Source organism: Acetobacter oeni (assembly GCF_011516825.1).
Lineage (GTDB): Bacteria > Pseudomonadota > Alphaproteobacteria > Acetobacterales > Acetobacteraceae > Acetobacter > Acetobacter oeni.
Genome location: NZ_WOTA01000022.1, coordinates 1 through 57671, shown reverse-complemented (window position 1 = coordinate 57671; position 57671 = coordinate 1). Strand labels below are relative to the sequence as shown.

Below are 57671 nucleotides of genomic sequence, written 5' to 3'. Positions count from 1 at the left end.
CTGAAGGGAAGCGGACAGTGCATCGATCCGGGAGTTGCTGGCATCCTGGCGCAGGGCGCGGATGCGCTCCTTCAGAACCTCCCAGGCAGAAGAGGCGACCTTGCCGGGAATCGATGTTTTCAGGCTCCGGCTTTTCGCGCGGGTCGGTTCTGCTTTCTGTGCGGGGCCAGAAGAAAGCGCGCGGGTCGGGAGAATCTGAAAAAATTTCGGATCGATGGATGATGTCATGGTGAGGATTCTTCCAGGGAGGTGTGCCAGCGTGCACCTCCGGCGAGTTTTACACTGCGCATAGCGAGGCTGGCGCGATCGATGAGGGATTCGGCCCCCTCTCCGGCTTCCCAGTTGCGTGCGGCAAGACCGACCGAGAATGTCAGCGCGACGGGTTCGGAGAGGAAAATGGCCGCACCCTGCTGGCAAAAGGTTTCGGCGCGTTCGGCGGCGACGAAATGATCAGCGCCATCAAGCCAGAGTCCGAAAATGTCTCCGCCGAGACGCCCAGCGAGATCGGTCGGGCGGATGGCGTCACGCAGATAGGTTGCGATCTGCTGAAGCGCGCTGTCGCCCGCCTCGAAGCCGAATCTGGTGTTGATCTCCGAAAATCTGTCGAGACCGATGACAAGGAGCGTTCCTGAGAGGCGCTCGCGATCAAGGCGGGGCAGGCGCCGTGCGACTTCGGCGATCATGCCGTTCCGGTTCAGCATTCCGGTCAGCGGATCGAAACGGGCATTGCGTGCCAGGGCGCGGTTCAGGGCACCCATTTCGAGCGCGGTTGCGAAGGTAGAGAGAGCGGCGTCAGCAAGATTGGCGTCGTCCTGGCTCCAGACGCCCAGTCCGTCCCGCCAGAGCGCCATTACCGCCGGGGTATTGTAGCGCACCCGGCTGTGGCAGATGATGACGTCATGCCCGTCAAGCTGCAGGAACTGCGGTTCAAAAACTGTGTCGTCCCCGGGTTCGCGGAGCAGAGCCTCGATTTCCGCATCGAAGGACGCGGCCGTGCCCTCAATGCGGTGGACAAAATCGCTCTCGTCATCTTCGCAGAAATCGGTATCGCTTTTGGGGGGCTCGGAGATCAGGATGCCGCCGGCGGCTCCCAGGAGAGCAGCGAGTTCTTCGAAGGCGGGCGGGATGCCGAGGCGGGACAGGGCGCGGGACCGCATTGTCGTGGTGATGCGCCGGATGATTTGACTGTGCAGATGCGCGACAGAAAGATCGGCGTTGGCATGAGCCTCTCCGGAGACATCGATCCCCAGCCCTCTTACGCCGGCGTGGTGACCGGATGGGGATTGCAGGGGGGTCGCATAGATGAGCAGGCAGCTGAATGTGCCGTCAGCCCGTTTGATCCAGCAGCGGCGACCACGCATGACGGTGTGGGTCAGAAACGGGCTCGGGCCGGGCGCGGCGTCCACGAAGGGGAGCAGTCTTTTGCTGTTTTCGCCGATCAGTTCGTGATCGGCCCAGCCGAGTGCGGAACCGGCTTCAAAGAAGGTGAAGAGTCCCTCCTCGTCGGTTTCGAAGATGAGATCCGCGACGAGCTGCGTCAGGCTTTTCCACCGTTTGCGGCTGGCCAGGAGGGCGTCCATGAGTTCACCACCATTCTCGGGTGGATACGAATCCGGGACAGAAGAAGGAGGCATTGTGTTCATGTCCGGGGCATTTCACCTTTGAATAGTTTCTGTTCCGTTAAAAACCTCTGCGTTGACAGGAGCGGACACGATCAGCATGGTCCGGCTGCGACGAGATAGTCCGCTGAGAGCGGTCGGGTGGCGTGACGCAGCCGGTTTTGAGTGTGGAAAACGATGAGCGAACAAAAACTTCAGTCCCGGATCGAAGCACTCTGGGAGGCGCGTGCGTCTGTTTCGCCCGCGACATCCGGCGAAGACCGCGCTGCCATTGAGACCGCGCTGGAGGCGCTCGATTCAGGCCATCTGCGTGTTGCAGAGCCGTCCGAGGCCGGGTGGCGGGTGCATGAATGGCTGAAAAAGGCGGTGTTGCTGTCATTCAGGCTGTTCGATAACGCCGTGATGGAGGCCGGCGCGGCGGGTGCGCCGGCTTTCGACAAGGTTCCGCTGAAATTTGCCGGATGGGATGCTGCGCAGTTCGCCTCGGCCGGTTTCCGGACGGTTCCGGGCGCGGTCGTGCGTCGTTCGGCGTTTATTGCGCCGGGTGTGGTGCTGATGCCGAGCTTTGTGAATGTCGGTGCCCGTGTGGACAGCGGCACAATGATCGACACCTGGTCAACGGTCGGAAGCTGTGCGCAGATCGGAAAGAACTGCCATATCAGTGGCGGTGTGGGAATTGGCGGCGTGCTGGAGCCATTGCAGGCAGCGCCGGTAATTATTGAGGACAACTGCTTTATCGGCGCGCGGTCCGAAGTCGCTGAGGGTGTGGTTGTTGAGACGGGGGCTGTTCTGTCGATGGGCGTGTTCCTCGGGGCGTCCACGAAAATCGTGGACCGGGCGACGGGCGAGATTCATGTGGGTCGGGTGCCGGCTTATTCAGTGGTTGTGCCGGGATCGCTGCCGCCGAAGACGCCGGTGAATGAGCAGGGGCAGCCCAATCCTTCTCTGGCATGTGCCGTGATTGTGAAGCGGGTTGACGAGCGAACCCGTTCGAAGACATCAATCAACGATCTGCTTCGAGACTGATACTCAGCTGATGTCCGTTCCGCTCAATGTCATTGATCTCGCCGCTGATCTGATTCGGCATCCTTCGGTGTCCCCTGATCCGGGCGGGTCCCAGATTGCTCTGGGTGAGACGCTGAGTGCGATGGGGTTTACGGTGACGCATCTGCCCTTTGGTGAGGGAGATGAGCGGACGCCGAATCTGTTTGCGCGCTTAGGTGCCGGGGGACCGCATCTTTGCTTTGCTGGGCACACGGATGTTGTGCCGCCGGGTAGTGACGACTGGACGCATGGTCCTTATGCGGGAGATGTCGCCGGCGGACGACTCTACGGGCGGGGCGCGTGTGACATGAAGGGTGGGATCGCGGCCTTTGTGGCGGCGGTTTCCGCATTTCTGGCGCGCAGGCCGGAGCCTCGCGGGTCGATCAGTCTGCTGATTACCGGGGATGAAGAAGGACCGGCGCATTTTGGCACGCAGAAAGTGCTGGAGTGGATGCGACGCAATCACGAAATTCCGGATTTTTGCGTGGTGGGCGAACCGACAAACCCGGCGGTGATGGGAGAAGTCATCAAGATCGGACGACGGGGCAGTATCAATGTGCATCTGACGGTACATGGCAGGCAGGGGCATGTTGCGTATCCGCACCGGGCGGATAATCCGGTTCATCGGTTGTTGCGGATTCTCTCGGCGCTGACGGCGGAGCCGCTGGATGAAGGTTCGGAGTGGTTTGAACCGTCGAGTCTTCAGGTTACCGGTATTGATGTGGGTAATCCGGCGACCAATGTGATTCCGGCCCGGGCGACGGCGGCGCTGAATATCCGGTTTAACAACCTTCATACGGGTGGGGCGCTGCGTGGATGGATCGAGACGATCTGTCAGCGTTATGCGCCCGGAACTGTGGTCGAGGCGCATATCAGCGGCGAGTCCTTTCTGACGAAGCCGGGGCCAGAAGTGGCGGCTCTGGCGGATGCGGTTCGGACTGCGACCGGGCGGGAGCCACGGCTGGATACCGGAGGCGGGACGTCCGATGCCCGTTTTATTGCATTATATTGCCCGGTGGCGGAGTTTGGTCTGGTCGGTACGAGCATGCATCAGATCGATGAGCATGTGGCTGTTGACGATCTTGAGTGTCTGACCCGGGTTTATGAAGACCTGCTAGAAAGAATGGTGGCGTGAGCGGCAGCAGATCAGACGACAGACCGGACCCTAAATCCGTCATTCAGGGCATGGCTCTGCTGGCATCCGGGCGATCTGAGGGGATTAACCGGTTTCGGGGGACGGTGAACGCGTTTCTTGCGGCGCTGGCGCCGGGGCTGGCGTTCAATCTCGTCAGTTTCTTCGTGGCGCTGCTCGGGAAGGACACGATTGCCGGGCTGATCAGGGTTGAGCTGTCTCTCTGTGCTTTTCTCGCGCTGCCGGTCATTTCCTATGCTTTTACCAGACGATGGGACAGGGAAGACCGCTGGCTGCGTTATGCGACGGCGGCGGCCTGGAGCCAGTGGACTTCCGTTTTTGTCTTTGTTGCTGTGATGGCAATTTCGACCCTGGCATTGCCGTCCCTGGCGGAGCGTCCGGGGTTCGGTCATGCGGTCATGTTTTCTTCGCAGCTTTATGATCTGTGGCTTGGGATGTTTATTGCCCGCTGCGGTCTTGAGATCAGTCGCTGGCGGGCGGTTCTGCTCTACGGGGTGACAGCGCTGTTTATTCTGGCCTGTTACGGTGTGGCATCGCTGCTACCACCGCATCATCCGTTTCTCTCGGAGATTCTGCTGGGGGATTTCGGGGGCCATGCCGCCTCTTCGACGTAAGACAGGGGCAAGTGTTGCAGGGTTGGGGAAAGGGTGCCGGGAGGCACCCTTTTTTTATGCGGTGGCTTCTGGTTTTTGGCGGGTAGTATTTATCGGCGTGTGTCGGGGCGGAAAGAAAGACCCGAGAGAAGAGATCCGGTTGGAAAAATAATGTTGGTAATTTTTTGTGACGTTATTTTATTTATTTTTAATAAACCCGCGATAAGCAGTGTATTTTCCGTATGAAATTATATGAATCATATAGAGTTTTATATAATCAGGAATGGAATATGAGTTTTACAGAGAAAAATTTTTATTTTTACCGGTATAATGGAGAGCTTATTGAAGGAAATGTAAGACTTCATAAAGGTGGGAAAATTTCTGGTATAAATAGTTTTAACGAACGATCCTGGGAACTGAGGAACGGGAATCTGTGTTTCCTTAACAGAGACGGCATGATCACGACGGAGTTTGCTGGTTGTCTGCAACCGACCGGCTGTATGATTTTCCTCGGTTGTTTTCAGGAAATGCCGGAACGTGAGGCGTGGCATATTCTTGTTGAGAAACCTCCCGTCGAAATGGTTTACCTTCAGGATATCATCAGGACTCTGAAAGGAATGGAAGGGACGCTGAATGTGGTTTCCAGCCGGAGTTCACGATCGCGTCGCCCGGCTAAGGTCATGTTTCTGGTTCATAACATGGCGACCTGGGACAGTATCGCGGACGTTCACAATGAAATGGCCGGTCATCCGGATTTTGAGGTCATTGTTGCGAGTATTCCCCGTCGTTTTCCAGGTGAACGACATTTCAGCCACGAAGATGAGACACATGCGGCGCTTGACGCGGCTGGGATTGCCCACATCCGCTTCCATGCCGGTAGTAATGACATCCTGAAAGCCATTGGCCCCGACGCGATCTTTCGTCAGTCGCCATGGGATTACGATATTCCTGATGAGTTTTCTACACAAGCACTCTCATTTTCGAATCTGATTTATATACCTTATTACGGGTTTAATCTGCTTGAACACTTTACTTCTGACAGGAACGCGCCGGATTCATATTCCGATCTGGAATTCCATCGTGCCTGTACGCGTATTTACTGTGAATCTGATCTTACGCGTGAGATGATGAGCCGGCGGTCCCGTCGGGGGAGCGACAATATGGTCGCTACCGGTCATCCTAAGCTTGAGCGCCTCCGGGACTGCGTAAATACACCGTCCTGGCCTGTCCGGTGCGCAGCCGCCTCGCGCCGCCCGGCCAGACTGATATGGGCACCCCATCATAGTATTAACGGAGATGGCTGGCTGGGTTTTGGTACGTTCCGGCAGACATACCGGGCCATGCTTGAATGGGCACGGGAGGATTCTGACATAGAGATGGTTTTGCGTCCCCATCCGGCATTGTTTACTAACCTTATCGGTAGTGGAATGATGACGGAGAGTGAGCTCGATGCTTTTCGAAGCGACTGGGCTGCGTTGCCGAATACAGCTGAAAGCGATAACGGCGATTATGGAGAATTATTTTCTGCCTCTGATCTGATGATAACGGAAGGAATAAGTTTTCTGGCCGAATATCTCATGTTTCCGGAAAAGCCGATTATCTTTCTCGATAGCGGACATCATGCACCATTCAATCAGATCGGAAAGATGGTAGCTGACGCGGCCTATGTGGTAAGCAACGTGCCGGATGCTCTTAAAGTGACAATTGATTACCTGGTGCGGGGGGATGATCCGAAGAAAGGTGCGCGTGAGGCTGCATTCGGGCAGCTCATACCGGCTTCTCCGGGTGCATCGCGCAGGATTGTTCAAAATCTTCATGAGCTTCTTCTGGATGGTTTTTCCTGATACAAAAAATTCATATATGAACAGGTAAAGTGCTTTCCCATTCAGAAATATTTGACTGAAAACAAGGGGGAGTGACTGGTGGCGGATAAAAATGTTACAGTTATCACCTATGGAACATTTGATTTGTTTCATCCTGGCCATGTTCGCCTTCTCAGAAGAGCGCGTGAATTGGGAACAAGGCTTGTCGTGGGGTGCTCCTCGGATAAGTTTAATCTCCTTAAAGACAAAAAATCTATTAACTCTTATGAGCAGAGGCGGGAAATTCTCCTTGCCTGCCGATATGTAGATGATGTGTTTCCTGAAGACAGCTGGGAACAGAAACGCGAAGATATATTACGGACAAAAGCAGATATATTTGTTATGGGTGATGACTGGACTCATAAATTTGATTTTCTTTCGGATATTGTGAAGGTCGTATATTTAAAGCGCACGTCAGGTATATCGAGTACCGACTTGCGTAACTGCATATATAATTTTTCTAAAAACATTCCGTCAGACAAAATGGAAAATTGTTTAAATAACGGTTCGATAGCTATTTAGGCTCAGGACTCATTTTTTGAGATAGAAGATGAAGCTTGCGGCGATATGGATTGCGGCCATGAAGGTGTGAGCGCATCTGTCATATCAGGTTGCGATCCGTCGCCAGTCTTTCAGCTTTGCGAACATGTTTTCGATCAGGTGGCGCTTTTTATACAGATGCCAGTCGTAAGGCGGTTTTGATTTTCTGTTCTTCTTCGGTGGAATGCAGGCGGTGATGTTTCGTTCTGCAAGCGACTGTCTGATCTTATGACTGTCGTATCTCCGGTCTCCGATGACTTCTTCTGTTTCATCCGGGAGATCCGCCAGCAGAACATCGGCTCCTTTGAAATCACTGACCTGTCCTGCGGTCAGGTGGAGCCGGACAGGACGACCCTGACCATCGCATACAGCATGCAGTTTTGAATTCAGGCCACCTTTTGTCCGTCCGATATGGCGGGGAAAAGCCCCTTTTTAAGCAGCGAGGCCGCTGTCCGGTGTGCCTTGAGATGTGTCGCGTCGATCATCAGGCGCTTTGAACGGCCAGCCTGTTCTGTCAGCGCGACAAAAATCCGGTCGAAGACGCCCAGGCGGCTCCGGCGAATGAACCGGTTGTAGAGTGTCTTGTGCGGACCATACGTTTTCGGGGCATCTTTCCACTGCAGACCGTTCCGGATCACATAAACGATCCCTCTCAGAACACGCCGGTCATCCACCCGTGGTACACCATGCGCCAGAGGGAAAAACGGCTTAACCCTCTCCATCTGGCGCTCGGACAGCAAAAATAACTCACTCACCAGCCCACCCTCCATCGGTAAGCCTGTGAATCACAAAGCGCTGCTCAATTCAATGAATTAACAGGTCCTGAGCCTAGTTTTGGCCATCCGCTTGCAGGTGCGGGTGATCGTCGTTGCTGCGGCGGTCCGGATTATACTCCGGCAGTGAAATGATCTTGTTGCAAAATTGCAACATACGCGATGCGTTCACTTCCCGATGTTCTGGTGGCCGGGCCGCTTTGTTAAACTGCAGGGTATTGATTTTATTGGTGAATATTCCTAGTTCCGGATCTGTTTTTTGCCCGGGACAGGCTGAGTATGTTGTTCGCGTGAAATTTAGATGTGTTTCATTATTTACTTCTCTGAGAGGGTCGGGATACGTGTTCGATAACGTAATGACTCATCCCGGAGAGACCCGTCCTTATGCAGCCACGCTCCGTTCATCGTTTTTTCCTGCTGCTGACCTGCTCGACGGGGCTTGTGTCGCTGCTGCCTTTTGAAGAAGCGAACGCAGCGGATGCGGTATTACAGAAGCCTTCCGTGCATCGGACCGGGCATCACGCGGGAGTTCCTGCGAAACAGAACCCGGCGAAGGCTGCCGCCGCGCCGGTGAAGCACACGCCGAAAAGTGTCGCAGGTGGTTCTGAGGACGTTAAGGTAACCCAGGTCCGCCGGACGGTTTCTCACAACAGTGAAAACACCATCGGTCTGCGGGAGATGTCGCAGCAGGTACCTGGGCAGAACATTCTAAAAGCAGTCGGGCAGCTTCCGGGTGTCAGTTACAGTTCGACGGACCCGCTGGGGATCGATACCTGGGGCGCGAGCATTTACATGCGCGGCTATTTCCAGAATCAGCTTGCAATGACCCTGGATGGTGTGCCGCTGAATGATCAGAGTTATGCGACGACGAATGGCCTGAATATCGCCAATGCCTGGATTCCGGATGATATTGCCCGGGTCAGTGTTTCTCAGGGCGGCGGTGCATTAAGCCTGCCATCGAACACCAATCTTGGCGGGTCCATGCAGTTCTTCACATCCGATCCGAAAGAGAAAGCCGGGGCGACGGTTTCTCAGGGGTTTGGCAGTTATGCGATGAAGCGTACCTATGTGCGGGTGGACAGCGGGGAGCTGAACAGCACCGGCACGCGCTTTTATGCGGCTTATTCGCGTTCTTATGAGAAAAAATATGATGGTGGCTCACCTGATTTCATGCAGCAGGTCAGTGCCAAGTTTCTTCAGCCAGTTGGTAATGACAGCAAGATCACAGGGTTTTTCACCTGGAATAATGCAGAGGTGTTCGGGTATCTTGACAAGTCACTGGGATCGCTTTCGGCGAATGGCTGGCGTCAAGAGCTGCTTTATCCGAATTATCCGCTCGCTTTTCAGTATGCGGCGGGGAATTATCCTGCGAGCTGGAATAATCTTGTCAGCGGCAACTATACGCAGCTTTATGATGCCGGGCAGTCAACACAGGATTACATCGGCGGCCTGAATTTTGACATGGCGCTGACCAGCAGGCTGCGCTGGAATACGGTGCTGTATGCTCACCGGGATATTTCAGATACGACATACAGTGCGCCGGGCACATGTTCGCCCGGAACCAGCGCACCCGGGACCTGTGCGGCGGACGGGTCGGATAACGGGAACTATGTTTCCGGACAGGTGCCGATTTCCGAGCAGGTCTGGATGAGCCGCGAGATGCGGGAGGGCCTGACCTCCTCGCTGGAATATAAAATCGCACGACATACAATCTCGACCGGGCTCTGGTTCGAACACAACGATTACAGTTCCGGAACCTATTATTTTAATGAGCCTCAGTTGGGAGAGGGGAAACCACTGGAAACGACGGGGCCGTATAATGTCTATGGCGGACCGTTTGCGACGGGCTGGGCTTATACCTTCCACACCAACACGTTTCAGTATCATCTGCAGGACCACTGGCAGATTCTTGATAATCTGATCGCGACTTACGGGTTCAAATCCATTCTGCAGCAGACCGGAGGAGGCGATACACAATGGGACCCGACCGGCAACTATTCCGGTCTGAATTCGCGTGGCGCTTACGGGTCTGTGACATCCGGAGCGGGCTTCCTGCCCGCAGTCAATCTGGACTGGCGCTTTAAACGCGGACATGAGCTGTATTTTGATTTTTCGGAGAATATGCGGCCTTTTACCGGAAACAGCTATGCGAGTTCGACCAATCCCTCACTGTGGTCGGTGCAGGATAAAGCACTGTTTCGGCAGTGGAAAAAAAATGCCACGCCGGAGCGGACGTTCAATTACGTTCTGGGTTACAGATATTCGTCCCGTCTCTTAACGGCGGGTATCGACGGCTATCATGTCGATGATCACAATCGCTTGCTGGCTGCCAGCTCTTCGGCCATTGGCGGCAGCGATGTCGGCGCCACGCTGATCAATGCGAAGCGGGCCAGCCAGTGGGGCATGGATGCCGTGATGACGGTGAATCCGGTCCGGGGACTCTCGATCACCAATTCTGTCAGCTACAATCACTTTGTTTACGGATCGAGTGTGCCGATCTGCTGGGACGCGAATGCCAGCGTTGCCGCAGGCTGTGGTAATCTGAAGGGCAAGAAACTGGATGGGTATCCGTCCGTCATGTATAAGGCAAATCTGACTTATTCCTGGCATGGCGCTTCAGCGTGGCTGGATGTGAATTACTATTCCAAACGCCCGTATTCGCTGATGAACGACACGCATGTTCCGGCCTACTGGCTGGCCAATCTTGGTTCCAGCTATGATTTTGGCAATGTGGGTCCGCTGAAAGGGGTGAAGGCCAGTTTCATGGTGTATAACCTGTTCAATGCGAAATACATCTCGATGATGGGCGAGAACGGGTTTCCGACAGCGGGTGATATGCAGTCCATTGAACGCGGGGCTGTTCGGGAGTTTTTCGGGACAATCAAGGCCACTTACTGACCGGCAGTCATGGTTTCGCGGTAGCGTATGTCCGGCTCTTGCTCCGGACCGGCGTTCCATGCATGGTATTTCAGATTCGTAATGATGCAGTATATTCCGGTGAATATGCTGGTTTTTTGAAGTCGGGTCAGTGACGGGGTGAGGGTCTGTATGCCTTTCGGGTCTCAGTTTCCAGTGTCGGAAATGGTGCTTCCCACCTTTTCGTCTCTGGCCATGGGCTGTATGGGCACGCTGCTGCTGATAAGCGGCGGGTCAAAACTGCTCAGTCATAATGATCTGCTCGGCACGATTGCCGCCTACCGTATTCTGCCGCGCTCGACTTCTTTTGCGGGTTACGACGTCGTGGCCTGGACTCTGACGATTGCCGAGATGCTTCTCGGAGCAGGGCTGCTGCTGGGGCTGTCTTTTGCGGCATGGGCCAGTGTAGGTCTCTTTCTGATTTTTGCTCTGGCCATCGGGATCAATGTTTTGCGGGGTCGTACGCAATTTGACTGCGGGTGCTCGGTGGGTGGGGGCGTAACGCGCGTTTCGGGCGCTGTTCTCGCACGTGCGCTTTATCTGGCCGTGCTGGCGGCAGTTGTCGGAGGAGTTGCCGTTCCCGGGGGAGGTCTGCCAGTGGTTCGGGCGGGCGGTGTTGTGGGCTGGCTGCTGTTTGTTGCCGTAAGGCACCTGCGTCATTCGGGCTTCGTCGGGGAGACGGTCTGATGCTGACGGTTCTGCTGATCTCTCAGTGTATTCTGGTTGTGGTCCTGATTGTTTTTGCCGTGGCGCTGCTCGGCATGGCTCGGCAGATCGGGGTACTGCATGAGAGGCTTCAGCCGCTGGACCCTGCGGATCAGGAAAGTGGGCTGGAGGTTGGCCGGGCCATGCCGCGCATGGCGCTGGAAGGCGTGGACGGGCCGTCGGTTGCGGTAGGCGAGGCGCTGCTTCCGGGGCACAGGCAGTTGCTGCTCTTCGTGGCGCCGGACTGTCCGGTCTGCAAGCGGGTGATTCCGTCCGCGTTGCAGATCAGCGAGAGCGGAGCGGCCGATCTTGTGTTTGTGGGTGATGGATCGCGACCTGAACTGACGGAGCTTGGGAAAACAGTGATCCGGGGGCGCGCACCCCTGACGGTGGCGGCGGAACTCGGGCTGGTTCTTCAGGTCAGCAGGCTGCCGTTTGCGGCGGTTGTTGACGAGCATGGTGTTCTGGCGGCGCGGGGGCTTGTCAGCAACAGTGCGCATCTTGAGGCGCTTCTGCGGGAAGCCGCATGAGAAAAATCATGGTCCAATTCCGGGAAAGGACAGAGTCTATGAGGGTTCCTGCAAGAAAAACAGTCGGTCTGCTGGCTGTTTGCGCGGCTTTGTCCAGCGGCGCGGTATCGTATGCCGCGCGGGCGGAAGAGGTCACGGCGGAGACGGAATATACCGAAAAGCTCCCGGTCATGGGTGCGCACTGGACGCTGGTGGCCACGGATAATAATGCCTACACGCTGTATGATGGCGACAAAGGCAAAATTCTCGGGACGGTGCCTGCGGATTTCGAGGCGAACCTGGCAGTGTCGTCAGACCGGCACACCTATTACGTTGCGACGACCATGTGGACGCGCGGCGATCATGGGGACCGGGAGGATTTCCTTCAGGCTTATGATGCGCGGACGCTCGATCTGACGAAGGAGATTGCGATTCCGGCCCGTGCACTCTCTGTGTTTAAGCAGCAGAGCCTCGGTCTGAGCAATGACGGACACTGGGCATATGTTTTCGATATGACGCCGACGACGCGGGTATCGGTTGTAGATCTGCACAGCGGAAAGGTCGCAACCGATATTGATATTCCGGGTTGCGCCCTGGAATTTCCGTGGGCGAAGGGAGGATTCTCCTCACTCTGCGGCGATGGCAGTCTGACGAATGTGGCGTATGATGGCGGCACGCCAAAGATTACCCATTCGCATCCTTTCTTCGATGCCAACGAAGCGCCGGTTTTTGAGCAGAGTCCTTCCGATACGAAGAACGGCATTGCCTATTTCATCACTTATGACGGGAAAGTTTTTGAAACGAAGCTGGGGCCTGATGCACAACCGGCTGCCTCCTGGGGGCTGACGGAAGCGGCAGGGATGAAGCCGGCCGGTCGTGGTGTGCAGGAGATGACGTGGCGCCCCGGCGGGTCCGAGCCTTTTGCGTTTAATGCGGCGCAGCATCGGCTGTATGTTCTGATGCATGTCGGAAATTACTGGACACATAAAGATCCGGCGAAGCAGGTCTGGGTTTTTGACACGCAGGCTCATAAGCTGGTGAACCGGATCGATCTGCCCGAGGTCGCACGGGCCATTTCCGTGAGCCAGGATGCATCACCGCAGATTTATGCAGTGTCCGGTAGCAATCATGATGCAGGGAAGCTGATTGTGGTTGATACGGTCACCGGGAAGGTTCTGCATTCACTTGAGGCAGGTGCTCGCCCGATGAGTGTTGTGGCGGGCATGTGATGATGGAGATGCCACCTTATGCCGCGCTTGTCAGCGAGGCGGTGCTGTATCTGTGTGTGATCGGGATGGGCTATGTGCTTTTTCTGATCCGGCAGCGGCTGCGTGGATTTGCGGCGCGGGTGGCACCGGCGGGGGCGCTGACGACGGCGGGCGGTCCGCCGCGTGGTGCGTCGCTGGGGACGCTGACGGTGCGGACGCTCGACGGGCAGATGCGCGCACTGAGTGATTTTGGCGACCCTTTACTGCTGATGTTCGTTGCCGATGCCTGTCCGATCAGTCGGAAACTTATTCCTGTGGCTCGTGATGTCGCGCGCGTCGAAGGACTGAAACTGGTCTTTGCCGGTGAGGAGGAGGCAGGGCGGCAGACGAGGTTTGCGGCGCGGATCGGGCAGGCGCCATCGGCGTTTATCAATGACCCGGACGCGGGGCGGGTTCTTGGTGTGGACAAGCTGCCTTATGCGTTTTTTCTTGATGCTGACAGCAGGCTTGTTGCCAGCGGACTCGTCAATAGCCGGGAGCATCTTGAAAGTCTCGTGATCTCCGGCGAACTCGATATTGCTTCGGTTCAGTCTTATCTCGCAACACATTCGCACCGGTCAGTGGCGTAGAGCCGCCGTTTTCCGGATTTCCTGAAAGGTGAATCGTCGATGACATCTCGTTCAGTGTTTGACCAGTTCAGTGAGCGCGTGACACGGGGGCTGGCCCGATTCTCATCGCGGCGGAGCGTGCTCGGGGCAATGGGGACGGCTGCGGTGGCGCAGGCTTTTCCCCTGTTGCCGGTGGCGCGTGCGGCTGAGACGTCTCTGACAGAGTTTGAGCTGAAGGCGCAGACGAAAGATCCGCTGCGCTGCGATTACTGGCGGCACTGTGCGATTGACGGCGTGCTGTGCGGTTGCTGTGGCGGCGGGATTCATTCCTGTCCGCCGGGGTCTCAGCCTTCACCTGTATCCTGGATCGGCACCTGCCGGAATCCGGATGATGGCAAGTCCTATGTGATTGCCTATCGTGACTGCTGCGGGCGTACTACGTGTCAGGCACCGGAATCATGTGACTGCAACACGGCAGATCGCGAATTGCCGATATACAGGCCACAAAACAGCAACGATATCATCTGGTGTTTCGGCACGGCATCGCAGCGTTATCATTGTTCGACAGCGGCTCTGATCGGTTCGGCTGACTGATGCGGTGTACGGCGCGGCTTCTCCTGCGTCTGATCCCGGTTGTCGGGCTTGTGGCTGGTATGGGGCGGATGGCTGTGGCACAAGAGCGGCCATCCGGGATGACGCGGCTGCCGGAAGCGAAGGTGGCGTATCTGCTGAATTGCGGCGGGTGCCATGGGGAGGCGGGACGTAGTAGTCCGGCTCTGGTGCCTGATTTGAAATCACAGGTCGGTTATTTTCTCTGCACGCCGGAGGGGCGCAATTATCTGGTGCGGCTTCCGAATGTTGCCTTTTCCCATCTGTCGTCATCGTCGCTGACAGTGCTGATGAATTTCATGGTGTTTGATATGGGCGAGGGCAGCGCGCCGGCGGGGGCGAAACCCTATACTGTGGCTGAGGTGGACCGGCTGCGTCGTGAGCCGTTGCAGATGGGGAATTTCATGGCGTACCGCCAGAAGACTGTTGCTGGCGTTGTCAGGGCGTGTCCGGCGGCGGCGAAGGTATCATCCTTTGCCGCGGACGATCCCTACGTACTGGCGAACAGACGCTGAAGGGGCTGTCGGGTGATGCTCTGCATCACCCGTTCAGCAATGTTCACGCATTTCCCCGGATGAGATCGGCAGCCCGTTCCGCGATCATGATGGTGGGTGCGTTCGTGTTTGATCCGATGAGCGAGGGCATGACGGAACTGTCGCAGATCCGTATTCCGTCCAGGCCGTGAATGCGAAGCTGCGGGTCGACGACAGACATTTTGTCACGTCCCATCTTACAGGTGCAGGTCGGGTGATAGGACGTCCGGCCATGCTGCCGGGCGTAGTCTTCAAAGCTGGCCGGTGTCAGCGGGTTATCATCAAAAAAACTGATTTTCCTGATATATTTCGCCAGTGAGTGACGCCTGAATATATCGAGGCTGATCCGAACGCCTTCGGCGGAAATTCTGAGATCTTCCGGGTCTGCCAGGAAATTCGGGTCTACCAGCGGAGCCTGGCGGGGATCGGAGGATTGCAGGGTGACAGACCCCCGTGATTTGGGGCGCAGGGTATAGCTGTTCAGCGTTACCCCCGACACGCCACGGGGAACCGAGGCGACGCCGGCTTCCGCGCCTGCACCGGCCAGGAAATGGAACTGGAGATCGGGGCACGGTGCTTTTTTATCCGAGTACCAGAAGGCGCCGCCCTCGACGACGTTTGATGCCACGGGACCAGATCTGAACATGGCGTATTGAAGGCCGGCCCAGAGCATCCAGTGAAGTTTATTGTATTTGTCGAAGCTGTCGTGGGTTTTCAGTTCAGCGACGATATCGACACCGAAGTGATCCTGCAGATTCTGTCCGACGCCGGGCAGATCCCGGATGACGGGGATATTGTGTTCCCGCAGGTGCGCGGCCGGGCCGATGCCGGACAGCATCAGCAGTTTTGGCGTGCCGATGGCGCCGGAGGTGATGATGATTTCCTGATCCGCGCTGACAGTTTTCACGGCGCCGTGAACGGCATATTCCACGCCGGTGGCACGGGAGCCGCTGAAGATGATCCGGAGGACCTGCGCACCTGTGATGACGTGCAGATTGGTGCGTTTCAGGACGGGGCGCAGATAGCCGACGGCGGTCGAGCAACGGCGGTTGTTCCGGACCGTGAGCTGATACATGCCGGCGCCTTCCCGAACGGGGCCGTTGAAATCAGCGTTGTAAGGGATTCCGGATTCCTGACAGCTCTGCACGAAGGCCTGCGTGACGGGGCTGGGGGAGGAAAGATTCGAGACACCCAGCGGACCATCGGTGCCGTGCCATGCACCGGACAGAAGGGTGTTTCCTTCTGATTGCAGCATGTATTTCTGGATATCCCTGAAGGCCCAGCCCTCAGCGCCTTCCTCGGCCCAGCGGTCATAGTCGGAAGGGTGGCCGCGAGTGAAGACCTCTGCGTTGATCGACGATCCGCCACCGAGAACTTTCGCCTGGACGTAAGGAATCTGCCGGTTGTTGGCGTGTTTCTGCGGTACGGTGGTCAGACCCCATGTCAACGGGCCGGTCGTCATCTTTGCGAAGCCGATCGGCATGTGAATGAGGGGGTTGGTGTCGCGCCCGCCGGCTTCGATCAGACACACGCGGGCCGACGGATTTTCGGACAGATGGGCGGCCAGAACGCAGCCGGCGGAACCGCCGCCGACGATGATGTAATCGAAGCCCGTCGTCATGACGTGATCCAGTGCGAGCGCTTGCCGGTTTCGATGTGGACCGATTTCACCTGAGTGTATTCCTCAACGCCCAGCAATCCTGTTTCGCGGCCCCAGCCGGATTGTTTGAAGCCGCCTGTCGGGGTTTCCGGACCGCCCGCCATGATGGTGTTGACCCAGAACCGGCCGGCCTGCACGCGGCGTGTGACTGTCAGCGCCTGATCGATGTTTTTTGACCAGACTGAAGCTGAAAGTCCGTAAACGGTATCGTTGGCCAGCGCGATGGCTTCTTCCAGTGTGTCGAAGTGGAAAGATGACAGAACCGGGCCGAATATTTCGTCACGGGCAATGGACATTGAAGGCGTGACACCCGAGAACAGTGTTGGCTGAATAAAGCGTCCGTGTCCGGTTTTCAGAGCCGCGCCACCGGTCACGATTTTCGCGCCTTCGGCTTTGCCTTTTTCAATATATCCGAGAATGGTTTTGTTCTGGGTTTCCGTCGTGATGGCGCCAATCTGTGTTTCCGGATCAAACGGGTCTCCAACACGGATTTTTTCCATTTTTCGGGCGAGGATTCGCTCGAATTCCTCAGCAACCGGGCGTTCGACGATCAGGCGGCTCGATGAAACACAGCATTGTCCCGTGTTGAAGCTGATACCAAAGGCCGCGCCATCGGCTGCGTCTTCAAGATCCGCGTCCGCAAACACGATGATCGGATTTTTCCCGCCGAGTTCAAGGCCTAGCTTTTTGAGATTGCTGTTCGCCGACGCATGCACGCAGGAGCGTCCGACGGCGGTCGATCCGGTGAATGAGAGCATGTCGATACCCACGTGTTCCGTCAGCGCCTGCCCGATCTCGCGCCCTGTTCCCGTCACGACGTTGTAAACGCCTGCCGGTATGCCGGCTTCCGAGAGAATGTCAGCAAGAATCAGAGTTGTTGCGCTTGTCACTTCGGCTGGTTTGACCACCAGGGTACAGCCGGACGCCAGGATGAAAGGCGCGCGTTCACAGAGAATGAGAAAGGGGAAATTCCAAGGTGTGATCAGGCCGACAACGCCGATCGGTTCGCGCAGCGTCATGCCGAACAGGCCGTCGCCGAGGTTGTTGAAGCTGTCACCGTGCAGCAGCCTTGCGGCGCCGGCTGCCGTTTCGAAACAGGCGATACAGTGATCGATCTCTCCGCTGGCCTGCGCGACGGGCTTGCCGTTTTCGAGGACTTCCCACCGGGCTATTTCATCCCGGCGCCTGCGGAGGCCTTCGGCGGCACGCAGCAGGACAGCCGCGCGCGCCCCGCCTGACAGTCCGGACCAGCGCCTGTCATCGAAGGCGCGTCGTGCCGCTCTGACGGCCAGGTCGAGGTCGTCAGTTGTGCAGCGGGGGATTCGCGTGACCGGCACATCGTGAGCGGGAGAATGTCGATCAAACATCTCCTGTCCTTTGTGCCATTTGCCATCAACAAAAAAACCGAATTCGCGTGGGGTCTCAGGTAATGCCGTGCCGGGTGTCATCTCGGGCATTGACAGCTCTCCTTGATTTCGACGCGCATAGCGGGATGCACGTTGCGGATACATGGACAGATGACGGAAACGGCCCGAACAGACTAAGTTTCGCGGGCATCTGTATTTAGGAATGAATTAAAACAGATGTCTCTTCAGAGATCAGGACATGAAGAACCTGATTGCAGGCGCATCTGTTCAGGCATGACCCCAAAAGCACGACTGAGAGCCTGTCATATGAGCGATCTGCCGGACGGCAGAAAGAAGGCCGTATTGTCCAGCCGGCACCATCTGCCGCGGACTCCTAAAACTGATCATAGTCGATGCCTTGTATTTTTATTCCGTGCTTTTTTTGTCTTTGTCTGACAGCACCTGGTTTTTTAAGCGACATCTCCAGACGCACCATCTGGTTACGTCTGTCATAGGGAGTTGTTGCGAGCGTAGTAACTCACATTTTCGTGATCGTGCGCGGTTGCCTCGGCTGCCGGGATGCCCGGCAGTCAGGCTCTATTTCGTAATAAGTCATAATATCAAAGAGATAATTTAGTCAGATGGCATATCAGGGCGGCCACAGCGAGGCGGGTCTGTCCCGTGGGGAAGAGATCGAACCCCCGGAGGAGGGCGTTGTTCTGGTCGGGTGACCGCACACTGTTCTGTGATCACATCTCCGGAAAAAATAACGAATGTTTAGAAATTCCTTTTTCTTTCTGCTTGATCACCACTAAAAAGAATCGTATGTAACCAGTTAGTGCATAAGAAAAAGCAGGAATTGCCGGAATGTATCTGAACGAGACACAGGAGCAGGTTCGCGACACGGCTCGCGATTTCGCTGATGAGGTTATCCGGCCGGTGGCCGAGGCGCTGGATCGTGAAGAGCGATTTCCGGCTGAGATTTACGAAGAGATGGCAAAGGTCGGTCTGTTTGGGATTGGTGTTCCTGAAGAATTCGGGGGCCCCGGCTTCGATACGCTGACCTACGCTGTCGTCATGGAGGAACTGTCACGTGGCTATGCCAGTATCGCGGATCAATGTGGACTGGTCGAGCTGATCAGTACGCTTCTCGTTCGTCATGGCACCGACGTACAGAAGAAGATGCTGCCCGAAATCATCAGCATGCGGCGCAAGGTGGCTTATTGTATCACCGAGCCGGAAGCCGGGACCGATGTTTCGGGAATCCGTACCACCGCCGAAAAAGACGGGGACGGCTGGATTCTGAATGGTGGAAAGCTGTGGATTCACAACGCGCCTGTTGCTGACACAGGATTTGTCCTTGCTCGGACAGACAAGGAGGCCGGCAACCGGGGTATGTCGATCTTTATTGTCGATCTGCACGCGAATGGCGTTGAGCGTGGCCCGAAAGAGCACAAGATGGGGCAGCGGGCCAGTCAGGTCGGCGGACTCAATTTTTCGGATGTGCGACTGGGACGGGATGCCCTGCTTGGTGAGGCTGGGCGTGGCTTCCATATGATGATGAGTGTGCTGGACAAGGGGCGCGTCGGGATTGCGGCACTGGCCGTGGGGATCGCTCAGGCGGGGCTTGAGGCTGCCGTGGACTATGCCGGCACGCGCAAACAGTTCGGTAAGCACATTTCCGAATTCCAGGGGGTTCAGTGGCTCCTGGCGGATATGGCGAAGGACATCGAGGCTGCGAGGCTTCTGGTTCACTCTGCCGCCGTGAAGATCGATCGCGGGCATGACGCGACGCGGTCCTGCTCCATGGCCAAATGCTTTGCCGGAGACATGGCTGTCGCGCGGACGGCGGATGCGGTGCAGGTGTTCGGCGGATCTGGCTACATTCGCGGTTTCGAGGTGGAGCGCCTCTACCGGGATGCCAAAATCACGCAGATTTATGAAGGCACGAATCAGATTCAGCGTATGATCATTGCGCGCGAACTGATGAAAAAAGGCGCCCGCGCATGAGGCAGGTCGCGCTCGTTACCGGGTCTTCGCGCGGTATCGGGTTCGCCGCTGCGGAAGCTCTGGCGCGGGCAGGATTTGCGGTGGCGATCAACGGTCCCGCTGACGATGAAGAGTTGCGTGGCGCGGTCAGGCGTATCGAGGCTCTGCATGTTCCCGTTATGGCCGCACCGTTCGATGTGAGCGATACGGGCGTTCATGCGGACTGGCTGGGCCGGATCTCGGAGACGCTCGGGCCTCTGACGACGCTGGTGAATAATGCCGGTGTCGGTGTGCTTCAGAGAGGAGATCTTCTCGATGTCACCGAGGCAAGCTGGGATCGTTGTCAGGCGATCAATGCCAGGGCGGTGTTCTTTCTTTCTCAGGTTTTTGCCCGTCATCTTCTGGCAAAGGAGCGTCCGGCGGGACTGTTTCATTCCATTGTGAATGTCACGTCGTCAAACGCTGTTGCTGTTGCTGTCGCGCGTTCGGAATACTGTGCGTCGAAAGCGGCGGCGGCGATGGTTTCAAAAGCCCTCGCCGTCCGGCTTGGCCCGGAAAACATCGCTGTTTACGACGTGCAGCCCGGGCTGATCGCCACCGACATGACGGCGCCGGTCATCGAAATGTATCGTCAGCGTGCCGTGGATGGTCTGACGCTGCTGCCCCGCGTCGGAGAGCCTGCTGACATGGGCGCGATCATCGCGACGCTTGCCTGCGGAAAACTCCCTTATACCACGGGACAGGTTATTTCGGCCGATGCCGGATTGCTCGTCCCCCGTTTTTGAGAACAGCCATGAAAATCGCACTGCCTGATGAGGCCGGACGGAAGGTGGATTACGTTCTGACGGGCGTATCTCTGCCACGGACAGTCCTGCCTCCCCATCCCGCCCGTATTATCTATTCCGCCGCGCATGTGGTCGCTGACCCGTTCGCCGACACGGACCCGTCCGGTCATGCGGCGATAGACTGGGACAGGACTCTTGAGTTCCGCCGGCATCTTGCCGGTCTGGGGCTGGGAATTGCCGAAGCCATGGATACAGCGCAACGTGGCATGGGGCTCGACTGGTCCCGCTCCCTTGAACTGATCCGGCGGACCAGAGTGGAACTGCCCGACGCGCTGATCGGGAATGGCTGCGGCACGGATCAGCTCAATCCGCGCGATGCCCGGTCTGTGGATCAGGTCATCAGTGCTTATCTTGAGCAGGCTGGCGCCATTCAGGCCGTCGGTGGCAGCCTTATTCTCATGGCGAGCCGCGCGCTTGTGCAGGTTGCGAAAACGCCCGATGATTACAGGCGGGTCTATCGTGCAGTGTTGTCTGAGTGTGACAGGCCCGTCATTCTTCACTGGCTCGGGGAAATGTTCGATCCGGCGCTTGCGGGGTACTGGGGTACACGGGATTTCGATTCCGCCCTGGAGACGGTTCTTGCGATCATTGATGAAAACCGACCTAAAATCGACGGCATCAAGATTTCGCTTCTGGATAAAGACAAGGAAATTATTCTGCGCCGGCGTTTGCCGGAGGGTGTGCGGATGTACACCGGAGACGACTTCAACTATCCGGAACTCATTCAGGGCGACGAAAAGGGATTCAGCCACGCGCTGCTCGGGATTTTCGATCCGCTCGCGGCGGCGGCGGTCTTTGCCGTCAACAGGCTGGGGGAGGGAGATGTCGCTGGTTTCCGGGCCGTGCTTGATCCGACGGTTCCTCTGGCGCGTCTGATCTTCAGAGCGCCGACGCAATACTACAAGACCGGCGTTGTGTTTCTGGCGTGGCTAAACGGGTTTCAGGATCATTTTGTCATGCTGAACGGAGCGCAGGCGATGCGTCCGTTGCCTGATTTTACAGGTATATTCCGGCTTGCCGATGGCTGCGGGTTGCTTCGTGATCCTGACCTTGCCGTAAGCCGGATGAAAACACTTCTTGCGTTTTACGGTGCGTGAGATGCGTGATTTCAGTCATGACCATTCGGTTCTGGCCCTGAACACGGCTACTCTTGGGCATAATGTTCCCGGAGCGGGGGTCGGGTGGTCACCGGAGCGAACCATTGATGCCTGTGCGGAGCGGGGAATCAACGGACTGGTGTTCTGGCGAAGGGAAATCGAGGGAAAGGCTGCCGCGATTGGCGCGCGTGCGCGGGAGGCGGGAGTCCGTGTCGTGGGGTTGTGCCGGGCTCCGTTTCTTGTCGGCCCGCTGGCGGCCCGGCACAGGGAAGACGTTGCCGACGATTTCCGCAAAGCCATTGACGAAACCGCTGAACTTGGGGCCGATGTTCTGACGATTGTGACCGGTGGCGTGCAGGTGGGCACAAAAGGGGTGCAGGAAAGCCTGAAGGCTGTTGCCGGTTGCATTGCGGGTGTTCTGCCCTATGCGGCTTCCTCCGGTGTCAGGCTGGCGCTGGAACCTTTGCATCCGATGTATGGCGGCGACCGGTCCTGTCTTATGACGACGCGCGATGCCCTTGATATCTGTGATTTCATTAACGCCGACAACCTTGGTGTTGCCATCGATGTTTATCATGTCTGGTGGGATACCGATCTGCCCCGCCAGCTTGCCCGTGCCGGCCGACGGATTTTCGGATTTCATCTGTGCGACTGGCTCGCGCACACGTCCGACTTTCTGCTGGATCGCGGCATGATGGGAGATGGTGTTGCTGATCTCAGAGGAATTCGCTCGGCGGTCGAAGCCGCCGGGTATCAGGGATTCTGCGAGGTTGAAATTTTCTCTGCCGCCAACTGGTGGAAACGGGAGCCTGAAGAGGTTCTCGATATCATGATCGACCGCTTCCGGTCTGTGTGCTGATTTTCGGGGGGACTCATGAAAGTAATTGTTCCTGTAAAAAGAGTTGTTGATTATAACGTAAAGGTTCGGGTCAGGGCAGATGGGTCCGGAGTTGAACTGACGAACGTGAAAATGTCGATGAATCCCTTTGATGAGATCGCCGTTGAAGAAGCGGTACGACTGAAGGAAAAGGGCATTGTCTCGGAGATCGTGGCTGTTTCCATCGGAGTGAAACAGGCACAGGATGTTCTTCGCACGGCGCTGGCGATGGGTGCCGATCGCGCGATTCTTGTCGATGCGACATCCGACGTCAATCAGGACATTGAACCTCTTGCCGTCGCAAAAATTCTTGCCAGGCTCGTCGAACAGGAACAGCCGGATCTTGTGATTGCAGGAAAACAGGCGATCGATAATGATCTGAATGCGACAGGGCAGATGCTTGCGGGTCTTCTGGGCTGGGGGCAGGCAACCTTTGCATCGGAAATCAAAATCGCTGATGGTAGCGCGATTGTAACCCGGGAGGTCGATGGCGGACTACAGACCGTCAGGGTCAGTCTCCCGGCGGTGATTACTGCTGATCTCAGACTGAATGAACCACGCTACGTGTCTTTGCCGAATATCATGAAGGCGAAGAAAAAACCTCTGGAAGAACGGACCGTTGCGGAACTGGACATTGATACCACGCCGCGTCTGAAAGTTGTGCGAACGATTGAACCGCCGCAGCGTTCTGCCGGCGTAAGAGTCTCTTCGGTCGATGAACTCATAGAAAAACTTAAAAACGAAGCAGGAGTTATCTGATGTCCGTTCTTCTGCTTGCCGAAGTGAATCAGGGGCGTCTGGCCACGGATGCTGTTGCGAAAACCCTCTCCGCGCTGTCCCCTCTGGGTGAAGTGCATGTCCTGGTTGCATCCGGTGACAGCGAGGCCGCGGCACAGGAAGCGTCCAGACTTCAGGGCGTATCCAGGGTTCTGATGGCACAGGATGTTTCGCTGGCTCACGGCCTGGCCGAACCACTTGCCGCGCTGATTGTTTCTCTTGCTCCGGCATACAGTCACATCGCCGCTCCTGCGACGGCGTTCTCGAAAAACATTCTGCCTCGCGTGGCTTCGCTGCTGGATGTGATGGTGCTGTCCGACGTCACTCATGTGCATGATGCGGAAACATTTGACCGGCCCGTTTATGCCGGAAATGCGATTCAGACGGTCGTTTCGGCTGATCCGATCAAAATTTTTACCGTCAGAACATCGTCTTTCAGTGCTGTTGGTGAAGGTGGCTCCGCACCCATCGAAAGAACAGACGCTGTTGCTGATCCGGAACTGTCCTTCTGGGTGGAAGATGTTTCCGTGGTCTCTGAGCGGCCGGATCTGACTTCGGCCAGGGTGGTTGTTTCGGGGGGGCGTGGTGTCGGATCGAAAGAAAAATTCGACATGATCATTGATCTGGCAGACAGGATGGGGGCTGCTGTCGGGGCCAGTCGCGCGGCGGTCGATCTGGGTTATGCGCCGAATGACTGGCAGGTCGGGCAGACCGGCAAAGTGGTTGCTCCGGAACTTTATCTCGCTGTCGGAATTTCCGGTGCCATCCAGCATCTTGCAGGGATGAAGGACTCGAAAGTTATTGTAGCGATAAACAAGGATGAAGATGCGCCTGTCTTCAGAGTCGCCGACTATGCGCTTGTCGGGGATCTTTTTTCCATTGTTCCTGAACTGACGAAGAAACTGGAGAAGCAGTTCTCCTGAAGATGATCTGTAACCGAAAGAAAACGATTTTCAGGTCGTTGACCCGGAAAGAACGCTAAAGAAAACTGTTGGGAACAGCCGTCCGTAAAAATAAAGCCGTCATGACATATGAACAGGCAAAAAACAGGATGACCGGCTATGAGACCAGACGAAAAACGTAAATTCGGTCGTAGTGGTGTTGATGTAACCGCTTTTGCATTTGGTACCGCGCCTCTTGGCAACTTCCTTCGGGAAGTCGATGAGGGTATTGCGAATGACATGATACAATGCGCGTGGGATGCCGGGGTCCGTTTTTACGATACGTCCCCCATGTATGGTCACGGCCTCGCGGAACTCCGGCTGGGTCACTCTCTTCGCTGGAAAAAACGTGACGATTTTGTGGTGTCCTCGAAAGTCGGCAGGAGATTGCGGGCCGCGAAGCGCTCGGAGATCGATTTCTCGCCATGGAATAATGCCGCTCCCAACATAATGGATTTCGATTACAGTTTTGATGGAACCATGCGTTCTTTCGAGGATTCGTTGCAGCGGCTCGCGCTTGAAAGAATAGATTTTCTCTTCATCCACGACATTGACCGGTTTACCCAGGGAGATAATCAACCGGAGGTTTTCCGGCAGGCCATGGACGGATGCTGGCGCGCACTCGAAAGACTTCGGTCGGAAGGTGTCGTCAAAGCGATCGGGGTCGGCGTTAACGAATGGGAGGTTTGCTACGAAGCGCTTCTTCAGCGTGATTTTGACTGCTTTCTTCTGGCCGGGCGTTACACGCTGCTTGAGCAGGAGGCTCTGGATAAATTCCTGCCTTTATGTGAGGCGCGTGGTGCCGCCGTTGTGATTGGCGGTGGTTTCAATTCCGGTATCCTTGCGACAGGTGCTGTTCCTGGCGCGAAATATAACTATTCTCCCGCACCGGAAGTGATCATGGAGCGGGTGGTGAGAATCGAAGCTGTGTGCCGGGATTACGGTGTTCCGCTTCCGGCGGCGGCATTGCAGTTTGTCGTTGCTCATCCGGCGATCCCGTCATTCTGCGCGGGGACACGAAATACCGGGCAGCTTGAGCAGAATCTCAAATGGTTCAGCTATCCCATCCCTTCAGAGTTCTGGGCCGATCTGAAAAAACGTGGGTTGCTCCGGGAAAATGCGCCTGTTCCGATCTGATCCGGTACGCCACGCGATAGCTTATTGCTGGGAGACAGGAGATGTTCCAGTTACGTCTGCCATGAGTACAGCAGGAAATCACCGAAATCGTTTGTTCTGATCACATTGATTCCGCTTCATCTCACATGACTGTGCGTTCTTTGCTGTTGACTTCCGAACAGTCTTTGGTAACTATCTGGTTCAATAATAAAGAACGCCGGATATACCGCAGAGTGCACAGACTCTGGCAGTAGATTCCAGAAACAGGCGTCCCGGAGGCAGACATGTCTTTCATTAAAAATTACATTGAGCACCAGACGCTCAATCGTCGCAATCTTCTCCTGCTCTCGGCCTGGGGCCTTTGCGGAGCAGCGGCTTCTTCCTCGCTGATCGGGCGGCAGGCTGCGGCTGCAACATCACCTGATCCGAAAATATGCTGGAGCTATCGGGATCGGACGAATCCGTTCTGGAATTCCATCGTTGCCGGAGGAGAGGCATTTGTCCGGAGTCTGGGCAGGCAGTCGGGTGACCTGATCAATCTGATCAATGGTGGGTCCAGCGAAAAATCCCTCTCCGACATCCAGTCCCTTCTCTCGCGTTATGGCAGCGGTGTGGCGCTGGCGGTCGATCCGAATGATATGCCGAACTGCCGGCCGGTCGTTGAAGCCGTCAGCCATGCCGGTGCGTATGTTTCCACGATTTGGAACAAGACTGATGATCTCCATCCATGGGATTTCGGCGACAATTACGTCTCTCACATGACATGGTCCGACGTCGGACCATCCGAACAGACGGCCCGTGTTCTGTTCGATGCCATGGGAGGGAAGGGTGGTGTAGTGCATCTTGGCGGTATCGCCTCTAACAATCCGGCTATCGAACGTCAGCAGGGTTTCAAAAATGCATTGAAAGCCTATCCGAATATCCAGCTTCTGGCGATTCAGGCGGCCGACTGGGACACGCAGAAAGCCAATCAGGTCATGTCGGGTTTTCTGACGCGCTACGGCGATGCGATCAAGGGGGTTCATTGCGCCAGTGACACGATGGCTTATGGCGTGATCGAGGCACTGCGGGCTGAGGGTATCGAAAATATGCCTGTCGTATCCTATGACGGCAATCCGCAGGCAATAGAAATGATTGCAAAAGGAAAATTGCTTGCAACGGTCTTTACAAATGCATACTGGGCGGGCGGGATCACGGCTTCGCTGGCCTATTACGCGGCGACAGGTGCGTTCAAACCCTCGGCGGAGCCTAGGGAACATCGTGAGTTTTATGGTCCGACGGCGGTGATAACGACAAAAGACGCTCAGGAATTCAAGACAAAATATATAGATACGAACCCGGAGTATAACTGGAAAGATTTCTGGTCTCTGGCCAAAGGACCCATCCGATATAAATCATGATTTTTTGTCAGGATCTCATGGCAAAGAATCACGAATTATCGGCGTTTTTACTGTTGATGGCGAGACCTGCTCATGACTCAGCGCCTGACCATGGAAAATCTCAGAAAATGGGTCCCTCTTTTCGTGCTGATCGGGCTTGTCCTGTTCTTCACGGCAGTCAATCCGAATTTTCTGTCACTTCGTAACTTTGCGCGTATTGCGATTTCATCTTCGCCGGCTCTGATGGTTGCGACAGGCGTGACGTTTGTCATCCTGATGGGATCGATCGACCTGTCGATGGAGGGAACCATTGCGGTTTGTGCCGTGCTGTTCGCGTTGATGCTGAACGCCCTTGGCGGCTCGCTTTCAGGAGCCGGGTGGCTGGCTATTCCCGGTGCTCTTCTCATTGGTGCGGTCCTGGGGGCCGTTAACGGACTGATTCACGTCAAACTCAAAATTCCTTCATTTATGGCGAGTCTTTCTCTGGGATTTGTCGGAATCGGGTTGTCGCTGCTGATTACGGGCGGAGATCGTATCCTGATCGAGGACCCGATTTTCCGCTCTCTTCTGACGGTGCGGGTAGGGGGCTTTCCGCTGATGGCCTGGGCGGCGCTGGCGTGCCTTTTGATCGCGTGGTTCATCCAGGACGATACGACGGTCGGTCGTAATTTTTATGCAGTTGGAGGCGGCGAGGATCTGGCGCGTGCTTCCGGGCTGAATACCGGAAGGCTGCGGGTAACCGGCTTTATCGTTGCGGGTATTTTTTATGCGCTGGGAGCGATATTCGCTGTTGCCCGGCTGGGTATTGCCGAGACCGAGACGGGACAGAATTTCATGTTCGTTTCGATTACGTCTGTCGTTGTTGGCGGGACCTCGCTGAGCGGCGGATCAGGTGGTGTCTGGAATACGCTTGTAGGGGTTCTGATCGTCAATGTCATAGGTAACGGAATGGTGGTTGTCGGACTCCCGGATTACTTTCAGGATGGTGTTCTCGGTCTGCTTGTCATTGCGGCCGTTTATCTGTCCACCGACCGGCGTTCTCTCTTTTTTGTAAAGTAGGGGCCATGTTCGAACTGCAGAATGTCGAAAAACGTTACCCTGGCGTGCATGTTCTCAAGGGTGTGGATTTCAGGATTGGAGACGGGGAGATTGTCGGGCTTGTTGGCGAGAACGGTGCAGGCAAGTCGACCCTGATGAAAATCATTTACGGGGCTGTTAGGCATGATGCCGGCAATGTCCTGGTGGATGGCGTTCCTGTTTCCTTCAGCAATCCACGCGATGCCATGAAAATGGGTGTCGGAATGGTGTATCAGGAGCAATCCCTGATTCCCAATCTGACCGTGATGGAAAACATCTTTCTTGGATTTGAGAAGCCGTTTGTCCGGTTTGGCGCCATCAAATGGAAGAAGATGGCGGAAGCGGCTGGAAAGCAGCTCAGGAAAGTGAAGCTCGACATCGATCCGGCGATGATTACATCGAAGCTGACATTCTCCCAGCGTCAGCTCGTCGAACTGGCGAAGGTCCTTACCCTTGAAGAAAGGGTGGAGGGGAAACTTGTCATTCTTCTGGATGAGCCGACATCCGTTCTCTCAAAAGAAGAAATCGATCTGCTCTTCGGTCTGGTAAGGGAACTTCGAGGGCGAGCCTCGTTCATTTTTGTTTCTCACCGCCTTGATGAAATCGTCACGTTGTCGGATCGTATTTACGTTCTCAAGGATGGTGCCGTCGTTGATGTGATGAACAGCGCGGAAGCGGACATCGAGACGATCCAGAAGAAAATGGTCGGCCGGGATGTCAATCATGAATATTACCGGGAAGACAAACAGAGGCCGTACGACGACGGTCATGTCCTGCTGGAACTTGATCATGTGACGATAGCGGGGCGGGGAAATGACGTTTCCCTGAATCTGCATGCGGGCGAGGTTCTGGCTCTTGTCGGCGTGGAAGGATCGGGGCGGGAGCCCGTTCTTCGAACGATTTTCGGGATGAAGAAGCCTGAGAAAGGGACCATCAGTATCCGGGGTATTCCGGTGCGGTCGTTCAGCGCGTCGGAAAGTGTTTCGCATGGTGTGGGATATGTTCCGCGTGAGCGCAAGATCGAAGGCATTGCCAGTGGCATGAATGTCTTTGAAAACATGACGCTCTCCCAGATGCGGAATTATTCGAAAAGCGGCGTGCTCAGGATTCCGGCGGAACGCGAACTCGCGCGTGACTGGATCAGGCGTCTGTCGATCAGGGTTGCTTCGGAAAATTCCGATTGTGGAAATCTTTCCGGTGGTAATCAGCAGAAAGTCGTTCTGGCCAAATGGCGAAGCAGCGGGTCGGAGATCATCCTGCTCGATCACCCTACCCGCGGCCTCGATATCGGCGCGAAAGAAGATGTTTATGAGATGATCCGGGACATGTCGGCGGACGGCGTGGGGATCATTCTTGTTGCGGATACTCTGGAAGAGGCAATCGGCCTCAGTCACACCATCGCTGTCATCAAGGACGGAGAGATCAGGAAATGGTTCAACTGTCAGCCAGGCTCAAAACCTTCACCTTACGACCTGATCCGGTACATGGTGTAAGCGGCAGTCTGACCTATGCTGAAAAACTGAGGCGCCATCTTCCGTGGATCACGCTTGTCTGCGCGCTCCTCGTGGTAGGGGTAACGGACATAAAATTTCTCAGTCCGGAAAATTTGCTGAACCTGGCGACCGATGTCGTACCGCTTCTGATCATGGCGGTCGGCATGACGCTGGTCATCTATATCGGCAGCATTGATCTCTCTTCTCAGTCGGTCGCGAACATGGCGACGGTTCTGGCGACGGTAACGCTCCCTGTGGCGGGGGCCGCTTCGGCGCTGGTCGTCATGGCCGCCGGTCTGCTGTTCGGCGCGGTTTCGGGCATTGTCACGACACGGCTGAAGGTTCCGTCTTTCATTGCCACGCTGGCCGTGGGTGGCATTGCCCTGTCCGTCGCGCAGTATGTTTCCGGGCAGCAGGCGCTGCATATGGATGCCGGGCAGAGAAACCATGCTTTCGGATGGATGCAGGGCAGCACGGCCGGTATTCCTCATGAACTGGTGCTGGCCCTTGTGATTGTCGGCGTGGCCTGGTTTATCCAGAACCGCATGACGGCCGGCCGGGTTCTGAAGGCCATTGGTACGGGGGAGCCGGTTGCTGTTGCTTCGGGTATCCGTGTGGAGCGGTATAAAATTCTTGCCTTTGCATTGTCCGGAATGTTCGCGGCGATTGCCGGGCTGATGTTCTCGGTCAAACTGTCCGGCGGCTCGCCCACGCTGGCGGAAGGGTTTCTGTTGCCGGCGATCGTTGCCGTTCTGGTCGGGGGAACGCCCCTGACGGGTGGTGTTGGCGGTGTGATGAACACGCTGATCGGCACGATGATTGTGGCGGTCGTGCGGGCCAGCATGCTTTATCTGAATATCCCGGCGACAGGACAGCAGATTTTCTTTGGTCTTGTTCTGATTGTCGCCATCGCGACAACGATTGACCGCTCAAAAATGCGGATTGTTAAATAAACAGTCAGGAGAACGAAGATGCAGACGATGCAGGCTGCCGTGCTCGTTGCGCCGGAACGTTTTGAAGTCAGGGAAGTCCCGCTGCCGCCGGTCGGGCCGGACGATGTGCTGGTCAGGGTGGATCGCTGCGGGATTTGCGGGACGGATGTTCACATCTTTCACGGTCATTATGCGGCGGATAAGATTCCCTTCATTCCCGGTCATGAGTTTACCGGAATACTGGAGCGGGTAGGGGAAGGGGTAAATGGTCTGAAGCCCGGATTGCGGGTTGTGGCCGATATCAATATCGGGTGCGGGCACTGCTATTTTTGTCGCAGGAATGAAATCCTGAACTGCGCGGAGATGCGCCAGATCGGTATCCATCGTGATGGCGCGTTTGCGGAGTATGTTTCCGTGCCGGCCCGTCAGATCATTCCAGCGCCGGACAGTGTCGTCCCGGAGGTTCTGGCGCTGACCGAGCCTGTTGCCTGTGTTGTGCGGGCAGCCCGCAAGGCGGGGGCCGGTTTCGCGCAGTCTGTCGTCGTTCTTGGCGCCGGTCCGATCGGCAATCTGCACATCCAGATGGTGCGTCTTGTGGGCGCCGCGCCGGTGATCGCGGTTGAACTCTCGCCCGAGCGGGCAGAGCTTGCCCGCCGCTCCGGCGCGGATGTTGTCATCACTGATCCCGCCGATGTGCGGAACGTCGTTCATGCGCATACCGGCGGCCGGGGAGCAGATATTGTCATTGAAAGCATCGGCTCACCGGCGCTGTATGCCAGTGCGTTCAATCTGATACGGCCCGGGGGGCATGTTGCGGCCTTCGGTATCACCGGGCCTGATGACACGATCCCGCTCAGAATTCTTGATATGGTTCTCAGGGAAAATTCGATCAAAGGCTCTGTGGCGGGCATGGGCGAGGATATGCACGACGCGCTGGCTCTGCTGACGCATGGCCGGTTTCTGGTCGAGCCCTTTACCCGGCGTGTTGTTCCGCTGAGCGACATTCAGACGGCTTTTGAGTCTCTCGGAGATAATCCGGAAATTCTTAAAGTTCAGATCCGTCCGGGGACGTAACACCGGACCTCCGGTTTCCGGCGGAGCAGCACCCGGAGGTACCGCCCCGCCCGGTATTATGCCACGGCGCGTGTGGTGCCGCTGATGGCTTTTCCGTCGGGCCGGAAAAGGGCGTCATCCATGATGCTCAGTGAAGGCGAGACCAGAAGCAGGATTCCGGCCTGATCGAGAACCTGGGTTCTGAGATCGATGCCGGGGGCAATCTCGGTGACCATCAGTCCGTCCGAAGTGAGTTTCATGACGCAGCGTTCCGTCACGTAAAGCACCTCCTGGTTCTGGGCAATCGCTCGCGGGCCGGAGAATGAAACCTGCTCAAGCGTCTCGACGATTTTCGCGATCTTACCTTCACGTTCGATCACCAGTTTGCCGTTTGTGATGTCAAACTTCGCGCCGGCATTGAAGTATCCGGAGAAAATGATCCGGCGGGCGCGGGAAGTGATATCGACAAATCCGCCTGAACCGGCTGTCACATGGGGGCGGGCGGAGAGTTTCGAGACATTGACCGAGCCCTGACGATCGATCTGAAGGAAAGAGAGCAGGGAGACGTCAAATCCGCCGGCCTGGAAATAGGTGAACTGATGAGGGGAGGCGACAAAGGCTTCGGCATTGGCGGAGCAGCCGAACTTGAAATCCAGGAGCGGAACGCCACCGACGGCGCCCTGTTCGATAACCCATGTCACATCGCCATGGCGTCCTTCTTCCAGGAAAATACGTGGCACGTTAGCGGAGATTCCAAACCCGATATTCACGGCCCAGCCGGTTTGCAGTTCCTGTGCGACCCGGCGTGCCATGACTTTGGCGGCATTGAATTCCGGCATGGTGAAACTGCTGAGCGGGCTGAAGATTTCGCCAGAAATGGCGGGGTCATAAGGTGTTGCCGTGGTCTGCAACTGTTCAGGCGCTTCAACAATGCAATCAACCAGGATGCCGGGTACGCGCACGTTATGCGGCTTCAGGGTGCCGGCTTCGGCAATGCGCTTGACCTGCGCAATAACGACGCCGCCGCTGTTATGTCCGGCGAGCGCGAGTTCCATGGCGCCGAGATAGGCGCCTTCGTCTTCGAAGGTCAGATTACCGCGCTCGTCGGCTGTGGTGGCGCGGATGATCGCGACATCGGGCTGGATGGATGGGAAGAACAGCCACTCTTCGCCCATGAATTCGATCTTTTTTACGACGGGCTTTTCCCTGGCTGCATCGTTCATCGCGCAGCCTTCCTGAGCCGGGTCGACAAAGGTTTCGAGCCCGACCTTCGTCATGACGCCGGGACGGTGTGCTGCGCCTTCGCGAAGGATGTCGAAAATGATGCCGCTCGGAATGTTGTAGGCGGCGATTTCGTTGCGCGCCACCATCTGGCGGATGACCGGTGGTTCGGCCGACGACGGGCCGGACGGGTAGGAACCGCCGATGATGGTTGAGATCAGTCCTGGCCGGGCCAGATGGTCCACGCCTTTTGTGCCGAACATATCACCCGCGGCGATCGGATGGATTGTTGTGATGTTCCGGGGAGTTCCATGGGAGCTGAATCGTTCGCCGATCGCGCCCAGCACGGCATCCGGGCAGCACAGGCCGCTGGATGAATTTACGGCAACGATGGCGCCGTCTTTAACGAGGGCTGCAGCTTCTTCGGCTGTTTTGATTTTTGACATGCCAGACTCTCCGGATCACAAGGTAACCATCTGGATAGTTATGTATTAAACTGACGGAATCGCAAGCCCTGTTTGGGGAAGTTTGATATCACACTGACGTTTTCTCAGACTGGGCCAACTGAGCGGGGGACAGGCCCCCGGCTCTTCTGTTCCCTGCGGAGACGCAAGGCGGACGGTTAATGGCAGACAAGCCGCTTCACGGTTTCAACATTGAACTCGATCCGCTGTTTAAGCAGTTTCGCGGACATGAAATTGCATTCGAATATGATGGAGCCAGTAAACCGGTTGGTGAGATAGTAATATCCGATGGCCGCGATTGTGATGTTCAGCTGCATGGGGTCGATCCCGCTGCGGAATGTGCCTGCTTTTTCTCCTCTCTCCAGAAGAGTCCGTGTCATCCGCAAACGGTTTCTGCTGATGGTCGGGACAATGCCTGAATCTGTAAGATGAACGGCTTTATGTAAATTGGCGCTGTTCACAAGTGTCAGGAATTCCGGGTTTTCGAGGTAGTAATTCCATGTGAAACGGACAAGTTTTTCAAGGGCGGCGACCGGCTCCAGATGGTCCAGTTGCAGCGACTGTTCAGCCACAGTGAGATCCGTGTAAGCGTCTTCCAGCGTGCGTGTGAACAGGGCTTCCTTGCTGCCAAAATAATGGTAAATCATGCGTTTGTTGGCATCGGCTTTTTCGGCGATGATATCGACGCGTGCGCCGGCCAGCCCGTTCATGGCAAATTCCTGCTTGGCAGCGCCCAGAATGCGTTTCTGTGTCGCCTCCGCATCCCGTACGCGGACCGAACCGCGACCGTCGGGCGTCAGGGTGTCCATGTTCCGACTTTCAGGCTGTTCGGCCACATTTGAGTGTTTTTTCATGAAATCTCCCGGTGGCGGAAAGCCGGCATCAACTTTTGTTCTGTCTTCTGCAGTCATGCTGTTTTCAGTTTACCCCGCCTGTCATGGGGTAACAAGACGTTTACTTTCCTGCTTCTCAAATCCATCACTGTCATACTGTTTTGTCCGCCGGAAGAGAGTGTGTTCTTTGAGTAGAGGCTGTTGCCCGAAAATCTGTTCGTCCGGAGCCGAAGGCGAGTATGATCTAAGGTTTTTCTTTATGAAATAAAGGAAAGTGCTAGCGACAGTTGCCGCCAGCACGTGTCGATCAGCTGAAATATGATCGTCAAAGCGTAATGCCGGCTTCAGCATCGACAATGATCGGGTTTTTGTACCGGTTCGTTCCGCCGGTGCTCCAGATATACTGGGCGCCCGGACGGATCAGCAGCCAGGGGGTCGGACGCCAGCCGTAGTTGAGTTCGATCGCGTGTTCTCCGGTTGGTTTGTACACGCCGGTCACACCGCTGGCCTGCAATTCACGGACCCAGTTTGTCAGTTTGGGGTTCACCCAGAGGAATTTCATGCCGAGGCTGATTGTGTCATCCGGCCGGCTTGCGAAAGTTCCTTTGCGTGTCAGGCCCCAGTCGACAAAGTAGGGAGCGACGGAGGTTCGCGGATCGCCCCAGGTGAAGGAGCCGAAGAAAGACGTTCCCCGCTTTGAATCGTTCTGGTCACGTTGCAGCATCCGGTCGAACTGAAACCATCCGCCGAAACGGCCCCTCACATTGGAGACGGGCGCAGTAACCAGATACTGCATTGGGATGTCAAATGTAGAGAGATGAGAGTAGACATTGCTCACCTCCGACGTATCCCAGTAGCCGCCGACCTTCACATTTGTCTGAAGAGGGCCGCTGTAATCGTCTTTGCCGCCCTGGTGCCAGACAAGCTGGAACGGTAAAAACGTTCCTGTCGCGCCGTGCAGATTCATTTTCCATCCATTATGGGTGTTCGCGATCGTCGGATCGACGGAGTAGGCGCCGAACTGAACAGAATAATGATCGTTTCCGGCCGGGTAGAATTTGACCCATGCGCCCGGATGCGCGGTTGGGTAATAACTGTAACCGGAATTGAAGGCGATAGACTGGGGCATGCCGCAGATCGCATTACTCTGGAACTGACAGTAATTATTCATTCCCCAGTAGTAAGACCAGGTTTCGAAGTCGGTTTCGGCATTTATTTCACCGACACTGGTTCTCACGTAGTGGTTCCAGGGCATTTCCCATGAGAGAAGGGACAGCCGCACCGTCGGAGATCCGTAAATTTCCTGCGGACTGTCGAGCGCCGGAAGCTTCGCTCCCAGACCCAGCCCCGCGCGGGAGGTGACGATGAAGTGGAACAGTCCGATCTGATATCCCGTGAGTTTTTTCAGATCAAAATCCACGTTGATGCCGACTTCGTGAGCATAGCGCACATTCTGGGATTTGCCGCCCATCGGGTTGCCTGCGCTGTCTTCAAAGTAGTGGCCGCTGATGTTGACGCCTTTGTTCATCAGCCAGGTTCGCCAGCCGTGCCAGTTTCCCGTCATCGTGCTCTGCGTCAGCCAGGAGTGAAAATCAGCCGGGAAAAAGCTGTCTTCAGTCGTGTCCGAAGGGACGGTGACACCGGCTGGCCCGCTCGCCGCCGGAGGGTAGAGCTGAATGGACTGCATGACCGGGTGTGTCGGTCTGATCCGTCCCCAGCTTGTTTTCTGTGGAAATGAGCCGCCCGCAGATGCCATCTGCTGCGAGGTAGTGGTGCTCGTAATGGCGACTTTCCCGCCGTCTTCCGGCATTTCGGCCGGCGTTTCGACTGGCGCTCCCCGCGCCGGCCGGCAGTAATCCGGGGCAACCACGCAAAAAAGTCCGACGACTCCTGTGGCCTTGATAACAGATATGCGCATGTTTTTATTGACCTTATTGATCGCGCGTCCGGGTTTATCAGGACATGGGCCAAAGGCATATCAATCGTGAATAGTTCCCGGCCTGTAACCGACTTAAGATCACAAAAGCGTTATATGTCGGGAGGGCAGGAAACTCTTGCCCGGTTGTGTGGACCCCATGCACCAGGAGCGCCCGAAGGTCCGTTCATCGCGAAATGTCCTGACCTGCGTGAACCATCCGGTTCAGATGCCCCTTTGACGACCACCCCGCCGGAGTGAGAAACTCTCTGTCACATGTCCGACCCAACGCCTCCTTCATCTCCCAAATCCACTCCGCCCCGACGCCGGAAATCAGTGGCTCTCAAAGCCGCGACCGCTAAGCCGGCCCCAAAGAAACCGGCGCCGAAGCGGAAACCCGGGGGAGCCACGCACGCGCCGAACGGCACCGCCAATGCACCGCGCAACATGACGAAGACGGAAATTGCCGGTTTCCTCGCCGATCTCGCCCGCACCTGGCCTGATGCCGAAACCGAGCTGAAATTCAAAACGCCGTTTCAGCTTCTGATCGCCACCGCCCTGGCCGCTCAGGCGACCGATGCCTCGGTCAACCGCGTGACGCCTGCCCTGTTCGCCGTTGCTCCGGGGCCGGCGGAGATGGCAAAGCTGACTGCCGATGAAGTAGGGAATTATATCCGCACCATTGGGCTCTGGCGGAACAAGGCGAAGAATGTCGTCGCGCTTTCGCAGGCGCTTGTCGATCGTTTCGACAGCGAGGTTCCCGCCGATCGGGACGCGCTGGAATCTCTGCCGGGCGTCGGGCGCAAAACTGCCGCCGTCGTTCTCAATGTCGCGTTCGGGCAGGCCGCCGTTCCGGTTGACACGCATTGCTTTCGTCTGGCCAACCGCACCGGCCTTGCGCGTGGCAAAACCGTGCTCGACGTGGAACACGGCCTCGAATCGCGAATCCCCGCCGATCTCCTGCGGGAGTCTCATCACTGGCTGATTTTGCAGGGTCGCTATGTCTGCAAGGCCCGCCGTCCGGAATGCTGGCGCTGCGCCGCCACCGCCTGCTGCCTTTACCCTGAAAAAGAACTGATTCCGCCTCGCCGGGCGAAATCCTGACATTGCGAATCATTCATCGCGCTCCAATCTCGGAGGAATAAACCCGCTGCCCGGAAACCGTCCGGGCAGCGGAGCTGAATGGGTTTGTGTTTGTCACGCCCTGCGCTAGACCAGAACCAGGCGGGCGAGACCCGTGTGGCATGGTCCGGTGCCGGGCGGGGCGCAAAGAAGCAGGATTTGCAGACGATGGATTATATAATCGGCCAGAACCCACCCGCCCCGGCGCCAGGCGCGGCGACACAGGCTTCGGCGGGACAGGGCGGTGCTGATCTCATCACGGATGGGAATGAAGCCAGCTTCATGCAGACCGTGCTCGACGCCAGCAACAGTGTTCCGGTCCTCGTCGATTTCTGGGCCGACTGGTGCGGTCCTTGTAAACAGCTCACACCGGTCATCGAAAAAGTCGTCCGCGCGGCCAAAGGCCGTGTCAGACTCGTCAAAATCGACATCGAGGCCAATCGTCAGCTGACCGCGCAGCTGACCCGTCTCGGGCTGCCGTTGCAGTCGATCCCGATGGTCGCCGCTTTCTGGAAAGGCCAGATCCTGGATCTTTTCCAGGGCGCTCTGCCGGAAAGCCAGGTTAAGAAATTCGTCGAAACCGTGTTGCAGGCCGCTGGTGGCGGCACGCTCCCGAGCGCCGACCTGCTTTCCGAAGCCCATACCGCCATGGAAACGGGGCAGTTCGAGCGCGCCGCCGAGCTGTTTTCCGCCGTGCTTGGCGACGAGCATGAAAATCCGACCGCCTGGGCAGGGCTCATTCGCGCCATGCTGGCTCTTGATGATGAGGACGCCGCGAACGCCGCGCTTGAAGACGTTCCGCCGGCCATTACGACGAACCCGGAAATTGAAGGTGCCCGCGCGGCTCTTGAACTGAAGAAGGAAGGCCGGCGCGTCGCGGGTGAGGCGGACGAACTCCGGGCCAGAATCAAGGCTGATCCGGAAGATTTCGATGCCCGCATGAAGCTGGCCAGCGCATTGAATGTTGCCGGTCACCGGGAGGAAGCGGCCGCTGAACTCCTGACGATTTTGCGTGCCGACCGCGACTGGAACGAAGGGGCCGCCAAACAGCTTCTCTTCAAATTCTTCGAGGCCTGGGGCCACGACGATCCCGCGACCCTTATCGCGCGTCGCCGTCTGTCTTCGCTGCTGTTTTCCTGAGGGGACATGAGGCTGGAAGCATCTTTTTTTGATGACGACATCCCGAGACTCGTTCCCCGGCTGCCGGATCTCACGCTGGCAGATATTCCGGTCGAAATCGGGCTGTTTCCACTCTTCGGCTCGCTGTTGCTGCCGAAGGGCAGGCTTCCGCTCAACGTCTTCGAGCCGCGTTATATCGCGCTGATCGAAGACGCCCTGGCGGATCAGCGTCTGATCGGGATCATCCAGCCTTTCAACGAACTCGATGACGAGGCTGATGAAGCCGAGGGCCTCCCACCGCTCTTCGATGTCGGGTGCCTGGGCCGGATCAGCTCGTTTTCCGAGCGTGTGGATGGCACGTTCGCCGTCACACTCACCGGGATTGCCCGTTTCCGTTACCTTCGGGAAAGCGAAGGCCGGCGCGGTTACCGCGTGGCCCGCATCGATGTGTCCGCTTATGCCGGCGACCTGAGCGAAGTCCCTTCCGCTCCGTTCGATCGCGGCCAGCTTCTGACATCTCTTAAAGACTATTTCACCGTGCGGGGGCTGGGGGTGCGATGGGAAGTGATCGACCAGATGGGGGATGACGCGCTTCTTGTCGCGCTCCCTATGATCTGCCCCTTCCCGTCATCAGAAAAGCAGGCTCTTCTCGAAGCCGTCTCTCTGACGGAGCGGGCGCGCGTGTTACAGTCGCTGCTTGATTTGCCCGGCCCTTTTCCTGACGCCGCAGGTCCGTCATAGAGATGGTATTAACTGACCATAACCCGAGCACCCCGGAGACCTGCCCCATGTCCTCAGCCCACACCTCCGCTCCTCTCGATCAGCGACTGCTGTCGGTGCTCGTCTGCCCTGTCACGAAAGGCCCGCTTCTTTATGATCGGGAAGCGGGAGAACTGATCAGCAAACAGGCTGGTCTGGCCTATCCTGTTCGTGACGGCATTCCGGTGATGCTGCCAGAGGAAGCCCGCCAGATCAGCTGACGGACGGAACCGGTTATGGCTCTCCGGACGATTCCAGCCGCGCTCTCGCCGGAGGCGCTGTGACAAAACGACGGCTTCTGCTCCTGCCGGTCATGGCATTCCTCCTGTCATGCCGCATGAGTGGTCAGGACCCGCGCGCCGGGGATAATATTGACGTGCCTTCCGAGCGGCCCGGACGGGATTTCCCGGAAGCGGCCGAAGCGGAGCAGCGCCGGGAGCGCAATGCTGATTACAGCGATGCGTCCGCGCCGAAAGGCAGTGGCTATGAGCCAGCTCCCTATGCGGGCACATCGCTGCCGAAACCCGGAACGTCGAATGTCACGCCGGATACGGAGGTGACATACGGGCGACCGCAAGGAACAGTTCGCCCGAATTCCGGTAACTGATATGTCTGAGGTAAATGGAATTCCCTATGTCATGCAGTAATCGCAGACGTGGTGGCCGCGGAAAAATGTAGTGAGTAAGTCACATTTAGCATCCGATAGTGATATGTCTCTGCCCGGCACAAGGCCTGCCCTCCTTTTTTACCTGTGTGCCGTTGACGGAGGCGGTTATGAAACTTCTCGCTGTTCACCCAAGTGCGCTCATGTATACGCGGGTGTTTCTGAGGCTTGAGCCTCTTGGTCTTGAACTCATTGCCGGCGCCGCCAGAGATGCAGGCCATGATGTCCAGCTCATAGATCTTCAGGCAGAGACGCATCACGATTACTGGAAGATGGTCAGCGAATTCAAACCTGAAGCGGTTTGTTTCTCCGGTAATTATCTGGCGAATGTTCCGGAAATTGTCGATCTGTGCAAAGAAACGCGCGAGCGCTTGCCGGGTGCTCTGATCTTCGTTGGCGGCCACTCGGTTTCTTTCATCGCGAAAGATATTCTCGAGCTTGGCGGGGATGCGATCGACTGCATTCTGCGCGGCGAAGGCGAACCCGGCGTTGGCCCTCTGCTCGACGGCTGGAAGAAGGGTGACATCTCTAAGGTGCCCGGTGTCGTCGGTAAGAATTTTGAAGGGCCGCCGCCAGGGTTCGTCAAAAGTCTGGACGATGTGCGGCCGGCCCGCGATCTTTTGCGCCACCGCAACAGGTACTTCATCGGCACGCTCGATCCGGCCGCCTCAATCGAATTCGCGCGCGGCTGTCCTTGGGACTGCACATTTTGCAGCGCCTGGACGTTCTATGGCCGGTCTTACCGGACGGCGAGCCCGACCGTTATCGCGGATGAACTTGAATCCCTGAAGGAGCCTGGCGTCTTCATAGTGGATGATGTCGCCTTCGTTCATGCGGAGCACGGCCTGGCGATCGCGAAGGAAATCCGCGATCGCGGCATCAAAAAAGAATATTATCTTGAGACCCGTGCGGATGTGCTGCTCCGCAATAAGGAAGTCTTCAAAGAGTGGAGCGAGATCGGGCTGAGCTATATCTTCATCGGGCTTGAGGCCGTTGATGAAGAAGGGCTGAAACGATTCCGCAAGCGTGTTTCTCTCGATCGTAATTTTGAAGCTCTGGAATACGCCCGCTCACTGGGTCTGATCGTGGCGATCAATCTGATCGCCGATCCGTCCTGGTCGAAAGAGAGATTCGAAACCATCAGGCAGTGGTGTCTGGAAATCCCCGATATCGTCAACATCTCTGTCACAACGCCTTATCCCGGCACCGAGATCTGGCACAAGGAAGCGCGGCGCCTGACAACGCGCGATTACAGGCTGTTCGACATTCAGCATGCTGTTCTGCCGACAACGCTGTCTCTTCCCGAGTTTTACGAAGAATTGGTGAAAACGCAGCAGGTTCTGAACACCAAGCATATGGGCTGGGCGGCCCTGCGCGACACGGCGGGTATCGCGGCGCGGCTTCTCGCCAAAGGGCAAACAAACTTTGTTAAGATGCTCTGGAAATTTAACTCGGTCTTTAATCCAAAACTGCAACTGGCCGACCATATGCGCCGCCCGCGCTACGAAATGCCGGTCCAGCCGGATGTCGTGGAGACAATCGACGCCAAAACGCTGTATGTCCACAATCCGAAGGGACGCAGATCCCGCTCGCTGGACGATGCGACGGAGAAATTTGTCGATGAAACCCGGATGGGTGAAGACGCCTGACGGGGCGCACCCCGCCCGTTTCAGCGTTTGGGAGCGGAGCAGTGTCTTTTCAGAACTTTGCCCCGAACCCCGCCAGAGGCCCGGGGCCTCAGGAAAGGCTCTGTTGTCGTTAGTAGGTGTTGATGTTAGCTGTTTAGTCCCGCTCAGGGCTCTGTCCGTACCCGGCAGGGACCACAGATCCTTGCACCCCGGATAAGCAGGTTTCCAAAGACCAGCGGCCTCTGTCGGGTTTCAGGGCAAAGCCCCGAGAAACGCAGCAACACTTAATGCGAACAATGCCTCTGGAAACCGGTTCGTTGATTAGCAGATCCGGGTTTGCTGCCTGAAATCCTGCAAACGCTCCAGAGCAGGCGAAATCCGGATCGTCTGACGTCAGTGTCCGATCACCGTCGTTCGCATTCCCAGCCGGTCCAGCAACATCCGGTCGCGCATCGCGGCGGGGTTGGGTGTCGTTAGCAACCGCTCGCCATAGAAGATCGAGTTCGCGCCGGCGAGGAAGCACAGGGTCTGCGTTTCGTCGTTCATGTTTTCGCGTCCGGCCGCCAGACGGACATGGCTCAGCGGCATCGTGATCCGGGCTGCCGCAATCACACGGACAAAATCGATCGGATCGACCTCATCGGCCTCGCTGAGCGGCGTTCCGGCAACGCGCACCAGCAGGTTGATCGGCACGCTCTCGGGGTGTTTCGGCATCGATGCCAGAGTGGCGATCATGCCGGCACGGTCCCCTTCGCCTTCTCCCATGCCGACAATGCCGCCGCAACACACGTTGATGCCGGCATCGCGAACATTCTCCAGCGTGTCCAGGCGGTCCTGATACGTGCGGCTGGTGATGATCTCGCCATAATACTCGGGAGAGGTGTCTATGTTGTGGTTGTAGTAATCCAGCCCCGCCTCGCGCAGGCGGTGCGCCTGCTTCGTGTCGAGCATGCCCAGTGTGACACAGGTTTCCAGTCCGAGTCCCTTGACCCCCTCGACCATCTGACAGACCGTTTCCAGGTCATGGTCCTTCGGCGAGCGCCAGGCCGCGCCCATACAGAAGCGGGCGGCACCCGCCTCTTTGGCCCGTTTTGCCTCGATGAGGACGCGATCGACCGCCATCAGGCGTTCGGCTTTCACGCTTTCTTCATGGCGGGAGCTTTGCGGGCAGTAAGCGCAGTCTTCCGGACAGCCGCCGGTCTTGATCGAGAGCAGCGTGGAAATCTGAACCTCGGTCGGGTCGAAATGCGTGCGGTGGACAGTCTGCGCCCGATACAGAAGCTCGGGGAAAGGCAGATCCAGGAGCATCTGCACGTCTTCGCGCGTCCAGTCATGGCGGATCATACCGCTCCGGTTCGCGGGAGAAGGAGCGGGGGCGCTGAAAGGGCTGCCGTCGGGCATGCAAGCATTCCTGTTGTCTGCGGTTGGCCTGTGTCTGGCACGGAATCGACCCGATTTACAGAGTGGATGTAGCGGTTATCCGGTAAATTAAGCAGTCATTATTCTCTTTTCGGCAAAGTCGCGACGAAACGATTTTTGTGCGGAGATTATGGCGGCCGACGGTGACAGCAATTCCGGAACAGCCACGGACCGTAAGCTGGAACAGCTTGCCGCGCTGGCGTTTGCCGCCGCGGATGTTCTGTTCGAAGTCGATCGCGCCTTCCGCATCCGTCATGTCGGCGGCGCCATCCGGAAGCTGACCGGCCATCAGCCGAAAGCTGTGCGCGGTCTGTCGCTGTTCGATCTTCTGGTTCCCGCCGACCGGGTATATTTCCGGCGTTCTGTCGAGGAATTCGACAATACGGGCATGATGAACCGTCTCACTGTCCGTTTTCTTCAGGGAGAACATGACACGAGCACCGCCATTCTCGGGATGTCCGACACGCCCGGGGTGCCCGGAGAGCGGCTTGTTACCGCCACAATCATGGACCGCGCCTTCATCGCCTGCCCGGAAGGCGATGGTTTGCTTGACCGCGCCGCGTTTATCGAATTCGCCAGGCGCCTGACGCCGGGGCCTGGAGAGCCGTCCAGATTCAATATTGTCATGCTGTCTCTCCCGCAGCTTATGCGGATTGCCGCTTCGCGCGAAAGTGCCCTGGCGCGGGCGTTTCTGGCGGAAGTGGAAGGCATCCTGCGAACGTACAGCGAAGGCGGGGCGGTCACGCGTCTTAATAACGGCGCTTTTGCCTATATCTGGCCCAGAGAAAAAAGCCCGGGCCTTGTCGAGAAGGAAATCGCGACGGCGGCTGATTCCCTGCTGGCCGCGACCTACAGCCGGTCATTACCACTGGATTCCTCCCTGCTGGAACAGAGGGAGATTGAATCCGCGCTTAATTTTGCCCTGAGCACGTTTGCCGCGGATGCCAGCGAAGCGTTTTCGTTTGAAAATTTGCCGGAATGTCTGGCGGCGTCCGAACACCGGGATCGCGGCCTGGCCGTTGCCTGTCGCGACATCATCGAAGATGACACTTTTTTTCAGGTGTTGCAGCCAATTATCGCGCTTAAAACCGGCGCCATCCAGCATTATGAGGTTCTGACCCGTTTCGCCGAAGGTGTTACGCGCGGCATCTCAAATACGGGCGAATTTATCAAAATCGCCGAGCAGATCGGCATGATTAACACGTTCGATCTCCTCAACTGCATCAAAACAATTCGTATGTTGCAGAAAATGCCGCCCGGTGTGCGTGTGGCGCTCAATATTTCCGGCCGCTCTGTTCAGTCGGCCGAATTCGCCGACCGTCTGCTGAATCTGCTCGATTCGCCCGAGGCAAAGGTCGCACCGTCCCGGCTTCTGATAGAAATCACCGAAACGCGCGGCATTACGGATTTTGAACGTCCGGCCGCCCTGCTGCAAAAGCTGTTTCACCGGGGGCACCGCATCTGTCTCGACGATTTCGGGGCCGGAGCCATGAGTTTCGAATATCTCCGACGCTTTCCGGTCAATTATATCAAGATAGACGGGCATTTTTTTCGCAATGCCATGACAAGCGGGCGTGACAGAATTCTCATTCGCGCCATTGCCCGATGCAGCTTTGAACTGGGCTGCCGCACCGTAGCGGAGATGGTTGAAACCGATGTCGAGGCGGCTTTGGCCAGAGAGTTGGGAATCGAATGCGGGCAGGGTTGGCTTTTCGGAAAGCCGGTCACGACTGACGCGCTGTTTGCCGCCCTCAACCGGGGGAAAAGCGCTCCTGTTACGTCTCCGGAGGCGCCTTCCCGGGTGCAACCGAAGGCTAAGCCGCGCACAACCCGCGTGCCTCCTCCCGAGTCCGCCCGCAAGGCCTCGCCTGTGCCTGCGGCTCAGTCCTCGCGGGCCAGAGTGATGACCGGCAGCAACACCTGACCGGGTCATGCGTTAAAGCCGGAATGCAGGCAGCCCGACCCGATTATGATGTTGTTTTCTTGACGCCACGCGCATTTGGAGGCAGGCGAAGGATCGGAATCACGTCAGGCGTCTGCCTGTTGTCCCCCCGGAACAGCTCCGTTCCGGACCGGGACCGTCACGCTGAGCGATCTTCCGGCGTGCGTGAGCGTGAGAAACGCAGGGAAGAGGCGGAATGAAGCACTGGCACATCGATCAGCTGAACTGGGATAGCTTCGATTCTTCACATGTGGACCTTGATGTCATCGCGATCGTGAAGGCGGCGGCTGTCGTGGAGCGCAACGGTGTGGACTATGCAGTCTATCTCAATCGCGTTTTCAGCGACGACACGGATTTTCAGCAGGCCGCCGATAACTGGGCGATTGAGGAAGTGCAGCATGGTGATGCGCTCGGGCGCTGGGCGATGCTGGCCGATCCGGCATGGGATTATCCCGCCGCCTTCGAGCGCTACCGCTCCAGCTACCATATTGATCTGAACGTGACGGCCTCCGTGCGCGGCTCCCGCACGGGCGAGCTGATCGCCCGATGTATGGTCGAAACCGGAACCTCCTCGTTTTATTCCGCGCTTGCCGACGCGACCGAAGAACCGCTGCTGAAAGCCATCTGCAAGCAGATCGCCGCCGACGAATACCGGCATTTCAAGCTGTTCTATGACCACATGCACCGTTATCTGAAGCGCGAACGGCTTGGGCCGTGGACTCGCGCGCGTATCGCGATCGGTCGCGTCACGGAAAGCGAGGACGATGAGTTGGCCTCAGCTTTCTACACGACAAACGAACCGCCTTCGGTGCCCTATGACCGGCGTCGCTGCATTGCAGGTTATATGTCGCGTGCGCTGATGGCCTATCGTCAGAAGCATATTGATCGTGTGACCGGCATGGTCCTGAAAACAATCGGATTTCGGCCACATGGCCGTGTCCATGCCATTGCTTCAAAACTGGTTTATGCGCTGATTCGTCAGCGTCAGAGAAGCTTCGCGAAAGTCGCCGCGGCCGCCGGCATCTGAATTCCTGAAGAAATGGTGCCTGCCCTCTTTGCGGGGGCAGCCGCGTGACCTAAGCAGGTACGTAACGAATAATGATGACGGCGGCGATCCTGCGCCGGACGCCGCCGTGCCGTGAGGATCTCGCTGCATGCTGTTTCACAAACCCGGTCACGCTACACTTCGTCGCGCCGGCAGGCGTGGTTTTATGCTGGCGACCTGCCTTGCCATGTCAGCCATGGCGGTGCCCGCCGCTCCGGCGCAGACAACCGGCGCGGCTGCGATCAGACCGTGGGGTTTTGATCTGAACGGCCGCAACACGAGCGTTCGCCCGGGCGATAATTTCTTCGATTATGCTGATGGCAAAGCAGTGCGGGCCCTGGTCATTCCGGCTGACCGCACGTCTTTCGGCGCTTTTGACAGGCTGCGCGAACTGTCTCAGCAGCGTGTCCGCGATATTCTGACCAGCCTGGCGAAAACCCCGTCCGCCAGCCCGCTCAGCAGCGACGAAAAGCTGGCCGCTTTTTACACTACCTTCATGGATGAAACGGCGATTGAAAAGCTGGGCGCGGCCCCGCTATCCGCCGATCTCGCCGCGATCCGGGCTGTAAAGACGCCGGCTGATTTTGCTCGTCTGCTCGGCACCGGACAGACAACCTTTCAGACCAGCGGCTTTTCGCTCGGCATCATGCCGGACGCCAAAGACCCGACGAGGTTTGCCGTTTATGTCGATCAGGACGGTCTGGGCATGCCGGACCGGGATTATTATCTGAAGCCGGAATTCGCCGCCAAAAAACAGGCTTATCAGGCTTATATCGTGAAAATGCTCGGCCTGGCCGGCTGGCCGGACGCCGTGGCGCGGGCTGGCGATATCGTAGCACTGGAAACGTCCATCGCCGGTGTTCACTGGGCACGGGCGGATATGCGTGATCCGGACAAAACCTATAACGCCCGCTCTCTGACAGAGCTGACCGCGCTGGCACAGGGCTTCGACTGGACCTCCTGGCTGTCCGGCGCGGGGATCAGCCCGCAGCAGGCCGATGCGGCGAAGCTGATTGTGGGCGAGCCTTCAGCCATCGCCGGACAGGCGAAGATCCTCGGCGCGGCGAAGCTCCCTGTGCTTCAGGCCTGGCTTGCCTTCCACCTCGCCGGCAATGCCGCGACTTATCTCTCCTCGCCTTTCGTGAACGCGTCCTATGAGTTCAACCGCAAGACGCTTGCGGGTCAGCCGCAGCTTGCCGTCCGGTGGAAGCGCGGCGCGGACGTGACGGAGAGCGCCATGGGCTGGGCAATCGGCAAAATCTATGTCGATCGTTATTTCCCGCCAGAGAGCAAGGCTAAAATGGAAGCGCTGACAAAGCAGCTGAAAGCGGCCTTCCGTATCCGTCTGCAGAACAACAGCTGGATGGCGCCCGCCACGAAGCAGCATGCGCTGACGAAGCTCGATAATTTCGAAATCCAGATCGGCTATCCGAAGAAGTGGCGGGACTATGACGGGCTGACCATCCGTCCCGGCGATGCTTATGGCAACGCCGCGCGGGCCGGAGCTTTCGAATGGGCTTACTGGCTCAGTCATCTCGGCAAGCCGGTCGATCGTGACGAATGGGACATGACGCCGCAGACCGTCAACGCCTACAACAACCCGGTCTTTAACGAGGTCGTTTTCCCGGCTTCGATCCTGCAGCCGCCCTTCTTCGATCCCAATGCGGATACAGCCATCAATTTCGGCGCGATCGGCGGCGTAATCGGTCATGAGATGACGCATGGCTTTGATGACGAGGGACGCAAATTCGACGAGCATGGCCGTCTGAGCGACTGGTGGACAAAAGAAGATGCCGCTCGCTTTGAAAAACTCGGTGAGCGGTTTGCGGCGCAATACGATGCGTTCCAGGTGCTGCCGGGCGTGCATCTGAACGGAAAGCTGACGATGGGCGAGAATATCGCCGATCTTGGCGGCCTTACTCTGGCGCTGGATGCCTATCGCCTGTCGCCGGACGGCAAATCTTCTGCGGCCCGGGATGGTCTGACAGGCGACCAGCGCGTGTTTCTCGGCTGGGCGCAGGTGTGGCGGATGAAAGTGCGGGATGACCGCGCTCGTCAGCTTGCGACCATTGATCCGCATTCGGCGCCGATGGCCCGCGTCAATCTGCCGATGCATAATATCGATGCCTGGTACAAGGCGTGGAATGTGCAGCCCGGGCAGGCTCTCTATCTTGCACCGGACGCACGTGTAAAAATCTGGTAACGATCTATCTTAGATAAGACGCTGGTCCCGCTTCTGCTGGTGACGACGTAGCGTGACATGAGGATGGTTTTCGATGACGACGCTGACACTGGGCTACAGGAATACCTCGCTTCATGCGGCCGTTGCAGCCGCTGTGGCGCGCGTTCTGGAAGCGTATGAAATCGAGCCGGATTACGTTGTCGGGCCGGCGGAAGCGCTTGGCGAGATGCTGGCCGGTGGCGAAATCGACCTTTTCGCCACGGTCTGGCATCCGGATGAAGATTCTGTTTTCCTGTCTCCGGCGGTCGAGCCGATGGGCTGCCTGTATCGGCCGGCTTTTGGCTTCTTTGTCGCCGATCGTCCGGGCGCTCCGCTGGCCGGTCTAGACTCCATGGCCGGTCTCGTGGCGTCGGACGCGGCCCGTCATCTGCTGACACCGGAATCTCTGGTGCCACGTGTGCGCCAGATGGTGGCCGGGTACCGGCTGACCGAAGCCGGTTTTACTATCGAATCGCACCCGGATGACGAGGCTTATGCAGCAATTGCGGAAGCAATCGAAGCGAGGGAGCCGGTGATCGCGCCGCTGTTCACGCCTAATTATCTGATTCACCGGATGCCTCTGCGTCCGCTGGCCGACCCGCAGGGCGCGGCCGGGAAAGAGCTGACGGCGCGGCTGCTGCTGAGCAAAGCGATGCGGGAGCGGGCCGACACTGACATGCTGGATGAGCTGGATGAACTGACCCTTGGCAACAAGGTGGTCAGCGCGCTTGACGATGCGGTCCGTAACGAAGGCATGACGGCGGATGACGCGGCTGAAGCCTGGCAGCGCGGCAAACTGTTGCCGCGCTAGGGCGTGTCGTCATTTAATACCGCTGATTGCGGAGACGAGTTGCACGGCAGCGAGGCATGTTGACTTTAGTTTTTCGTAGCGTGTTGCAATACCTCTGAACTGCTTCAGTCTGGCAAAGAAGCGTTCGATGATGTTTCTGCTTTTATAAAGCAGGAAGCTGGTCTTCGGGGGATTTCTGCGGTTTATTTTTGATGGAATGACCGGTGTGATCTCCCGCTCTTCGAGCTTATCGATCAGGGGATCGGCATCATAAGCCTTGTCAGCGATGAAGGCTTTGGGATCGACTTCATGCAGTAAAGGTCCTGCTTCAGTGATGTCCGCTCTTTGTCCGGGTGTCAGGGAAAGGGCCACAGCCTTCCCGGCAGCATCGACAACGGCGTGGATTTTGGTGGTCCCCCCCCCTCGTGATCGTCCGATGGCCTGATCAGCGCCCCCTTTTTACGGGCGCCCGCGCTGTGCTCTGGTGCGCCCGCACAATGGTGGCGTCGATCATCATGTATTCGTTGTCGTGATCAGCGGCCAGATGATGAAAGATCCGCTCAATAACACCGCTTTCACACCCGCGACGTAGCCGGCGGTGAACGTTCTTCCAGTCTCCGAAACGGACAGGAAGATCCCGCCACGGAATACCGGTCCGGTAACGATAAAGCACGGCCTCGACGAACAGACGGTTGTCTGCGGCGGTTCCGCCTACATGCCCCTCACGACCCGGAAGAAGCTCTCTGAGCCACTCCCACTGGTCGTCTCGCAAGCCGTAACGTCGCATCACCCGTTTCCCTGAAAATCAGGGACTTCACGAAGCACATACGCCCTGAAAGTACAAGCTCCCGACCAGGCTCAGCGCTAACTGACGACACGCCCTAGGCTCAGGACCTGTTAATCTGTTGCAATGAGCGGCAATCAGTGATTCACAGGGCGACGTGGAGGAGCGAGCCTGTGAGTGATCTGTTTTTGCTGTCCGAGCGTCAGATGGAGTTGATCAGACCGTATTTTCCACTTGCGCACGGTGTTCCGCGGGTAGATGACCGACGTGTTCTGAGCGGGATCGTTTACGTCATCCGGAACGGGCTTCAGTGGAAAGATGCTCCGAAAGCGTATGGCCCGCACAAGACCTTATACAATCGTTTCATTCGCTGGAGCCGCCCGGGCGTCTTCGACCGGATTTTCAGTGCTCTGAGTGAGCAGGCTGGCGGATCTTGCTGATGAAACGCAGGAAGTCATCGGAGACAGAGGCCATGACAGCAACCGGATCAGGCAGTCTCTCACACAGCGGAATATCACCGCGTGTATTCCACCGAAGAAAAACCGGAAATCAAAGCCGCCTTACGACTGGCATCTCTACAAAAAGCGCCACCTTATTGAAAACATGTTCGCAAAGCTGAAAGACTGGCGACGGGTCGCAACCCGATATGACAGATGCGCTCACACCTTCATGGCCGCAATCCATATCGCCGCAAGCTTCATCTTCTATCTCAAAAAATGAGTCCTGAGCCTAGTTTTCCTTATGGAAAACTTTACGAAAGTACATCGAAGGTTGTGCTGTGGTAGCCAGTGTCAGGCTGATATGGAAACCGCATTGCAGAAAAGGAACTACATAGGTCTTCTGAAACATTCAGCCGACGGATCGGGGCCAGAGGCCCACAGGGAGTTTTTTCCCTTTCAGGTCTTGGGAAGCAGTCACTCCGATAATCGGCCGATTTCTGAACGGAGCCCGACATACATGGAGAATTTTATAATACGATAAGGAAACTTTTTCTTTTCAAGAGCGTATTCGTGCAAAACAAATCTACTCTCATGCCGTGCAAAAACAACAATAATAAAATCAGGACGGTTTAAGAATGAGTCTGCACAATAAACGTGTAAAGTGCGCCCGTTACAGAAGTATCCGGGTGTCATTTCCCCTGCCCGCAATCTATTCGGTGAGTATGAATATCTGCTTGTTCTGGTCGCCCTTAGGCTGGCTGCGAGCAACCGCTCCTCTTTCATTATGCTTGCGGCATTTTTTTTAGAGGGTTGCGATATGCATATTTCCTTGCAGCCCGGTCATTGCAGATCCGGTCTGGCCGGTCTCTTCAGGCTCAGACAATATTTTCGTCCGGCATATTCGCTTCGGGCAGCAGTTCTCACTGGCTCGCTTTTATTTCATGCCGCGCCCGCTTTTGCCCAGGATGTCGCGCCCGGTCAGGAAACGAAAATCCTGGACCCGGCTGCCGCGGCAGCAAGTTCGCCTCCACAGAATGAAAGCAAAGAAAAATCTGAACTACCGAAATGGCTTCAGAGCGTTATCGGCAACACTAATAAAACTCCGGAACCCCCTGTCGTATCGAACCCGACTCCTTTTGGCGAAACACAGCCGACGATACCGCTTTATGAAGAAATTCCCGGATTTCTTCGGTCTTCTTATGGTCCGCCATCTTTCGGTCCGCCTTACGGCACGACTCACCTGCTTGGAGACTGGGGTGGCGTTCAGCCCTGGCTTCAGAAAAGGGGGCTCTATTTCGCCCTGGACGATTATGAGGATATAGCGGGCAACGTCTCGGGGGGTAAAAGACGTGCTTACAGCGATGCGGGACAGCTCGGCGCCACTCTGGATGTTGACTGGCAGAAATTTCTGAATGCTGGTTCGTGGTCGAATGATTTCTGGACACACATGCTCGTGATCAATGGACACGGTACCAACCTGAGCCGTTTATACGGAGATAATTCGAACCAGGTTCAGCAGATTTACGGCAGTCGCGGAAATGTCGTCGCTCACCTTGTATGGGCCTATTTCGAAAAAGCCTGGTTGCACAGAAAGATTGATCTTGCTGCCGGCTGGTTTCCCTCCGGGACGTTTTTTCAGAATTCACCGTGGGTCTGCAATTTCATGAACGTCTGGCTATGCGGTGGCGAATCTCCCACGAAATTCCTTGCCGGGAGTCGCGGGTGGCCCTCCGGCAATATCGGTGGGGTTCTTCGCATCATGCCGATAAGGCAGTTCTATCTCATGGGCGGTCTCTTCGCCGTTTCTCCCCATGCCTATAACGGCGGCATCTCCGGCTGGGCATGGGCGCAGGACGACCTCGGGAAGCTTTCTACTCAGGTTGAGGCCGGCTGGATTCCGTCGTTCGGCTCCGATCATCTGATTGGTCATTATAAAGTCGGCGTAATGTACGACAATTCGCGCTACAGCGATCTCTATCAGGATATTAATGGGAATTCCTGGGTCCAGACCGGATTGCCGCCCCGTAAACAAAGCGGCCAGACCTCCGTGTGGGTGCTGGCGGACCAGATGCTTATCCGGCATGGTCCCGGTGAACTGAACGGTCTCATCCTGGGAGGGTATTTCGGGTGGGGATCGGGCCAGACATCGCAGATCAGCCAAAGTTTTACCAGCGTGCTCATGGATACGGGGGCATGGTGGAAACGCCCTTTGGATAGCGTCGGGATTGCTTTCCTGTGGTCAAAATTCAGCCGCTCCGCCGTGCTGTCTCAGGAAGCGGCCGCCGTCAGCGGTCTTGCCCTTCCCGGCGGGAACTACGGCACTCCCTACGGAATTCAGGGACACGAGGCCATTTACGAAGCTTATTATGGCTTTCACATCCTGGAGGGTTTTACGATCAAACCTGACTTCCAGTATGTAAGCCATGTGGGTGGGACAACTGTTTTCAAAGATGCGGTCGTTCTCAGCACGGCTGTGAATGTGGCCTTCTGAAAGAGAATCACGTATTGTGGAAATCGAATAACGATAGAGTGTTAACTTTCGTTGAAAAATCGTCCTGCTGGAGAGTGACGTGCTCCTTGGGGATGTGACCATTTTGAAATAGAGTCCGGTCGAGAAAAATACGGACGAATGAAACGCAGTCGATTCACGGAAGAACAGATCATTGGCGTCCTGAAGGGGCAGAAATCTGAACTGAAGATCGCGGATTTCTGCCGCAAGTATGGGATCAGTGACGCGACATTCCCTGATCGATAAGCTCGAAGAGCGGGAGATCACACCGGTCATTCCATCAAAAAGAAACTGTAGAAATCCCCGGAAGACCAGCTTCCTGCTTTATAAAAACAGAAACATCCTCGAACGCTTCTTTGCCAGACTGAAGCAGTTCAGAGGTATTACAACACGCTAAGACAAACTGAAGTCAACATTCTTGGCTGCCGCGCAACTCGTCTCCGCAATCAGCGGTATTAAATGACGACAAGCCCTAGGCGCAAACAGCCTGTTCTGGGGACGTGCTGACTGATGCACCATTGTGAAAGAAGGTGAGAAAGCAGTAGCGGCTTCCTTTTGTAACCGGGGTGGCCTCATGCAGCAGAGAAGCTGAGAAAATGATTCCCGCTCCGACGGGTGGTCTGTAGCGGTGATCGTTGTATTCAGGAAACTGTAGGAAACCGCCGTCGTAAGTGTGGGTATTAAGATTAACCGACAGAGCAAACTGTCGAAAAGCCGTTGCCGGAGCGAGATTGTCGCGGTGACGACGAAAATACCCGCCAGTCTCATCGTAGCGAGCGATCAGCAGTCTGTCGGTGTTGCAGGCTTCAAACTGGAACGCTTTTTTCATCTCAGGCAGACAACGGGTTTCGAGGATTCCCAGAATCTGCGCCGCGAGATCGCTTTCAGGCGGAATGACAAAATCCTCACGCTTTTTCTTGTTGTTGTCGACGCGATGAACGGGCTTACCATCCGGCCCGGTACTGGCCATGCCACCGGCGGCGTGAGGCGAGTTTTCGAAAAAAGTGATGAGAGCCTGACAGAAATTCGGATCGAAGAGTCCGGGAATAAGCAGAACCGGAGCCGGAAGAAGGATTTCCCGAGCGGACTCCTGCGCCAGAGAGGCGACGCAACTTTTCGCGCGAGCAACACATGACGAGACTTCGTCTGTATCAAGTACGGCGGCAATACGCTGCTGACGGTCCATGATGAAGGCTTCCGGCACATCGCCAGTGAATCCAGATTGAACAAAAAATGTTTCCACGCAGAAAACGATCGTAATTCCTTGGCAATACAGAGGCAGATATTCCGGCACGCATAGGCTCTGGCTGGCGACCAGAAGAATAATATCTGTATTATACAAAGTAAATGTTGCGACGGCGGCCTCAAATGCTTTGCAGAGCGGCAGTATGGCCTGAACGTGCAGAGTGCCGGCGCTCAGAATGACGGCTGGCCGGCCAGACTGAGTATCAAAAGAATAAAATTGTTTGTTCTGCTTCATTCCATAACAAAACGGGGCACGTGTGCCAGCCAGCATTGAAAGTCTCCAAACCGTGGCGGGCAGCTCGAGTCCCGCCCGGGAGCGCACCGCCTGTGCCTTACAGACAAATGTATCGCATCAGAATTTACAGGGAATTAATCAGATATAAATTCGCCTATGAGATAAAATTAATAAGAAATACACGTCTCAATTAAAAATAAATCCTTCTGTTTTCTGATAATCTTTTTGTGGATAAAATTCATTTTAATTTACGATAATTTTTTATAAAAATTTTTATCCTATTTATTTAAAACTGATCTGTTGCCAGAAATAGAGCCGAGAAAAATGATACCGTTGGTTCTGATTTAAACTGCAACATACATGACAAATGGTTTTTTAAATGTGGCAGACGAAACAGCAGAAGCACATCACAGAGCCGGAAATTTTCATGCGGCAGAGAGAGCTTATCTGGAGAGAATCAGGAAAGATCCCGATGATGCAGACACCCTCTGTAATTACGGCGGACTACTATGCGATCTTCAGAGATTTGAAAAATCGCATAAAACTCTGACTCACGCCCTTTCTCTTGACCCTGAGAATGCTGATGCATGGTGCAATCTGGGCAATGCATTGCTCCAGATGGAATATTACACAGATGCGGCCGTTGCTTATAAAAAATGCCTGCAGATCAGAATCGTTCATCCACTGGCCATGAGCAATCTGGGTGTAGCACTGGACAGGCGCGGCGACCACGCTCTTGCGCAGAAGTTTCATCGGAATGCGGTATGGCTTGCACCTGACAATGCCTACAACAGAACAAATTATGCACTTTCACTACTGACTTCAGGCAATTATGCGGATGGTTTCAGAGAGTTCGAATGGCGCTGGAACAGAGGAGCAGCAAACGGCAACCGGGGGTTTGTCCCGCAATGGCAGGGCGAAATCTGCCCGGACTGTACCCTCCTTATTACCCCTGAAGGTGGCTTTGGTGACATTATCCAGTTTGCCAGGTTTCTTCCGGCTGTAGCACTGCGGATGGGGCGCCTGATCACAGTCGTGCCAAAGAACCTTCTTTCCCTAATGCGCCTTTCGTTTCCAGGTCTGGAATTTTTGGCGCGGGGAGAGGCGGTCCCTGTGCATGATTTTCAGTGCCCAATCCTCAGCCTTCCTCTGGCTCTTGGCACAACACTGGATTCAATTCCTGGAGCCGAAGGTTACCTGTGCGCTGATACGGCGAAGGTTTCGTTTTGGGCTGAAAAAATCAGAGCACATGCGGGCACATCTCCAAGAGAAGCGGCCGTATCGCCGAAAGTGGGTCTGGTCTGGGCGGGAGCGCCTCGCCATGAAACCAGGGAAATTGCTTACGTGAATCGTCGGCGTTCAGTCGATCTTGCTACATTCGCGCCACTGGCCAGGATGAATCCTGGCGTTGTTTTCTACAGCCTGCAAATCGGTGACAGAGCTTCGCAGGCTGGCGACCCGCCATTTCCAATACGTCTGATCGATTACACGGCAGAGATTGTCGATTTCAGTGACACAGCCGCTCTGATGAGCAATCTTGATCTGATTATTACCGTGGATACATCTGCCGCGCACCTGGCGGCTGCTCTTGGCCACCCGGTCTGGATGCTGTCACGCCACGCTCAGTGCTGGCGCTGGCTGACCGGACGGACGGATTCCCCGTGGTACAGCTCTTTACGGATTTACCGCCAGAAGGTGCCATCCGACTGGTCCGACCCGGTGCAGCAGATCGCAACTGATCTCGCCCCATTTGTGGGGTGCAAACGAAACAGAGACAACGCGCACTCTTCTGACCAGGTAACAATCTGACAGAGCAGGAAGGGCCTCGCATTTCGACACACATTCGTGCATGGTCGTTCCGGATAAATACGGGAATTAATCTGGAAATGAAGCGAGCTTTACTTCTTATTCTGACCTGCTCTGTTCTTGCTGCGTGCTCCTGGTTCGGTGACAGCAAACCGGACAAACATCTGACGAAAGAACAGCAGTTAGAGGCGCTCGGTTATCAGGACGACCTGAAATCTGTGAAACAGGGACCGTGAGATAGAAACTGTCTGAATCCAACCGCACGTCTCCTTCCCGGCCAAAAATCCGTCTATCAGTCTGTTGGGTTTGGGTTACTCTTTGAAATGGCGAGGCTGTAGTCTGTCGGGATGAAGCGTTTCATCCCGTTTGACCATGATCAGCCATATCTCTTGCCGCCTGATGCTGGCGCTTCTGACCTTCAGTTACACGAACGGGTTGTTTTCCTCACGCCGGATCGAACGGGCGACATATCGCGACATCGGGGTGCACTTCGTGGCGACGAACCTGCATCCGGATCACGACACGATTGCCGCGTTCCGGCGGGGAAACACTGAAAGCAAAGCTGAATGAAGCCTGCGCCCAGCTGGAGGCCGATGCCAGAGAGAGCAGGCTGAGGCGGTGCGGCCGGCATACGAGAAGAAGAAAGCCGAATATGACGCGAAAACAGGGCATCGCGGCAGGGTAACGAAACCGTCCGAGGATGAACCACCACCCGAGAGGCAGATCAGCCTGACCGATCCCGACAGCCGCCTCATGCGGCGTTCGGACGGCCATGAATTCCGACAGGCTTACAATGCGCAAGCTGTGGTCTGCGCCGAAGACAGCCAGCTGATCGTGACAACCGGCGTTGTCGCCACATCAGCTGATGTCCCGTCCTTTGCCGATATGGTGCTGTCGATGGAAGACACAAGCGGAAATTGGATATTGGTACGAAAACAATTCCTCTCAGACACTCGACCCGATCACAGCCACCTTGCCGGGCGGCGGAGATGCCAATCCCAATAATCTGAATTATGCCCTGTATAATCCCGATGGAAGTCGCGCGTATGATGGCCCCGTAGAAGATGCCGGTTACGGACTGCACGCCATATTCATGCAGGATTCCGCGAAATATCTTCACGACAAACTGAAGATCATCGGTGGTTTTAAATATGCCATAATAAATTATTGGCAATTAGGTAGTGACGGAAGCCGGACCAGGGAAAACAACAAGGCTCCCCTTCCGCATCTCGCGATTAGCTACGACACAAATGATCATAATCAGATCTATGTGAAGGCCGAGGGTAATTATCGACAACCCAACCCGTCCAACATCACGGTAAATCCTGGCAGTTCGTTACCCAGGAACCAGTATTCCGTTACAGAACAGCTTGGCTACAAATATCACGATAATCATATCATGCTTGATCTGTCCCTGTTCAATTATGATATAAAGAATCGCCCTCTGACGACCTATCTCGGCAATGGCGAGACCGGGGTGATCAATGCGGGGAATCAGACCGCACGGGGATTCGACCTGATGGTGGCTGGGCGCCCCATTCGCCATTTCAGTCCTTACGCGTCATTTGAATATCTGCATGCCACACTGACGATACATCCTATATGCCGACCAAGGGTCTGGAAGTCGTGATGTCGCCGAGGATCATGGCAAATTTCGGCCTGAGCTACGACAGCGATCAGTTTTGTGACAATTTTTCCTTGCATTATGCTGGCCCCCAATCCGTCACGCTTGTCAATGATGAGAGAAGGCTGGGCGATGTCAGTGACACCCTGACCATTGGCTATCGTTTCAAGCCTTTCCTTTATGCGAAAATCCCGACCTTTCGCATGAATTTCACGAATCTGACCGGTTCAATTGTGCGGACCGGGCCGACAGGCGTGACAACCAACACTCAGACTATGCCCTGCTCAACGGCACTACCGTCGCCGGTTCCGGTGGCGCTACCTACATCGTCGAACCGCGCTTTTCGATGACGGGTACGGTTTCTACCGGATTTTGAATCACACCAGGTTGTTCAGTTTATGTTGAATCGACTTTATCTTTTCGTGAGCTGTTTCTTGCTGTCATTACCGTCCGGCATATTCGCACGGGGCGCAGATGCTAAAGAGATACGCCACATGCCGACGATCGGCTTTACGATCGCCCTACGGCGTGTCGTCAGTTAAGCAGGATGATGATTGAGACGAACTGAACGGCTGCGAGGAAGTTGATTTCAGTTTGTCGTATCGGGTTGCGATAGCGCGGAACTGTTTGAG

The 57671-nt window shown here is 56.4% G+C and carries 48 protein-coding genes and 6 pseudogenes (1 of these 54 running past the window's edge); 43 read left to right on the top strand and 11 right to left on the bottom strand.

The window, feature by feature from the left end; genetic code table 11:
* Both GOB90_RS13815 and GOB90_RS13810 read right to left on the bottom strand, forming a co-directional pair.
* Nucleotides 1–228, bottom strand: the 5' portion of a protein-coding gene (locus GOB90_RS13815; RefSeq protein WP_146889702.1) for a hypothetical protein. It extends 816 nt beyond the left edge of the window; only the first 228 of its 1044 coding nucleotides appear in the window; its start codon is at nt 226–228; its stop codon lies off the left edge, out of view.
* Nucleotides 225–1634, bottom strand: coding sequence for a sensor domain-containing diguanylate cyclase (locus GOB90_RS13810; protein ID WP_173572101.1), 1410 nt, complete (start codon nt 1632–1634; stop codon nt 225–227). The genes GOB90_RS13815 and GOB90_RS13810 overlap by 4 nt, the downstream gene beginning before the upstream one ends.
* Nucleotides 1635–1796: 162 nt before the next feature.
* On the opposite strand from GOB90_RS13810, the gene dapD reads away from it, so the two are divergent.
* The 5 genes from dapD to GOB90_RS13785 all read left to right on the top strand — a co-directional run bounded on the left by dapD (nt 1797) and on the right by GOB90_RS13785 (nt 6793).
* Nucleotides 1797–2645, top strand: coding sequence for a 2,3,4,5-tetrahydropyridine-2,6-dicarboxylate N-succinyltransferase (gene dapD, locus GOB90_RS13805; RefSeq protein ID WP_146889708.1), 849 nt, complete (start codon nt 1797–1799; stop codon nt 2643–2645).
* Nucleotides 2646–2655: 10 nt separating this feature from the next.
* Complete coding sequence (gene dapE, locus GOB90_RS13800) at nt 2656–3798, top strand: succinyl-diaminopimelate desuccinylase (RefSeq protein WP_146889711.1); 1143 nt, start codon at nt 2656–2658, stop codon at nt 3796–3798.
* Nucleotides 3795–4430: a hypothetical protein gene (locus GOB90_RS13795; RefSeq protein WP_146889714.1), complete on the top strand. Its 636-nt coding sequence runs from the start codon at nt 3795–3797 to the stop codon at nt 4428–4430. The genes dapE and GOB90_RS13795 overlap by 4 nt, the downstream gene beginning before the upstream one ends.
* Before the next feature lie 434 nt (nt 4431–4864).
* Complete coding sequence (locus GOB90_RS13790) at nt 4865–6253, top strand: hypothetical protein (RefSeq protein WP_146889718.1); 1389 nt, start codon at nt 4865–4867, stop codon at nt 6251–6253.
* Between the two features lie 78 nt (nt 6254–6331).
* Entirely contained in the window at nt 6332–6793 is a 462-nt protein-coding gene (locus tag GOB90_RS13785) for an adenylyltransferase/cytidyltransferase family protein (protein ID WP_146889721.1), read from the top strand.
* A gap of 9 nt (nt 6794–6802) precedes the next feature.
* On the opposite strand, the pseudogene GOB90_RS13780 reads toward GOB90_RS13785, so the two are convergent.
* Nucleotides 6803–7566: pseudogene (locus GOB90_RS13780) on the bottom strand (IS5 family transposase).
* 402 nt (nt 7567–7968) lie between these two features.
* Between GOB90_RS13780 and GOB90_RS13775 the strand changes: the two are divergent.
* The 7 genes from GOB90_RS13775 (at nt 7969) to GOB90_RS13745 (ending at nt 14654) form a co-directional block, all read left to right on the top strand.
* Nucleotides 7969–10482 carry a TonB-dependent receptor gene (locus GOB90_RS13775; protein ID WP_146889724.1) on the top strand — a complete coding sequence of 838 codons (2514 nt, stop codon included), beginning with the start codon at nt 7969–7971 and terminating at the stop codon, nt 10480–10482.
* Nucleotides 10483–10665: 183 nt separating this feature from the next.
* Complete coding sequence (locus GOB90_RS13770) at nt 10666–11187, top strand: MauE/DoxX family redox-associated membrane protein (RefSeq protein WP_173572100.1); 522 nt, start codon at nt 10666–10668, stop codon at nt 11185–11187.
* Nucleotides 11187–11735 carry a thioredoxin domain-containing protein gene (locus GOB90_RS13765; RefSeq protein ID WP_146889731.1) on the top strand — a complete coding sequence of 183 codons (549 nt, stop codon included), beginning with the start codon at nt 11187–11189 and terminating at the stop codon, nt 11733–11735. Before GOB90_RS13770 ends, GOB90_RS13765 begins: the two co-directional genes overlap by 1 nt.
* Nucleotides 11736–11773: 38 nt before the next feature.
* Nucleotides 11774–12943 carry an amine dehydrogenase large subunit gene (locus GOB90_RS13760; RefSeq protein WP_173572099.1) on the top strand — a complete coding sequence of 390 codons (1170 nt, stop codon included), beginning with the start codon at nt 11774–11776 and terminating at the stop codon, nt 12941–12943.
* Nucleotides 12943–13551: a thioredoxin domain-containing protein gene (locus tag GOB90_RS13755; RefSeq protein ID WP_146889737.1), complete on the top strand. Its 609-nt coding sequence runs from the start codon at nt 12943–12945 to the stop codon at nt 13549–13551. Before GOB90_RS13760 ends, GOB90_RS13755 begins: the two co-directional genes overlap by 1 nt.
* Nucleotides 13552–13590: 39 nt before the next feature.
* A complete protein-coding gene (locus tag GOB90_RS13750) occupies nt 13591–14124 on the top strand; it encodes a methylamine dehydrogenase light chain (protein ID WP_146889741.1) in 534 nt (177 codons plus the stop codon).
* On the top strand, nt 14124–14654 hold the full coding sequence (locus GOB90_RS13745) for a c-type cytochrome (protein WP_242012036.1): 531 nt from the start codon (nt 14124–14126) through the stop codon (nt 14652–14654). Before GOB90_RS13750 ends, GOB90_RS13745 begins: the two co-directional genes overlap by 1 nt.
* 43 nt (nt 14655–14697) lie before the next feature.
* Here GOB90_RS13745 and GOB90_RS13740 read toward each other — a convergent pair whose 3' ends face one another.
* A complete protein-coding gene (locus GOB90_RS13740) occupies nt 14698–16293 on the bottom strand; it encodes a GMC family oxidoreductase (protein WP_146889745.1) in 1596 nt (531 codons plus the stop codon).
* Nucleotides 16290–17789 (bottom strand): aldehyde dehydrogenase family protein, encoded by a 1500-nt coding sequence (locus tag GOB90_RS13735; protein WP_242012035.1) that lies wholly within the window; start codon nt 17787–17789, stop codon nt 16290–16292. The genes GOB90_RS13740 and GOB90_RS13735 overlap by 4 nt, the downstream gene beginning before the upstream one ends.
* A 756-nt stretch (nt 17790–18545) precedes the next feature.
* Between GOB90_RS13735 and GOB90_RS13730 the strand changes: the two genes are divergently transcribed.
* The 12 genes from GOB90_RS13730 to GOB90_RS13675 all read left to right on the top strand — a co-directional run bounded on the left by GOB90_RS13730 (nt 18546) and on the right by GOB90_RS13675 (nt 31275).
* The gene (locus GOB90_RS13730) at nt 18546–19688 is read left to right on the top strand and encodes an acyl-CoA dehydrogenase family protein (protein ID WP_146889748.1); all 1143 of its coding nucleotides are present in this window, start codon (nt 18546–18548) and stop codon (nt 19686–19688) included.
* Nucleotides 19685–20452: a 3-ketoacyl-ACP reductase gene (locus GOB90_RS13725; protein ID WP_146889751.1), complete on the top strand. Its 768-nt coding sequence runs from the start codon at nt 19685–19687 to the stop codon at nt 20450–20452. Before GOB90_RS13730 ends, GOB90_RS13725 begins: the two co-directional genes overlap by 4 nt.
* A gap of 8 nt (nt 20453–20460) precedes the next feature.
* A complete protein-coding gene (locus GOB90_RS13720) occupies nt 20461–21609 on the top strand; it encodes a dihydrodipicolinate synthase family protein (RefSeq protein ID WP_146889754.1) in 1149 nt (382 codons plus the stop codon).
* Between the two features lies 1 nt (nt 21610).
* Complete coding sequence (locus GOB90_RS13715) at nt 21611–22468, top strand: sugar phosphate isomerase/epimerase family protein (RefSeq protein WP_146889757.1); 858 nt, start codon at nt 21611–21613, stop codon at nt 22466–22468.
* A 15-nt stretch (nt 22469–22483) separates the two neighbouring features.
* Entirely contained in the window at nt 22484–23245 is a 762-nt protein-coding gene (locus GOB90_RS13710) for an electron transfer flavoprotein subunit beta/FixA family protein (RefSeq protein WP_146889760.1), read from the top strand.
* On the top strand, nt 23245–24186 hold the full coding sequence (locus tag GOB90_RS13705) for an electron transfer flavoprotein subunit alpha/FixB family protein (protein WP_146889763.1): 942 nt from the start codon (nt 23245–23247) through the stop codon (nt 24184–24186). Before GOB90_RS13710 ends, GOB90_RS13705 begins: the two co-directional genes overlap by 1 nt.
* A 138-nt stretch (nt 24187–24324) precedes the next feature.
* Nucleotides 24325–25341, top strand: coding sequence for an aldo/keto reductase (locus GOB90_RS13700; protein ID WP_146889766.1), 1017 nt, complete (start codon nt 24325–24327; stop codon nt 25339–25341).
* Nucleotides 25342–25604: 263 nt separating this feature from the next.
* Nucleotides 25605–26720: a sugar ABC transporter substrate-binding protein gene (locus GOB90_RS13695; protein WP_146889769.1), complete on the top strand. Its 1116-nt coding sequence runs from the start codon at nt 25605–25607 to the stop codon at nt 26718–26720.
* Nucleotides 26721–26792: 72 nt separating this feature from the next.
* Complete coding sequence (locus GOB90_RS13690; RefSeq protein ID WP_146889772.1) at nt 26793–27758, top strand: ABC transporter permease; 966 nt, start codon at nt 26793–26795, stop codon at nt 27756–27758.
* Nucleotides 27759–27763: 5 nt separating this feature from the next.
* Complete coding sequence (locus GOB90_RS13685) at nt 27764–29269, top strand: sugar ABC transporter ATP-binding protein (RefSeq protein ID WP_146889776.1); 1506 nt, start codon at nt 27764–27766, stop codon at nt 29267–29269.
* Nucleotides 29206–30222, top strand: coding sequence for an ABC transporter permease (locus GOB90_RS13680; protein WP_146889779.1), 1017 nt, complete (start codon nt 29206–29208; stop codon nt 30220–30222). Before GOB90_RS13685 ends, GOB90_RS13680 begins: the two co-directional genes overlap by 64 nt.
* Nucleotides 30223–30240: 18 nt before the next feature.
* Nucleotides 30241–31275 carry a zinc-dependent alcohol dehydrogenase gene (locus GOB90_RS13675; protein ID WP_146889782.1) on the top strand — a complete coding sequence of 345 codons (1035 nt, stop codon included), beginning with the start codon at nt 30241–30243 and terminating at the stop codon, nt 31273–31275.
* A gap of 56 nt (nt 31276–31331) precedes the next feature.
* Here GOB90_RS13675 and GOB90_RS13670 read toward each other — a convergent pair whose 3' ends face one another.
* From GOB90_RS13670 to GOB90_RS13660, 3 genes are all read right to left on the bottom strand, one after another.
* Nucleotides 31332–32921: an acyl CoA:acetate/3-ketoacid CoA transferase gene (locus GOB90_RS13670; RefSeq protein WP_146889785.1), complete on the bottom strand. Its 1590-nt coding sequence runs from the start codon at nt 32919–32921 to the stop codon at nt 31332–31334.
* A 176-nt stretch (nt 32922–33097) separates the two neighbouring features.
* The gene (locus tag GOB90_RS13665) at nt 33098–33793 is read right to left on the bottom strand and encodes a TetR/AcrR family transcriptional regulator (protein WP_242012034.1); all 696 of its coding nucleotides are present in this window, start codon (nt 33791–33793) and stop codon (nt 33098–33100) included.
* A 304-nt stretch (nt 33794–34097) separates the two neighbouring features.
* Nucleotides 34098–35528, bottom strand: a complete 1431-nt coding sequence (locus tag GOB90_RS13660; protein WP_373322123.1) for a carbohydrate porin — start codon at nt 35526–35528, stop codon at nt 34098–34100.
* A gap of 435 nt (nt 35529–35963) precedes the next feature.
* On the opposite strand from GOB90_RS13660, the gene nth reads away from it, so the two are divergent.
* The 6 genes from nth to hpnR all read left to right on the top strand — a co-directional run bounded on the left by nth (nt 35964) and on the right by hpnR (nt 41000).
* Nucleotides 35964–36791: an endonuclease III gene (gene nth / locus GOB90_RS13655; RefSeq protein ID WP_146889788.1), complete on the top strand. Its 828-nt coding sequence runs from the start codon at nt 35964–35966 to the stop codon at nt 36789–36791.
* Between the two features lie 186 nt (nt 36792–36977).
* A complete protein-coding gene (locus tag GOB90_RS13650) occupies nt 36978–37949 on the top strand; it encodes a thioredoxin family protein (protein WP_146889825.1) in 972 nt (323 codons plus the stop codon).
* A 12-nt stretch (nt 37950–37961) separates the two neighbouring features.
* The gene (locus GOB90_RS13645) at nt 37962–38669 is read left to right on the top strand and encodes an LON peptidase substrate-binding domain-containing protein (RefSeq protein ID WP_173572102.1); all 708 of its coding nucleotides are present in this window, start codon (nt 37962–37964) and stop codon (nt 38667–38669) included.
* Nucleotides 38670–38716: 47 nt separating this feature from the next.
* On the top strand, nt 38717–38908 hold the full coding sequence (locus GOB90_RS13640; protein ID WP_146889795.1) for a Trm112 family protein: 192 nt from the start codon (nt 38717–38719) through the stop codon (nt 38906–38908).
* Nucleotides 38909–38967: 59 nt separating this feature from the next.
* Nucleotides 38968–39294 (top strand): hypothetical protein, encoded by a 327-nt coding sequence (locus tag GOB90_RS13635; protein ID WP_261765981.1) that lies wholly within the window; start codon nt 38968–38970, stop codon nt 39292–39294.
* 167 nt (nt 39295–39461) lie between these two features.
* Nucleotides 39462–41000: a hopanoid C-3 methylase HpnR gene (gene hpnR, locus GOB90_RS13630; RefSeq protein ID WP_146889798.1), complete on the top strand. Its 1539-nt coding sequence runs from the start codon at nt 39462–39464 to the stop codon at nt 40998–41000.
* 372 nt (nt 41001–41372) lie between these two features.
* On the opposite strand, the gene bioB is transcribed toward hpnR, so the two are convergent.
* Nucleotides 41373–42380, bottom strand: a complete 1008-nt coding sequence (bioB, locus tag GOB90_RS13625) for a biotin synthase BioB (RefSeq protein ID WP_146889801.1) — start codon at nt 42378–42380, stop codon at nt 41373–41375.
* 148 nt (nt 42381–42528) lie between these two features.
* Here bioB and GOB90_RS13620 point away from each other — a divergent pair, with 148 nt between their 5' ends.
* The 4 genes from GOB90_RS13620 to GOB90_RS13605 all read left to right on the top strand — a co-directional run bounded on the left by GOB90_RS13620 (nt 42529) and on the right by GOB90_RS13605 (nt 48417).
* Nucleotides 42529–44322, top strand: a complete 1794-nt coding sequence (locus tag GOB90_RS13620; protein WP_242012032.1) for an EAL domain-containing protein — start codon at nt 42529–42531, stop codon at nt 44320–44322.
* 214 nt (nt 44323–44536) lie between these two features.
* Nucleotides 44537–45367: an acyl-ACP desaturase gene (locus GOB90_RS13615; RefSeq protein WP_146889804.1), complete on the top strand. Its 831-nt coding sequence runs from the start codon at nt 44537–44539 to the stop codon at nt 45365–45367.
* 127 nt (nt 45368–45494) lie between these two features.
* Nucleotides 45495–47588: a M13 family metallopeptidase gene (locus GOB90_RS13610; protein WP_173572098.1), complete on the top strand. Its 2094-nt coding sequence runs from the start codon at nt 45495–45497 to the stop codon at nt 47586–47588.
* A 73-nt stretch (nt 47589–47661) separates the two neighbouring features.
* Nucleotides 47662–48417: a glycine betaine ABC transporter substrate-binding protein gene (locus tag GOB90_RS13605; RefSeq protein WP_146889807.1), complete on the top strand. Its 756-nt coding sequence runs from the start codon at nt 47662–47664 to the stop codon at nt 48415–48417.
* Nucleotides 48418–48426: 9 nt separating this feature from the next.
* Here the strand turns inward: GOB90_RS13605 and GOB90_RS13600 are convergent.
* Nucleotides 48427–49183: pseudogene (locus tag GOB90_RS13600) on the bottom strand (IS5 family transposase).
* A 170-nt stretch (nt 49184–49353) separates the two neighbouring features.
* Between GOB90_RS13600 and GOB90_RS13595 the strand changes: the two are divergent.
* The 4 genes and pseudogenes from GOB90_RS13595 to GOB90_RS19820 all read left to right on the top strand — a co-directional run.
* Nucleotides 49354–49900, top strand: a pseudogene (locus GOB90_RS13595) (transposase).
* Nucleotides 49901–50437: 537 nt separating this feature from the next.
* On the top strand, nt 50438–52111 hold the full coding sequence (locus GOB90_RS13590; RefSeq protein WP_146892964.1) for a carbohydrate porin: 1674 nt from the start codon (nt 50438–50440) through the stop codon (nt 52109–52111).
* A gap of 138 nt (nt 52112–52249) precedes the next feature.
* A pseudogene (locus GOB90_RS13585) lies at nt 52250–52363 on the top strand (transposase); the annotation flags it as partial.
* Nucleotides 52362–52523, top strand: a pseudogene (locus GOB90_RS19820) (IS5/IS1182 family transposase); the annotation flags it as partial. The pseudogenes GOB90_RS13585 and GOB90_RS19820, both read left to right, overlap by 2 nt.
* Before the next feature lie 78 nt (nt 52524–52601).
* Here GOB90_RS19820 and GOB90_RS13575 read toward each other — a convergent pair.
* Nucleotides 52602–53645: a 2OG-Fe(II) oxygenase gene (locus GOB90_RS13575; protein ID WP_146892957.1), complete on the bottom strand. Its 1044-nt coding sequence runs from the start codon at nt 53643–53645 to the stop codon at nt 52602–52604.
* Nucleotides 53646–53990: 345 nt separating this feature from the next.
* Between GOB90_RS13575 and GOB90_RS13570 the strand changes: the two genes are divergently transcribed.
* The 5 genes and pseudogenes from GOB90_RS13570 to GOB90_RS13550 all read left to right on the top strand — a co-directional run bounded on the left by GOB90_RS13570 (nt 53991) and on the right by GOB90_RS13550 (nt 57389).
* On the top strand, nt 53991–55418 hold the full coding sequence (locus tag GOB90_RS13570; protein WP_261766048.1) for a tetratricopeptide repeat protein: 1428 nt from the start codon (nt 53991–53993) through the stop codon (nt 55416–55418).
* Nucleotides 55419–55495: 77 nt separating this feature from the next.
* Nucleotides 55496–55651, top strand: coding sequence for a hypothetical protein (locus GOB90_RS13565; protein WP_173572096.1), 156 nt, complete (start codon nt 55496–55498; stop codon nt 55649–55651).
* Between the two features lie 157 nt (nt 55652–55808).
* Nucleotides 55809–56330 (top strand): annotated as a pseudogene (locus tag GOB90_RS13560) (transposase); the annotation flags it as partial.
* Nucleotides 56281–57045, top strand: coding sequence for a TonB-dependent receptor domain-containing protein (locus GOB90_RS13555; protein WP_146892953.1), 765 nt, complete (start codon nt 56281–56283; stop codon nt 57043–57045). The pseudogene GOB90_RS13560 and the gene GOB90_RS13555, both read left to right, overlap by 50 nt.
* Nucleotides 57018–57389, top strand: coding sequence for a hypothetical protein (locus GOB90_RS13550; RefSeq protein WP_146892951.1), 372 nt, complete (start codon nt 57018–57020; stop codon nt 57387–57389). The genes GOB90_RS13555 and GOB90_RS13550 overlap by 28 nt, the downstream gene beginning before the upstream one ends.
* The last annotated feature ends 282 nt before the right edge of the window (nt 57390–57671 follow it).

Coding starts and splice junctions, on each gene's coding strand:
- GOB90_RS13810 (WP_173572101.1), bottom strand. CDS start 1,634: ATGCCTCCTTCTTCTGTCCCGGATTCGTATCCACCCGAGAATGGTGGT.
- dapD (WP_146889708.1), top strand. CDS start 1,797: ATGAGCGAACAAAAACTTCAGTCCCGGATCGAAGCACTCTGGGAGGCG.
- dapE (WP_146889711.1), top strand. CDS start 2,656: ATGTCCGTTCCGCTCAATGTCATTGATCTCGCCGCTGATCTGATTCGG.
- GOB90_RS13790 (WP_146889718.1), top strand. CDS start 4,865: ATGATCACGACGGAGTTTGCTGGTTGTCTGCAACCGACCGGCTGTATG.
- GOB90_RS13775 (WP_146889724.1), top strand. CDS start 7,969: ATGCAGCCACGCTCCGTTCATCGTTTTTTCCTGCTGCTGACCTGCTCG.
- GOB90_RS13770 (WP_173572100.1), top strand. CDS start 10,666: ATGGTGCTTCCCACCTTTTCGTCTCTGGCCATGGGCTGTATGGGCACG.
- GOB90_RS13765 (WP_146889731.1), top strand. CDS start 11,187: ATGCTGACGGTTCTGCTGATCTCTCAGTGTATTCTGGTTGTGGTCCTG.
- GOB90_RS13760 (WP_173572099.1), top strand. CDS start 11,774: ATGAGGGTTCCTGCAAGAAAAACAGTCGGTCTGCTGGCTGTTTGCGCG.
- GOB90_RS13755 (WP_146889737.1), top strand. CDS start 12,943: ATGATGGAGATGCCACCTTATGCCGCGCTTGTCAGCGAGGCGGTGCTG.
- GOB90_RS13750 (WP_146889741.1), top strand. CDS start 13,591: ATGACATCTCGTTCAGTGTTTGACCAGTTCAGTGAGCGCGTGACACGG.
- GOB90_RS13745 (WP_242012036.1), top strand. CDS start 14,124: ATGCGGTGTACGGCGCGGCTTCTCCTGCGTCTGATCCCGGTTGTCGGG.
- GOB90_RS13740 (WP_146889745.1), bottom strand. CDS start 16,293: ATGACGACGGGCTTCGATTACATCATCGTCGGCGGCGGTTCCGCCGGC.
- GOB90_RS13735 (WP_242012035.1), bottom strand. CDS start 17,789: ATGCCCGAGATGACACCCGGCACGGCATTACCTGAGACCCCACGCGAA.
- GOB90_RS13730 (WP_146889748.1), top strand. CDS start 18,546: ATGTATCTGAACGAGACACAGGAGCAGGTTCGCGACACGGCTCGCGAT.
- GOB90_RS13725 (WP_146889751.1), top strand. CDS start 19,685: ATGAGGCAGGTCGCGCTCGTTACCGGGTCTTCGCGCGGTATCGGGTTC.
- GOB90_RS13720 (WP_146889754.1), top strand. CDS start 20,461: ATGAAAATCGCACTGCCTGATGAGGCCGGACGGAAGGTGGATTACGTT.
- GOB90_RS13715 (WP_146889757.1), top strand. CDS start 21,611: ATGCGTGATTTCAGTCATGACCATTCGGTTCTGGCCCTGAACACGGCT.
- GOB90_RS13710 (WP_146889760.1), top strand. CDS start 22,484: ATGAAAGTAATTGTTCCTGTAAAAAGAGTTGTTGATTATAACGTAAAG.
- GOB90_RS13705 (WP_146889763.1), top strand. CDS start 23,245: ATGTCCGTTCTTCTGCTTGCCGAAGTGAATCAGGGGCGTCTGGCCACG.
- GOB90_RS13700 (WP_146889766.1), top strand. CDS start 24,325: ATGAGACCAGACGAAAAACGTAAATTCGGTCGTAGTGGTGTTGATGTA.
- GOB90_RS13695 (WP_146889769.1), top strand. CDS start 25,605: ATGTCTTTCATTAAAAATTACATTGAGCACCAGACGCTCAATCGTCGC.
- GOB90_RS13690 (WP_146889772.1), top strand. CDS start 26,793: ATGACTCAGCGCCTGACCATGGAAAATCTCAGAAAATGGGTCCCTCTT.
- GOB90_RS13685 (WP_146889776.1), top strand. CDS start 27,764: ATGTTCGAACTGCAGAATGTCGAAAAACGTTACCCTGGCGTGCATGTT.
- GOB90_RS13680 (WP_146889779.1), top strand. CDS start 29,206: ATGGTTCAACTGTCAGCCAGGCTCAAAACCTTCACCTTACGACCTGAT.
- GOB90_RS13675 (WP_146889782.1), top strand. CDS start 30,241: ATGCAGACGATGCAGGCTGCCGTGCTCGTTGCGCCGGAACGTTTTGAA.
- GOB90_RS13670 (WP_146889785.1), bottom strand. CDS start 32,921: ATGTCAAAAATCAAAACAGCCGAAGAAGCTGCAGCCCTCGTTAAAGAC.
- GOB90_RS13665 (WP_242012034.1), bottom strand. CDS start 33,793: ATGAAAAAACACTCAAATGTGGCCGAACAGCCTGAAAGTCGGAACATG.
- GOB90_RS13660 (WP_373322123.1), bottom strand. CDS start 35,528: ATGGCATCTGCGGGCGGCTCATTTCCACAGAAAACAAGCTGGGGACGG.
- nth (WP_146889788.1), top strand. CDS start 35,964: ATGTCCGACCCAACGCCTCCTTCATCTCCCAAATCCACTCCGCCCCGA.
- GOB90_RS13650 (WP_146889825.1), top strand. CDS start 36,978: ATGGATTATATAATCGGCCAGAACCCACCCGCCCCGGCGCCAGGCGCG.
- GOB90_RS13640 (WP_146889795.1), top strand. CDS start 38,717: ATGTCCTCAGCCCACACCTCCGCTCCTCTCGATCAGCGACTGCTGTCG.
- hpnR (WP_146889798.1), top strand. CDS start 39,462: ATGAAACTTCTCGCTGTTCACCCAAGTGCGCTCATGTATACGCGGGTG.
- bioB (WP_146889801.1), bottom strand. CDS start 42,380: ATGCCCGACGGCAGCCCTTTCAGCGCCCCCGCTCCTTCTCCCGCGAAC.
- GOB90_RS13620 (WP_242012032.1), top strand. CDS start 42,529: ATGGCGGCCGACGGTGACAGCAATTCCGGAACAGCCACGGACCGTAAG.
- GOB90_RS13615 (WP_146889804.1), top strand. CDS start 44,537: ATGAAGCACTGGCACATCGATCAGCTGAACTGGGATAGCTTCGATTCT.
- GOB90_RS13610 (WP_173572098.1), top strand. CDS start 45,495: ATGCTGTTTCACAAACCCGGTCACGCTACACTTCGTCGCGCCGGCAGG.
- GOB90_RS13605 (WP_146889807.1), top strand. CDS start 47,662: ATGACGACGCTGACACTGGGCTACAGGAATACCTCGCTTCATGCGGCC.
- GOB90_RS13590 (WP_146892964.1), top strand. CDS start 50,438: ATGCATATTTCCTTGCAGCCCGGTCATTGCAGATCCGGTCTGGCCGGT.
- GOB90_RS13575 (WP_146892957.1), bottom strand. CDS start 53,645: ATGCTGGCTGGCACACGTGCCCCGTTTTGTTATGGAATGAAGCAGAAC.
- GOB90_RS13565 (WP_173572096.1), top strand. CDS start 55,496: ATGAAGCGAGCTTTACTTCTTATTCTGACCTGCTCTGTTCTTGCTGCG.
- GOB90_RS13555 (WP_146892953.1), top strand. CDS start 56,281: ATGTCCCGTCCTTTGCCGATATGGTGCTGTCGATGGAAGACACAAGCG.
- GOB90_RS13550 (WP_146892951.1), top strand. CDS start 57,018: ATGCCGACCAAGGGTCTGGAAGTCGTGATGTCGCCGAGGATCATGGCA.